Annotated in this window: 70 protein-coding genes, 1 other RNA gene and 1 pseudogene (1 of these 72 running past the window's edge); 65 read left to right on the top strand and 7 right to left on the bottom strand. The window is 45.3% G+C overall.

Annotated features, from left to right (window positions below; all coding sequences use genetic code 11):
- Together EJP77_RS18740 and EJP77_RS18735 are read right to left on the bottom strand one after the other, a co-directional pair.
- On the bottom strand, positions 1-745 hold the 5' portion of the coding sequence (locus EJP77_RS18740) for a DNA-3-methyladenine glycosylase (RefSeq protein WP_425464263.1). Its footprint begins 164 nt before the window's first position; 745 of the gene's 909 nt are visible here — the first part of the coding sequence; its start codon is at positions 743-745; its stop codon lies beyond the left edge, outside the window.
- 94 nt (positions 746-839) lie between these two features.
- The gene (locus tag EJP77_RS18735) at positions 840-2,903 is read right to left on the bottom strand and encodes a transglycosylase domain-containing protein (RefSeq protein WP_127200792.1); all 2,064 of its coding nucleotides are present in this window, start codon (positions 2,901-2,903) and stop codon (positions 840-842) included.
- A gap of 225 nt (positions 2,904-3,128) precedes the next feature.
- Here EJP77_RS18735 and EJP77_RS18730 point away from each other — a divergent pair, with 225 nt between their 5' ends.
- The 19 genes and pseudogenes from EJP77_RS18730 to EJP77_RS18650 all read left to right on the top strand — a co-directional run.
- Positions 3,129-3,476: a hypothetical protein gene (locus EJP77_RS18730; RefSeq protein ID WP_127200791.1), complete on the top strand. Its 348-nt coding sequence runs from the start codon at positions 3,129-3,131 to the stop codon at positions 3,474-3,476.
- A 36-nt stretch (positions 3,477-3,512) separates the two neighbouring features.
- Positions 3,513-3,716 (top strand): hypothetical protein, encoded by a 204-nt coding sequence (locus tag EJP77_RS18725; protein WP_127200790.1) that lies wholly within the window; start codon positions 3,513-3,515, stop codon positions 3,714-3,716.
- Between the two features lie 382 nt (positions 3,717-4,098).
- Positions 4,099-4,233, top strand: coding sequence for a hypothetical protein (locus tag EJP77_RS21040; protein ID WP_281278506.1), 135 nt, complete (start codon positions 4,099-4,101; stop codon positions 4,231-4,233).
- A gap of 398 nt (positions 4,234-4,631) precedes the next feature.
- On the top strand, positions 4,632-4,946 hold the full coding sequence (locus EJP77_RS18720) for a hypothetical protein (protein ID WP_127200789.1): 315 nt from the start codon (positions 4,632-4,634) through the stop codon (positions 4,944-4,946).
- 567 nt (positions 4,947-5,513) lie between these two features.
- Positions 5,514-6,476, top strand: coding sequence for a hypothetical protein (locus EJP77_RS18715; protein ID WP_127200788.1), 963 nt, complete (start codon positions 5,514-5,516; stop codon positions 6,474-6,476).
- 201 nt (positions 6,477-6,677) lie between these two features.
- Entirely contained in the window at positions 6,678-7,181 is a 504-nt protein-coding gene (locus EJP77_RS18710; RefSeq protein WP_127200787.1) for a hypothetical protein, read from the top strand.
- 165 nt (positions 7,182-7,346) lie between these two features.
- The gene (locus EJP77_RS18705) at positions 7,347-7,904 is read left to right on the top strand and encodes a hypothetical protein (RefSeq protein WP_127200786.1); all 558 of its coding nucleotides are present in this window, start codon (positions 7,347-7,349) and stop codon (positions 7,902-7,904) included.
- A gap of 199 nt (positions 7,905-8,103) precedes the next feature.
- Positions 8,104-8,472, top strand: a complete 369-nt coding sequence (locus EJP77_RS18700; protein WP_127200785.1) for a hypothetical protein — start codon at positions 8,104-8,106, stop codon at positions 8,470-8,472.
- Between the two features lie 318 nt (positions 8,473-8,790).
- On the top strand, positions 8,791-9,885 hold the full coding sequence (locus EJP77_RS18695) for a hypothetical protein (protein ID WP_127200784.1): 1,095 nt from the start codon (positions 8,791-8,793) through the stop codon (positions 9,883-9,885).
- Between the two features lie 354 nt (positions 9,886-10,239).
- Complete coding sequence (locus tag EJP77_RS21110) at positions 10,240-10,542, top strand: DUF6188 family protein (protein ID WP_221886024.1); 303 nt, start codon at positions 10,240-10,242, stop codon at positions 10,540-10,542.
- A gap of 508 nt (positions 10,543-11,050) precedes the next feature.
- Entirely contained in the window at positions 11,051-11,569 is a 519-nt protein-coding gene (locus EJP77_RS18690) for a hypothetical protein (RefSeq protein ID WP_127200783.1), read from the top strand.
- A gap of 256 nt (positions 11,570-11,825) precedes the next feature.
- Complete coding sequence (locus EJP77_RS18685) at positions 11,826-12,005, top strand: hypothetical protein (protein WP_127200782.1); 180 nt, start codon at positions 11,826-11,828, stop codon at positions 12,003-12,005.
- Between the two features lie 136 nt (positions 12,006-12,141).
- On the top strand, positions 12,142-12,534 hold the full coding sequence (locus EJP77_RS18680; RefSeq protein ID WP_127200781.1) for a VOC family protein: 393 nt from the start codon (positions 12,142-12,144) through the stop codon (positions 12,532-12,534).
- A gap of 21 nt (positions 12,535-12,555) precedes the next feature.
- Entirely contained in the window at positions 12,556-12,957 is a 402-nt protein-coding gene (locus EJP77_RS18675; protein ID WP_127200780.1) for a GNAT family N-acetyltransferase, read from the top strand.
- A 104-nt stretch (positions 12,958-13,061) separates the two neighbouring features.
- Positions 13,062-13,427, top strand: a complete 366-nt coding sequence (locus tag EJP77_RS18670) for a hypothetical protein (protein ID WP_127200779.1) — start codon at positions 13,062-13,064, stop codon at positions 13,425-13,427.
- A gap of 107 nt (positions 13,428-13,534) precedes the next feature.
- Entirely contained in the window at positions 13,535-13,849 is a 315-nt protein-coding gene (locus EJP77_RS18665) for a hypothetical protein (RefSeq protein ID WP_127200778.1), read from the top strand.
- Between the two features lie 213 nt (positions 13,850-14,062).
- Complete coding sequence (locus tag EJP77_RS18660) at positions 14,063-14,410, top strand: hypothetical protein (protein WP_127200777.1); 348 nt, start codon at positions 14,063-14,065, stop codon at positions 14,408-14,410.
- A 119-nt stretch (positions 14,411-14,529) separates the two neighbouring features.
- Entirely contained in the window at positions 14,530-14,898 is a 369-nt protein-coding gene (locus EJP77_RS18655; protein ID WP_127200776.1) for a hypothetical protein, read from the top strand.
- Positions 14,898-15,107, top strand: a pseudogene (locus EJP77_RS18650) (HAD hydrolase-like protein); the annotation flags it as partial. The gene EJP77_RS18655 and the pseudogene EJP77_RS18650, both read left to right, overlap by 1 nt.
- Positions 15,108-15,411: 304 nt before the next feature.
- Here the strand turns inward: EJP77_RS18650 and EJP77_RS18645 are convergent.
- Positions 15,412-15,897 carry a hypothetical protein gene (locus EJP77_RS18645; protein ID WP_185897399.1) on the bottom strand — a complete coding sequence of 162 codons (486 nt, stop codon included), beginning with the start codon at positions 15,895-15,897 and terminating at the stop codon, positions 15,412-15,414.
- A 304-nt stretch (positions 15,898-16,201) separates the two neighbouring features.
- On the opposite strand from EJP77_RS18645, the gene EJP77_RS18640 reads away from it, so the two are divergent.
- The 23 genes from EJP77_RS18640 to EJP77_RS18535 all read left to right on the top strand — a co-directional run bounded on the left by EJP77_RS18640 (position 16,202) and on the right by EJP77_RS18535 (position 30,335).
- Entirely contained in the window at positions 16,202-16,681 is a 480-nt protein-coding gene (locus EJP77_RS18640) for a VOC family protein (RefSeq protein WP_127200774.1), read from the top strand.
- Between the two features lie 311 nt (positions 16,682-16,992).
- Positions 16,993-17,445: a VanZ family protein gene (locus EJP77_RS18635; RefSeq protein ID WP_127200773.1), complete on the top strand. Its 453-nt coding sequence runs from the start codon at positions 16,993-16,995 to the stop codon at positions 17,443-17,445.
- Between the two features lie 469 nt (positions 17,446-17,914).
- Positions 17,915-18,259 carry a hypothetical protein gene (locus EJP77_RS18630; protein WP_127200772.1) on the top strand — a complete coding sequence of 115 codons (345 nt, stop codon included), beginning with the start codon at positions 17,915-17,917 and terminating at the stop codon, positions 18,257-18,259.
- 107 nt (positions 18,260-18,366) lie between these two features.
- Positions 18,367-18,936 (top strand): hypothetical protein, encoded by a 570-nt coding sequence (locus EJP77_RS18625; RefSeq protein ID WP_127200771.1) that lies wholly within the window; start codon positions 18,367-18,369, stop codon positions 18,934-18,936.
- Between the two features lie 60 nt (positions 18,937-18,996).
- Positions 18,997-19,347: a VOC family protein gene (locus EJP77_RS18620; protein ID WP_127200770.1), complete on the top strand. Its 351-nt coding sequence runs from the start codon at positions 18,997-18,999 to the stop codon at positions 19,345-19,347.
- Between the two features lie 173 nt (positions 19,348-19,520).
- Positions 19,521-19,970, top strand: a complete 450-nt coding sequence (locus tag EJP77_RS18615) for an NUDIX domain-containing protein (protein ID WP_246021941.1) — start codon at positions 19,521-19,523, stop codon at positions 19,968-19,970.
- A 167-nt stretch (positions 19,971-20,137) separates the two neighbouring features.
- Entirely contained in the window at positions 20,138-20,680 is a 543-nt protein-coding gene (locus tag EJP77_RS18610) for a P-loop nucleotide/nucleoside kinase family protein (RefSeq protein WP_127200768.1), read from the top strand.
- Between the two features lie 43 nt (positions 20,681-20,723).
- Entirely contained in the window at positions 20,724-21,146 is a 423-nt protein-coding gene (locus EJP77_RS18605) for an NUDIX hydrolase (RefSeq protein ID WP_127200767.1), read from the top strand.
- Between the two features lie 221 nt (positions 21,147-21,367).
- The gene (locus EJP77_RS18600) at positions 21,368-21,778 is read left to right on the top strand and encodes an NUDIX domain-containing protein (RefSeq protein WP_127200766.1); all 411 of its coding nucleotides are present in this window, start codon (positions 21,368-21,370) and stop codon (positions 21,776-21,778) included.
- Positions 21,779-21,823: 45 nt separating this feature from the next.
- Positions 21,824-22,288 carry a hypothetical protein gene (locus tag EJP77_RS18595; RefSeq protein WP_127200765.1) on the top strand — a complete coding sequence of 155 codons (465 nt, stop codon included), beginning with the start codon at positions 21,824-21,826 and terminating at the stop codon, positions 22,286-22,288.
- Positions 22,289-22,340: 52 nt separating this feature from the next.
- The gene (locus EJP77_RS20735) at positions 22,341-22,502 is read left to right on the top strand and encodes a hypothetical protein (protein ID WP_185897398.1); all 162 of its coding nucleotides are present in this window, start codon (positions 22,341-22,343) and stop codon (positions 22,500-22,502) included.
- A gap of 15 nt (positions 22,503-22,517) precedes the next feature.
- Positions 22,518-22,961, top strand: a complete 444-nt coding sequence (locus EJP77_RS18590; RefSeq protein WP_127200764.1) for a hypothetical protein — start codon at positions 22,518-22,520, stop codon at positions 22,959-22,961.
- A 28-nt stretch (positions 22,962-22,989) separates the two neighbouring features.
- Positions 22,990-23,553 (top strand): AAA family ATPase, encoded by a 564-nt coding sequence (locus EJP77_RS18585; RefSeq protein WP_127200763.1) that lies wholly within the window; start codon positions 22,990-22,992, stop codon positions 23,551-23,553.
- 34 nt (positions 23,554-23,587) lie between these two features.
- On the top strand, positions 23,588-24,055 hold the full coding sequence (locus EJP77_RS18580; RefSeq protein WP_127200762.1) for an SRPBCC family protein: 468 nt from the start codon (positions 23,588-23,590) through the stop codon (positions 24,053-24,055).
- A gap of 165 nt (positions 24,056-24,220) precedes the next feature.
- A complete protein-coding gene (locus EJP77_RS18575) occupies positions 24,221-24,676 on the top strand; it encodes a hypothetical protein (RefSeq protein ID WP_127200761.1) in 456 nt (151 codons plus the stop codon).
- Positions 24,677-25,428: 752 nt separating this feature from the next.
- Positions 25,429-26,160, top strand: a complete 732-nt coding sequence (locus EJP77_RS18570; RefSeq protein ID WP_127200760.1) for a metallophosphoesterase family protein — start codon at positions 25,429-25,431, stop codon at positions 26,158-26,160.
- Positions 26,161-26,350: 190 nt separating this feature from the next.
- Entirely contained in the window at positions 26,351-26,773 is a 423-nt protein-coding gene (locus EJP77_RS18565; protein ID WP_246021940.1) for an SRPBCC family protein, read from the top strand.
- A gap of 3 nt (positions 26,774-26,776) precedes the next feature.
- Positions 26,777-27,583 carry a PP2C family serine/threonine-protein phosphatase gene (locus EJP77_RS18560; protein ID WP_127200758.1) on the top strand — a complete coding sequence of 269 codons (807 nt, stop codon included), beginning with the start codon at positions 26,777-26,779 and terminating at the stop codon, positions 27,581-27,583.
- A 17-nt stretch (positions 27,584-27,600) separates the two neighbouring features.
- The gene (locus EJP77_RS18555) at positions 27,601-28,239 is read left to right on the top strand and encodes an NUDIX hydrolase (RefSeq protein ID WP_127200757.1); all 639 of its coding nucleotides are present in this window, start codon (positions 27,601-27,603) and stop codon (positions 28,237-28,239) included.
- A 35-nt stretch (positions 28,240-28,274) separates the two neighbouring features.
- On the top strand, positions 28,275-28,859 hold the full coding sequence (locus EJP77_RS18550; protein ID WP_127200756.1) for a hypothetical protein: 585 nt from the start codon (positions 28,275-28,277) through the stop codon (positions 28,857-28,859).
- Positions 28,860-28,875: 16 nt separating this feature from the next.
- Positions 28,876-29,418: a GrpB family protein gene (locus tag EJP77_RS18545; protein ID WP_127200755.1), complete on the top strand. Its 543-nt coding sequence runs from the start codon at positions 28,876-28,878 to the stop codon at positions 29,416-29,418.
- Positions 29,419-29,519: 101 nt separating this feature from the next.
- Positions 29,520-29,981: a hypothetical protein gene (locus EJP77_RS18540; RefSeq protein ID WP_127200754.1), complete on the top strand. Its 462-nt coding sequence runs from the start codon at positions 29,520-29,522 to the stop codon at positions 29,979-29,981.
- A gap of 24 nt (positions 29,982-30,005) precedes the next feature.
- Complete coding sequence (locus EJP77_RS18535) at positions 30,006-30,335, top strand: low molecular weight protein tyrosine phosphatase family protein (RefSeq protein WP_127200753.1); 330 nt, start codon at positions 30,006-30,008, stop codon at positions 30,333-30,335.
- Between the two features lie 21 nt (positions 30,336-30,356).
- Here the strand turns inward: EJP77_RS18535 and EJP77_RS18530 are convergent, their stop codons facing one another.
- Positions 30,357-30,626 (bottom strand): hypothetical protein, encoded by a 270-nt coding sequence (locus EJP77_RS18530; RefSeq protein WP_127200752.1) that lies wholly within the window; start codon positions 30,624-30,626, stop codon positions 30,357-30,359.
- Positions 30,627-30,878: 252 nt separating this feature from the next.
- Between EJP77_RS18530 and EJP77_RS18525 the strand changes: the two genes are divergently transcribed.
- The 7 genes from EJP77_RS18525 to EJP77_RS18490 all read left to right on the top strand — a co-directional run bounded on the left by EJP77_RS18525 (position 30,879) and on the right by EJP77_RS18490 (position 36,614).
- Positions 30,879-31,619 carry a YdcF family protein gene (locus EJP77_RS18525; RefSeq protein WP_127200751.1) on the top strand — a complete coding sequence of 247 codons (741 nt, stop codon included), beginning with the start codon at positions 30,879-30,881 and terminating at the stop codon, positions 31,617-31,619.
- Positions 31,620-31,690: 71 nt separating this feature from the next.
- Positions 31,691-32,197: a DUF4188 domain-containing protein gene (locus EJP77_RS18520; protein ID WP_127200750.1), complete on the top strand. Its 507-nt coding sequence runs from the start codon at positions 31,691-31,693 to the stop codon at positions 32,195-32,197.
- A gap of 752 nt (positions 32,198-32,949) precedes the next feature.
- Positions 32,950-33,459, top strand: coding sequence for a GNAT family N-acetyltransferase (locus EJP77_RS18510; protein WP_127200748.1), 510 nt, complete (start codon positions 32,950-32,952; stop codon positions 33,457-33,459).
- 184 nt (positions 33,460-33,643) lie between these two features.
- On the top strand, positions 33,644-34,075 hold the full coding sequence (locus EJP77_RS18505) for a hypothetical protein (RefSeq protein ID WP_127200747.1): 432 nt from the start codon (positions 33,644-33,646) through the stop codon (positions 34,073-34,075).
- A gap of 287 nt (positions 34,076-34,362) precedes the next feature.
- Positions 34,363-35,190: a polyamine aminopropyltransferase gene (speE, locus tag EJP77_RS18500; RefSeq protein ID WP_127200746.1), complete on the top strand. Its 828-nt coding sequence runs from the start codon at positions 34,363-34,365 to the stop codon at positions 35,188-35,190.
- Between the two features lie 12 nt (positions 35,191-35,202).
- Positions 35,203-36,072, top strand: coding sequence for an agmatinase (gene speB / locus EJP77_RS18495; protein ID WP_127200745.1), 870 nt, complete (start codon positions 35,203-35,205; stop codon positions 36,070-36,072).
- A gap of 257 nt (positions 36,073-36,329) precedes the next feature.
- Entirely contained in the window at positions 36,330-36,614 is a 285-nt protein-coding gene (locus EJP77_RS18490; protein ID WP_127200744.1) for a hypothetical protein, read from the top strand.
- Positions 36,615-36,723: 109 nt separating this feature from the next.
- On the opposite strand, the gene EJP77_RS18485 is transcribed toward EJP77_RS18490, so the two are convergent.
- Positions 36,724-37,779 (bottom strand): SPL family radical SAM protein, encoded by a 1,056-nt coding sequence (locus EJP77_RS18485; RefSeq protein WP_127200743.1) that lies wholly within the window; start codon positions 37,777-37,779, stop codon positions 36,724-36,726.
- A 349-nt stretch (positions 37,780-38,128) separates the two neighbouring features.
- Between EJP77_RS18485 and EJP77_RS18480 the strand changes: the two genes are divergently transcribed.
- Together EJP77_RS18480 and argS are read left to right on the top strand one after the other, a co-directional pair.
- Positions 38,129-38,554: a YwiB family protein gene (locus EJP77_RS18480; RefSeq protein WP_127200742.1), complete on the top strand. Its 426-nt coding sequence runs from the start codon at positions 38,129-38,131 to the stop codon at positions 38,552-38,554.
- Between the two features lies 1 nt (position 38,555).
- Positions 38,556-40,235, top strand: a complete 1,680-nt coding sequence (gene argS / locus EJP77_RS18475; RefSeq protein ID WP_127200741.1) for an arginine--tRNA ligase — start codon at positions 38,556-38,558, stop codon at positions 40,233-40,235.
- Between the two features lie 341 nt (positions 40,236-40,576).
- On the opposite strand, the gene EJP77_RS18470 is transcribed toward argS, so the two are convergent.
- The gene (locus EJP77_RS18470) at positions 40,577-41,725 is read right to left on the bottom strand and encodes a S8 family peptidase (protein ID WP_127200740.1); all 1,149 of its coding nucleotides are present in this window, start codon (positions 41,723-41,725) and stop codon (positions 40,577-40,579) included.
- A 465-nt stretch (positions 41,726-42,190) separates the two neighbouring features.
- Between EJP77_RS18470 and rpoE the strand changes: the two genes are divergently transcribed.
- The 8 genes from rpoE to rpmE all read left to right on the top strand — a co-directional run bounded on the left by rpoE (position 42,191) and on the right by rpmE (position 50,852).
- A complete protein-coding gene (gene rpoE, locus EJP77_RS18465; protein ID WP_127200739.1) occupies positions 42,191-42,745 on the top strand; it encodes a DNA-directed RNA polymerase subunit delta in 555 nt (184 codons plus the stop codon).
- Between the two features lie 302 nt (positions 42,746-43,047).
- The gene (locus tag EJP77_RS18460; RefSeq protein WP_127200738.1) at positions 43,048-44,649 is read left to right on the top strand and encodes a CTP synthase; all 1,602 of its coding nucleotides are present in this window, start codon (positions 43,048-43,050) and stop codon (positions 44,647-44,649) included.
- A gap of 145 nt (positions 44,650-44,794) precedes the next feature.
- Complete coding sequence (locus tag EJP77_RS18455; protein ID WP_281278507.1) at positions 44,795-45,172, top strand: response regulator; 378 nt, start codon at positions 44,795-44,797, stop codon at positions 45,170-45,172.
- A 136-nt stretch (positions 45,173-45,308) separates the two neighbouring features.
- The gene (gene fba / locus EJP77_RS18450; RefSeq protein ID WP_127200736.1) at positions 45,309-46,163 is read left to right on the top strand and encodes a class II fructose-1,6-bisphosphate aldolase; all 855 of its coding nucleotides are present in this window, start codon (positions 45,309-45,311) and stop codon (positions 46,161-46,163) included.
- A gap of 153 nt (positions 46,164-46,316) precedes the next feature.
- Complete coding sequence (locus EJP77_RS18445) at positions 46,317-47,570, top strand: UDP-N-acetylglucosamine 1-carboxyvinyltransferase (RefSeq protein ID WP_127200815.1); 1,254 nt, start codon at positions 46,317-46,319, stop codon at positions 47,568-47,570.
- Between the two features lie 329 nt (positions 47,571-47,899).
- Entirely contained in the window at positions 47,900-49,225 is a 1,326-nt protein-coding gene (gene rho / locus EJP77_RS18440) for a transcription termination factor Rho (RefSeq protein WP_127200735.1), read from the top strand.
- Between the two features lie 53 nt (positions 49,226-49,278).
- On the top strand, positions 49,279-50,556 hold the full coding sequence (locus EJP77_RS18435; protein ID WP_127200734.1) for a radical SAM family protein: 1,278 nt from the start codon (positions 49,279-49,281) through the stop codon (positions 50,554-50,556).
- 98 nt (positions 50,557-50,654) lie between these two features.
- Positions 50,655-50,852 (top strand): 50S ribosomal protein L31, encoded by a 198-nt coding sequence (rpmE, locus tag EJP77_RS18430; RefSeq protein ID WP_127200733.1) that lies wholly within the window; start codon positions 50,655-50,657, stop codon positions 50,850-50,852.
- Between the two features lie 126 nt (positions 50,853-50,978).
- Here rpmE and EJP77_RS18425 read toward each other — a convergent pair whose 3' ends face one another.
- Positions 50,979-52,244 carry a stalk domain-containing protein gene (locus EJP77_RS18425; RefSeq protein WP_127200732.1) on the bottom strand — a complete coding sequence of 422 codons (1,266 nt, stop codon included), beginning with the start codon at positions 52,242-52,244 and terminating at the stop codon, positions 50,979-50,981.
- A gap of 267 nt (positions 52,245-52,511) precedes the next feature.
- Between EJP77_RS18425 and ffs the strand changes: the two genes are divergently transcribed.
- The 6 genes from ffs to EJP77_RS18395 all read left to right on the top strand — a co-directional run bounded on the left by ffs (position 52,512) and on the right by EJP77_RS18395 (position 56,435).
- Positions 52,512-52,779: signal recognition particle sRNA large type (gene ffs / locus EJP77_RS18420), an RNA gene on the top strand.
- A gap of 168 nt (positions 52,780-52,947) precedes the next feature.
- The gene (gene dnaX, locus EJP77_RS18415) at positions 52,948-54,699 is read left to right on the top strand and encodes a DNA polymerase III subunit gamma/tau (RefSeq protein WP_127200731.1); all 1,752 of its coding nucleotides are present in this window, start codon (positions 52,948-52,950) and stop codon (positions 54,697-54,699) included.
- A gap of 31 nt (positions 54,700-54,730) precedes the next feature.
- Positions 54,731-55,042, top strand: coding sequence for a YbaB/EbfC family nucleoid-associated protein (locus EJP77_RS18410; protein WP_127200730.1), 312 nt, complete (start codon positions 54,731-54,733; stop codon positions 55,040-55,042).
- 27 nt (positions 55,043-55,069) lie between these two features.
- Entirely contained in the window at positions 55,070-55,669 is a 600-nt protein-coding gene (gene recR / locus EJP77_RS18405; RefSeq protein WP_127200729.1) for a recombination mediator RecR, read from the top strand.
- Between the two features lie 197 nt (positions 55,670-55,866).
- The gene (locus tag EJP77_RS18400) at positions 55,867-56,142 is read left to right on the top strand and encodes a DUF2508 family protein (protein WP_127200728.1); all 276 of its coding nucleotides are present in this window, start codon (positions 55,867-55,869) and stop codon (positions 56,140-56,142) included.
- Positions 56,143-56,171: 29 nt separating this feature from the next.
- Entirely contained in the window at positions 56,172-56,435 is a 264-nt protein-coding gene (locus EJP77_RS18395; protein WP_127200727.1) for a pro-sigmaK processing inhibitor BofA family protein, read from the top strand.
- Positions 56,436-56,615: the final 180 nt, after the last annotated feature.

Genomic DNA, 56,615 nt, shown 5'->3' with positions numbered 1-56,615 from the left:
TCTCATCGCCAGCTTCCAGCCAGATCGGGCCACCGGGGATGCGCAGATCCAGCCCGTTCAGGGAGCGGTCGATGCGCAGGGCACGGCACAGCTTGCCGGGGCCATTGCTTAGATCGGCAGGCTTGCGGGACTTGATGTCCCGGTATTTGGACATGATCAATCTGTCCAAATCCGTCAGCGGCTCGGTTGCCCGGATGAGCACGGCTTGCGGATCGCCTTCCTGGCCCGTAACCACGTTCAGGCAGCTGTACATGCCGTAGATCAAATACACATACGCGCTGCCTCCCTCCCCGAACATGATGGAGGTTCTATCGGTACGGCGGCCTCCAAAGGCATGGCTTCCCTTGTCTTCAACTCCTCCGTAGGCTTCGGTCTCAATGATCCGCGAGCGGATCTCCCCGTCCTCCGTGCGGCGGACTAGCGTATGCCCCAGCAGGCGGGGGGCCGCTTCGAGCGCGGTCATCTGGTAGATTGAGGCGGGGAGCAGGCGGGGGGCTGCGGAAGCGGCGTCCGCAACTGCCCGAGCCCCCGAAGCATCCGCGGCTGCCGGAGCGCCCGAAGCTGTCGCTGAAGCATCCGCAGCTGCCGGAGTGCCCGAGGCTGTCGCAGCATTCGCACCCGCCGAAGCGCCCGCAGCACCAGGCAGGCTGCGCCTTTCATTAAGCTGCCTCGCCGGTGATTCCAACGCAGGCGTCTCCGTCATCCCACCTTCTATTTTAGATTTGGGTATCTGCTCTTTGCTCATGATACTGCCTCCTTACTGGAACCGGTCCAAGTGGGTTATCTTCATGTTATATAACCAAGCTCAAGGAGGCAAATCCGAGCACAAAATAACCCCGTTATTTATTCATCCACCAGCGCTTCAGATCTCCCCACCAGGAGCTGTCCTTAGACTGGCCGTCCTTAGCCTCTGTAGGAGCAGGAGTGCCTTTGCCGCCATGAGCACTGCAGTACTCCGACGGCTCGGTGCCTTTGATGAACACCTCAAGCCTCTGATTCTGCGAGCACCCGGTTGTGGCCAGCTTGCCGGTCTGTGGATCAACATAGACACTTACCACCCCATCTGGAATAGGAAAAATCTTCGGCGGCACCTTCTCCAGCGCCTTCTCCGTGAACTGGGCGAAGATTGGCGCGGCTTTGCGCGACTCTGCGGTCTCCAGGATCTTGCCCTTGTCGTAGCCGACCCAGACGGCGGTGGACAGCTCCGGCGTGAACCCGACCAGCCAGGCATCGGTATGGGTCGTGCCGGTCTTGCCGGCAACGGGGCGCTTCATTACCGCGGATACGCGGTTGCCTGTACCGCCGGTGTCGAACACGCTCTCCATCAAATGGGTCATCACATAAGCGGCGGCGGGCTCGACAATCTGCTCTTGCGGCACAGGTGTGTTCTCGTAGAGGACATCGCCGCTGCTGTCGGTGATTTTTACGATGGCTGTGGGCTTGACGCTCCTGCCCTGGTTGCTGATCACGGCGAAGGCCGAAGCCATCTCAAAAGGACTTACCGGCGAAGTCCCGAGCGCAAGCGAAGGCACGGGCTCCATCGGGCTGTCGATGCCCATGCGGCGCGCCATGTCGATGACGTGGTTCGCCCCAACGGTCAGGATCGTATTGACCGCATAAATATTGTCGGAGGCGGCGATCGCCTGGCGCATGTCGATCTCGCCGAGGTATTTTTCCCCGAAATTACGCGGGCTGTACGTTTTGCGGTTCCCGTCGTAGTGGAACATGGTCGGCTCGCTGTTGAACATGCTGGCTTCGGTCATTTTGCGGGAAGATAGAGCAGTCAGGTACATAATCGGCTTGAACGACGAGCCGGGCTGCCGCGTCTTGGCCAGGACATGATTGTACTGGTTCTGCGTATAATTGGTTCCACCAACAAAAGCCTTGATATACCCGTTACGCGGGTCAATCGACACCAGCGCGGCCTGCAGGTCGGGGGTTCCGTGCGTGCCCTCGGTGACTGCGGTCTCGGCGGCTTTTTGCGCCTCCATATCCAGGGTAGAGTAGATCGTCAGGCCTCCGTGCTCCAGCAGACTCTCATCAATGCCAAGCTGGTTCACCACAATATTCCGGACATAATCGCGGAAAAAGGGAGCATCGTCCCCCGTAGTGCGCTGTGAAGGTGATTTGAAATTAAGCAGCTGTGCATAGGCATCATCGGCCTGCTGCTGGGTTATCGCGCCAGTCTCAACCATCGTCTTCAGCACAATGCGCTGGCGGTCTTTGGCGTTCTTCATGGAATTATACGGCGAATAGTAGGTCGGCCCCTTCGGAATTCCGGCGAGCATGGCGCTCTCCCCAAGCGTTAAGGCCTTGGCCGGCTTGCCAAAATACATCTCCGACGCGGCCTCCACCCCATACGCCCCATGCCCGTAATACACTTCATTTAAATACATCTGCAGGATTTCATCCTTGCTGTATTTCATCTCAAGCTGGGCCGTGTACATGGCTTCCTTCGCCTTGCGGGTCCAGGTGCGCTCGTGGGACAGATACAGGTTGCGGGCAAGCTGCTGGGTCAAAGTGCTGGCTCCCTGAACGGTGCCCAGGTGCTCAATATTGACAAGCACGGCGCGGCCCATGCCTTTAATATCAAATCCGATATGGTTATAAAAATTGCGGTCTTCCACAGCCAAAGTGGCGTGAATGAGATCCGGCGCAATCTGATCCAGCTTCACACTGATCCGGTTCTTGGCCCCGGAGGAAAAAGTCGCAATGGTCTCACCGTTCACATCCACCAGCCGGGAATTCCGGTCCGAGTCTGCTGTCGGCAGCGGCGTATTGGCCAGGTAGATCAAGGTTCCCCCGATCGCACAAATGCCGAGGACGGCGGTGATCAGAGCAATTCTAAAGAACAGCCGTAAGCCCCGGCGGGGGCTGCGGCCGCTTCGTGATAGTCGCTGCATCGTAGGTAGCTGCCTCCTTCTCCTTCTGACTTGCCTGGGCTAGGCCTATTTTCCAGTATGGGAAAGTTTGGGGTAGTTATTCACTTGGAGAAGTAAAGGGACGGAGGAGGAAGAGAAACTTTTTTGGCGTAAAGGGCGGTAAAGGCTTGATTGCGGGAGGTTTTCCCTGGGAGGATATAGAAGATTAACAGGAGGAGTGCAGCTAAGACTTGAGGGGTTGAACGAATGAGTGATCGATTAAGCAAAGCTAAGCGCAGACTGATCCTGACGGCCAAGTGGGTGCTGAATTATTGGTATATTCTGCTCATACCTTATTTAGTGGTGGGTTATGGGCTGTATTATTGGGCCAACAACTACCTGGATGTCATCGTGTGGGTAACCGGGCCGGATGCGAGCGGGGGATGGAAGCATTTTATGCTATCTTTTGTGGGGATTCCTGTCCTGCTGCTGGCAGTCGCGTACTGGTTCGTGCCTCTGGTGGCTGTGGTTATCTTGTATGCTGCATGGCTAATCTCTGGCAAAAGGTCGGGAAGCCCGAGTATGAAAGGGTATTTGGAGGAGCTGTCTCAATAAGCCGGGTACATATGGATATGAATAGGGGGAAGTTCGATGGAAAAGAACGAATTTGTTGAATTCACAGCCCTGACTAACTATCTTAAAGAACTTGGCATCAATCCAGCAGAGTACTTGAGTAGAGAAGAATTGAAGAGATATACAGAAGTGGGAGAAGCATATTTAGGAATGTCCAATGAGACGTTTAGGGATGAGCTGAAAGCCGTGATTATGGGGATGGTGGAGCGGCACTTGAGGTAGGGAGTGTAGTTTATTTTATGGGGAAGCGGAGAGGAGCGGTTGATATGAGTAATCAGCATCCTGCGGAGCCCAACAACACACCTAAAATTAAATTGGGGCGGGCCATCCAAGTCAGGCTTGTCTCTGTTCTGAAGAAATCACAGGAGTATTACAGCCATGTACTTGGTTGTACAATCGACGGCTGGGGCCATGCTGAGAGAGATGATAGGGTGTTCCTTTTGCAGCAGGCTTCTTCTATAAATGGGTGTAAAACCGAACGCAGTCGCGTAAAAGCGCTCCGATTACCCAACCGAATGGGAAGGTCCGGATTATGCGTGGGACTCTTTTATAAGCATATCATGGGAAGGGTTGGACGCTTTCGTAGAGGAAGTACGGGAGAAAGGTGGAATTATATCCAGAGCCATTCACTGGCTCTCATGGAGGCTGGGAGTTCAAGAACGCATGTATTCAGGATCCGGACGGATATAACCTGGTGTTGGGCGCTATGCGTGTGATCAATGCGGATAGTAGCAAGTAAGTAATACTGCTGATTTAGACGTGAAATCAAGGATAAAAAGAATTGGGACAGATCCTCCGAGGGAGGGCTGTCTCTTTTTTGTATGTCTGTGTTTGTTAGGTTACCAGTGTGATGCCGGCACTCTTCTGTAGAAATATGGAAGGTATGGGGTTATGGCACATAGAATTATATAAAAGGAGTATGGTTCGAATGCTTACTTACGATTGCGGAATTCAAGTTAGTTTATTGGTGTGAAAATCCGAGACCTTAAGGGATGCGGGAAAAGTGGAGATTAAAAAAGCAATTAGAAGAGATTTAAAATTTTATTTATATGCACATAACAACAGGCATAATCAACAATTTGAATACAAGAGAGTTAGATGAAATATTCACAAACTAATTGAAAGGAAAGTTCTTAGATGAATTGGTTACAAGGCGGACCATTTTTTGAGCTCAGTTTTATTATTGAAGATATTGAACCGCTTTATCAGACAATTATTAGATTAGTAAATTCATCAAAAATCAAAATAGTACTACATAATACCCCAGAATTTATTGAAGAGTTCTACCATGGGTATCCCTTTGATGAAGATAAGCCTGAAGATAGGATTGTAAATCAAATAAGTTTAAATCTAACTTTTTATTTAAATAGAACACGACATTCATTATTATTGTTGAACGAATTAATACCAATCTACTTTGTTTTTCGATTTGTTTTTATGGATCAGAGTTAGATGCACCAGAATGGCAACAGATCGGTATCGGGCAAGCGGAACATTACGAGTATTATAGTTTACTTCGAGACTTCTACAATGAGTTTCATTTTATAATCGGGGGAAGTGCAATCGAAGAGGATGTTAAGGCCTTCTTTGATACTAATGAATGTTGGCCCGATAATAGTTACTCATTAGAGAATGTAACTGCTGAACGAGTGAATGATAGTGTGAGCAACTTTAACCAAGTAATAGTAAATAACAAACTAAATTTAATAGCGCAACTAGATATTAAGAATAAGTATTTGAAAGAACTTTACGAAGGATTTGAAATATATCTTTAAGTAGCTCACGGAAGGCGAATACTTCATCTAACACAATATTCACGCATCGGGCATACGCCCTCGGTCCGGCTCGAGCTTAGAAGAGGAATCGTAGAGGCATTTCAGTATCGGGGGAGCGTAAGCAGCCGGACAACCCTCACTGGCTAAGTCCGTTGGACCCGCGCTTGAGTATTTAAGCCAGTGAGGGTTCGCGAATACAAGAGAGTTATCGGAAATCCTCAGAATTAATTGATAGGAGAGAGCTATGAAAGACCTGCTGGAGCTATTAAAGAACATAAACAAAAGGATATATTTGCTGTCACTTGTTTTTGTCGTGATCATCAACTTAGGGTTGTTAAAGGGATTTTCCAACCAAAAGGAGAGGTTACTCACAAGTGGAATGAAAGTGCTTTATAGTTCGTGGAGTTTGATACTTATTATAATTGTGTTAGTGAGTATCTTGAAGCTGCTGCAAGTTAGTGACCGAAAATCACGCGATAGAATAAAAGAGCATTTATACTCCCCCTTCAATTATGAAACGGAAGGGGATTTTGTAAATCTTAGTGTACATAGATACTATCAGGATGAGATTAAAAATGGGATCTTGGAAATAATTGAAGTTAAATTAAATAATACTTCAAAAGAAGATATCGAACTGATACGTGGTTTCGTTTATTTCTATAAAGATAAGACAAGGATCAAGACTTTAAACGTTGAACTCTACAATCTTCGTGGTGGGTTTAGTGAGAGAATATTTCTAAGCGACAACAATGATACAAATCATTTGTTGGATTGGGATTCTTTTGAACTATTTGTTTCTGAGTTAACAACAAAACAAAGTCGCATCCAGAATTCATATTTTAGAAGTAAGCTTTATATAAAAACACACTACTTCATTTTAAACTATGAGAAGTTTGTTGATCATAAATTCCTTGGTATTCGGTTGAATTATAACTTAGCTTGGATAAAGAGGGTTCTTAACACAGAAGTAGTACCAAGAATTACTTTCTTTTATAAAAGAAAAAAATATTACATCGGTGAGTCTCCTTCTCTAATAAAGGAACTGGTTTCTTTGTTACAAAGATTTATTGCTTTCACAATAATTTATTTTCTATTGTTTCTAGTATCTATATTGGTTCTTTATGCGGTTATTGATGTCATAAGGTTACTAATGGAATTGGCCAGGCTATGGTTTCCGTTAATTTCGAGGGTTGTTCAGGGAGCCTGAGGGCATCCGATAACACCGCATTCATGCATCGGAGCCTTGCTGCTCCTCGGTCCGTAAGGGCATTTCTGAGATGTGTTTCAGCGGGACAACCCTGCACCGACTAAGCGCGCTGCGCCCGGCCTTTCGGTCTTAAGTCGGTGAGAGTTCGTGAATGCAAGAACGTTATATGACAGTACGATGAAATATAGGAGGCAACAAAAAGTGCTTACTAATAAAGAGTATAAAGAGCTAATTGAGAAGAGATATGGAAAACCTTTAAAAGAAGTGATGTATGAACTAGTAGTAGATCGAAACTTAGACCAGTGGGATGGTTCAAAAGAATTGGGGATATCGAAAGAATTATTTGTCAAATGGAGAACAGAATTCCGTCTGGGACCTTACCAACGAAGTGCTGATTTAGCTGAAAAAAGACAGATTGAAAAAATTGCACAGTATAAGGAAGAATTAATGAGTATAGACCTCAACAGGGAGTTTATTTATCAAGATGAAGAATCCTTAAGGGGATTTAAAGAGATTATAGAACGAATGTTGGAATTAGAAAAGCAAAGAGGAATAATGTTGACTAAAGACGCCTCTTCAAATCTTTCAATGATTATTCATACAGGAGTTCTAGAAGCAATAATTGATTATATTGCACAATACGAAGAGAAGAAACTAATTAAAAAGTATGATTTTGATTTAGAATGGCTCTTACAAGACATGTAGGATGGTTCAGTGCACCGTCATATAACATCATATTCACGCATCGGGCATACGCCCTCGGTCCGGCAGAGGATTTCGGGGGAGCAGAGGCTGCCGGACACACCTGGCATTCGCCAGGCGTCGTGAATACAGGAACGTTATGCGAAACCTGTGCGAGGAGCAATATGTATGAACAAAGTAGCTGAATTTCTCCGACCTTATAAAGCAATTTATAAGAGATGTTTATCTTACTTCACTAAGAATTGGGATCTTGAAAATTTCCCTATAGAATACCGAAAACAAGAAATGAGTGATCTTACTGGAACGCATTTAACGATGTATCCGTGGGAGGCAAGGATTATTAACTGGTTTTGGATGAATGGTGACGGTCATTCAAAAGAGGAAGCATATAAAAACTTAGAGGAGAGATTTAAGAAACATGTTTCTAAAGGACGTGAGATACCACGTCCAGGGACTAGAATGACTCTTACTTTTGCAAGTAGTGATAAGATTGAACACCTTGATGAGGAAACAGTGGAATTCTTCAGAATTGTTTTTAATATGGACTATCATGGGATGTTCATTTCGGATGAGTCCTCTATATATGATTTTTGTTGGTCAGACGAATTAATTGAAGAGAAAGCCAAAATTATTAATCAACACTATGGTATAGAGATAAATAAAATTGAAGGGCTAAGAATCGCTGATATCCTTGGGCGAATCAAAGAGGGTACAGGCATCGCATAACACCGCATTCACGCGTCGGTCGCTGTCGCTCCCTCGATCTGCTGGGGGTTTCGGGAAGAGGATTCAGGGGCAACACCTGCGAGGCTAAGTCTTCGACCCGGCAAGGCGATCACTTTGTTTGATCGCCATGGCTGCTTAAGCCTCTCGGGTTCGTGAATGCGTAAGACGTTATCGGAAATCCTCGGAAAGAGTGAAGAAAATGAAAAATGTTAAAAAATCAACCGATCTCATTTACTATAAGATTTATAAGAATAATGTATCAGGTTCAGATTATTGGAACTGGGCTTATAAACTATTAGAAACCGGAATTGAATCAAACCAATTATATATGCTCGCCTCAATGAATGAATCAGAGAATGAATTTAAGTATCAAGATTACTTTCAAAGAACCCTAAATGATTTGAATATTAATAAGCCAGAATTTGAAGAATGTGCGAGAATATTTGTTGGAGAACTTTGCCTAGAAATTCTCAATAATTCACGTAATTTATTTGATGTAGTTAAAGATATATTTAAAGTATCGGTTGAATTAGAGCATCCACTATATCTCTCCAATGGATCGAGTTAGATGATGGAATTGACAGGATTATATATAACGATGAATATTACAAACCGAATGAACAAGACTTAAAAGTAGAAATATATAAAGAAGCAAAGAAATTCCTGGAAACTCAAGAAGTCGTGGACATCCGATAACACCGGATTCACGCGGCGGGCCTGACGGCCCTTGGTCTGCCGAGGCATTTCGAGGAAGTGGAATCAGCAGACAACCCTGCGAGGCTAAGTGGCAAAGCCACCCGGCCCTAACGTGCCTTAAACCTCTCGGGTTCGTGAATACAAGAACGTTATGTGAAATCCCCCTAGAAACTAAAAAAAGGAGACCTCTATGATTAGAATATATAGCGATCTTAAAGATTCAACAAAAAAAATGATAAACAATAAAATTAATGATTACTTAGATATTTATATGGATTTTTATAGGAATTTAGGTCCAGAAGAGGGTTTTTCATCATTTTTCCCACGATTAATATGGATAGAGAAACAAGACAAATGTATCCAAACAATGATTGAGTTGGATGCTTGGACCTCGGATGATCATTTACATAGACTAAAACCAATTCACGAAATGGCTCTATTTAGATTATTATGTTTTACTCAAGATTACTGGAAAGATCATGGCATGCATGTGGGCGAAAATTATGAAGACGAAGAGCAAACAGATGATGAATATATCATGGATAATTTGGATGATATAGATTTGTACCTACACATACTTTTTCAAGATCACGATTTCAGGTGGGTAGCTCAGTATACTCAGGAATTCATGAAGGATCCTTATGATTTCGAGAATAGAATGAATATTAATCTTGACGAATATACTGATCTTATGCCTAATGATATCAGAGAAGAATATCTTAACATTAAAAAATCGTTATATCCCTCTGATATCTCAATTAACAAGAGCGGAGGAGAAATCTTAAGTTTTGAAGATTTCATATTTCATATAGATAGAATTATGGAATACTTTTCACATTCGATTACTTTAAAAGGTGCCTATAAATTGTTGTGGAATGAAGATGGGTCAGCTAAGAACGAGAAAAGTGCTCAACAACTTTTAGATTTCATTAGTCGGTTCTATTGTGAGAATAACAATATAGATATAACACCAGAAGCTGCAACTGGAACAGGGCCTGTAGATTTTAAATTCTCTTACGGGAATGATTTTAAAGTGATTGCCGAAATAAAGAGAGGATATAACAACCTAAAACATGGTCTGGAGAAACAAACTATTCAATATATGTTATCAGAGAAAGTGACAATGGCATATTTCGTTGTAATAATACAGTATGATAATGAACTAAATAAAAGTCAAAAGATGATTGATTCAGCAATATCTATTAAATCAGAGAGAGGCTTGACCATCAAGCCTATAATAATTGATGCAAGGCAAAATAAGCAATCAGCTTCAAAGACATTTTAAGAAAATTCTAAGAAGTAAGGGGACATCACATAACACCGTATTCACGCTGCGTCGCTATCGCTCCTTGGTCCGGCCGAAGTAGGAAGCGGTTTCTGAGAAGTAACAGGGAAAACAATTCAGCCGGACAACCTTCACTGCCTAACCGCGTCGCGGCAGTTCCCTCCGGTCACTTAAGGCAGTGAAGGTTCGTGAACACAAAAACGTTAGATGAAATTGCCGGACATATAGAAAGATAGAAGGTGATCTAGTGCAAAGAGATAAGAGCCTTATTAACTTCTCTTCAGTCATAGGCCAATCCGTTACTGAAGTTAATCGAATGTATCCAATAATAATACTTGATGATGACATCTAACTATGGAATGCCCTTGGAGGCTACGGACTAACAATAGAATAGTTGTAGGACAACCGGAAACAGAAATAGTAGATAAGAGGCAACAAGCATTTTTAGAATTAGAGAGGGCCCTGATAGGAAACATAATTAAAGACATTATTCACTTTGAAGACATTTCAGATCTTATTGTGGTATTTGACAGAGATGTCTTTCTTGATTTGTTTCATGATAGTTCTTGGTATGAGGGATGGCAACTTCAAGGACCAGGTCAATTTTTTGTAGTCTCCACACCAGGTGGTGGCTACTCGCATTGGAAGAATGATTAAAGTTGATTTGCGAGCAAATTCAAAGAAGTCGCCCACTTCATCTAACACCATATTCTCNCAAATTCAAAGAAGTCGCCCACTTCATCTAACACCATATTCTCGCATCGGGCCATCCGGCCCTCGGTCCCCCTAAGATAAGAACTATCTAAGGGGGATCGACGTCGTGAATACAAAGACGTTATCTGCAATAAATGCTTAAGAGAACAATCAACAAGGATGTATAGAATATGGAGGTCATAGACGAAACGGATTCGGAACCGAAGCTTACCCCGTGGGAAAGCGAAGAGGCAATTCGAGGAGGGCATTTACTACAGATAACACCATATTCATGCATCGGGCCATCCGGCCCTCGGTCCGGCAGAAGGATTTCGGGGAAGTGAAAGCAGCCGGGCAACCCTGCACGGCTAAGTCCGTCGGACCCGCGCTTGCGCGCTTAAGCCAGTGAGGGTTCGTGAACACAAGAATGTTATCGGAAATCACTTAAGAACGGAAGAGAAGAGGAAAACATATGAAACCGTTAGAATTGAATAATGAAGATGCAAATGAAACCCTTCAAATACTAGAGAAATTTGAATTGCAATTCAGTAAATTTGAAGAAGATACTAGAAGTGAAAACATAATTCAAATAATTCTTAGAGGTCATTTGTACATTGAACATGAACTTAAGCAAATTTTAGAAAAAAGCCTAGCTCATCCAGAAATGCTCGGAGATAGACTTAAATTCTCCGATTTTACTAGACTTGTGTTTGCAATAGGTGCTTTAGATTTAGAGTATTATAGTGTAATAAATGAACTAAATAAATTTAGAAATAAGTTTGCACATGATTTAAATTTCGTCTTTACAGAGGAACATCTAAATAAACTCGAGGAATGTTTGTCAAATGATTTAAGAGACTACTATCTTAGATCTAAAGAGCAATACAATACTACAATCGATAAAACAAGGAATTTGATTTTTTGGGTATGGCAAACGATAATAGCCGAAAATATAATTCCAAAACATATAAAAGAGAAATTGAATGTTTAAGCAAGAAGAAGTGACTTCCGATAACACCATATTAACGCATCGCAGCCTTATGGCTGCATGGTCCGGCAGAAGTATGAAGCGTGTTCAAAATGGAGAATTTCAATAGCGAGGAAGTATAATCAACCGGACACACCCGCACCACCCAACCGCGTCGCGGCCAGTCGCTTCGCTCCTTTCGGGTGGTGGGGCGTCGTGAATACACGAACGTTATCTGCAATAAATGCTTAAGAGAGCAATTAACAAGGATGTATAGAATATGGAGGTCATAGACGAAGCGGATTCGGAACCGAAGCTTACCCCGTGGGAAAGCGAAGGCATTTCGAAGAAGGCATTTACTACAGATAACACCATATTCGTGCATCGGGCCATCCGGCCCTCGGTCCGGCAGAAGGATTTCGGGGAAGTGAAAGCAGCCGGACAACCCTGCACTGGCTAAGTCCGTCGGACCCGCGCTTGCGCAAGATCTATTAGAATGCCAGCAGCTACGCCTGCCATAAGCCTCTTGGGTTTGAAGATACAAGAACGTTATGTGAGATTTAGCAAAAACGAATTTGCAAGCGAGGTCTGCAGAAATGAAAGTTCTCGGTTTTAGCCATATAACATTGAACGTGAGTAATTTAGAAAGATCACTGGATTTTTATTGTAACTCATTGAAAATGAAGCTCAGGCATAAAGGGAAGACGGATGCCTACCTGGAATGGGGAACAGCTTGGATATGCCTGATACAAGGAAATAATTTAGGAAGCCTAGAACAGGGAAATGCCGGATTAGATCATGTAGCATTTTATATAAGTGAGGAGGACTTTCAAGAAGCGGTAGAGCAAATTAAGAAGTTGAACATAACCATAGTAAGAGGGCCAGTGCAAAGAGGAAGAGGATGGAGTATAAATTTTCTCGACCCGGATGGTATCGAATTGGAACTGCATACTTCGAATTTAGATGAACGGATGAAAGTCTGGATATAGGCGACGCTTAGGAGTGAGATCATGAACATTATAATTAAAGATACAAAAGAAATTGATAAACAAGCCATTCAAGAACTGTTTCACTCTGTGGAGTGGAACTCAGGAGATTTTCCAGATGAACTCAAACAGGCTATAACGAACTCACATTCGGTTATCACTGCATGGGATAACACCAAATTAGTTGGTCTAATCAATGCTTTGTCTGACGGAGTGATGACGGTATACTTCCATTACATGTTAGTTCATGGAGAATATCAATCATTAGGGATCGGAAAGAGAATGATGGAAGAAATGCTTCGCCGATATTCCAATATCAAGACCAAAGTGCTTATTTCTTATGAAAGTGCAGAAGAATTCTATAGAATATTTGGATTTAAGCCAGAGGAAGGGACTCGGGCAATGTTTATTTCAGATGTGGTGTAGGATTTTGGGGTGTGTTGAACAAGATTCCTTTACAAAAGAAGATAATAAGTAATCAGCTTTGGCAGAAAACCCTGCTTGGCTAAAGAGGAAAGAAGGTGTGTTTAGTGAGTTCTTCTCCGAAATTATATGAATTTGAATATTTATTTGAGTGTGATGCTAAGATTGGTGAACCCGATATACCATGGTTCTACTCTGGTGCTACATTTTCAATAAGGAGAGATGAATTTGAAATTGAATTTAGTTTAGTTCCCGAGATCAGCAATGGAGAAATTAAGTTATTACATAAGAGCGGGTTTCAGATCGTTACACTAACATTAGAGAATATTAAAGACATCAGGATATATAGAGATAAGGTGAAAGAAGGCTTACTAATAACTTTTAATGAAGAGAATTTTGTGGAACCTTTAGAAATTCAAACAAGACCAAATATTCGTTTGAAGTGGGGAACGTCGTTAGAGCTTCAGCGATAAATAATACATGTTCAGCAGGGCCTCTCTCAACTAAAGTTAAATCTTCTCATTGCATGTTGTAATCTCAAATGTAAATTTACAAAGTGAAGGTTAGGAGGTTTAGTTTGTTGGAAATTATATTAGGAATCGGTCTTTTTTCATTGATCATACTTATGTGTTTATTTTTTGCTTGTATGTATTTATTAAAAGCATACTATGGTTTTACGGAAAGCAAAGAAGAGAAACAGAACCCCATGATGTCTTGCTATGTATGCGAAAAAAGTATATCAAAGACTGCTAAAATGTGCCCACACTGTGGTGAACACTATGGAGATGCAAATAATACGAGTTATCCAGTATTTGACGTTATTGCGACTTTATTTTTTTTGTTTTTTGCTTTCGCAGCACTAATGTATCTTATAGAGATAATCCAAAAGAATTAAAGCCTCAATATTTAAAGCCCTGAGTGCAATTAAGCTCTCCGGGCTTTATTTAAACAGTACAATAATAGATCTTTATTGAAATCCTCTTACCGCGATATAACAACGCAGCAGTATCGTCCTTTGGCCAGTGTATGTATAATAATGGAAATAGCTTCAAGTGTCTTAAATACAAGACGTAAACGACATAATTACCATATGATTGGAGGTGTTATTTTGGCCACACCTAATAATCGAGTGAAAATCGGCTGGGTCTGGATGACGGTATACTTTGTTCTGCTGGTATTGGGGTGTAACCACGTATATGGATATTCATTAATGGATAGCTTCCTGAATTTTACAGGAATTGGAAGTTGGGCAAAAGAAGGGGACACGGGATTGCATATCACGTCACTTATTATTGTTCCTCTACTGCTGCTAAGCATGATTCAAACTTCCCGCTATTTGGAGGTAAGATATCCAGGGATTTTCTTAACTTTATTTATTTCATCCATGCTTTGGAATGCGATATACCCCAAACTGACAGAGGGTGTTATCAGGGCAAGTGAATTGGTAATAAAGTGATCATTGGCGTTCGGATGACGCTTGTGAATCATGATTGGTTGGATAGTATACGGAAGTAAGAAGAGACTCTCGGGTTCGTAGATCGCTGACATTTTAGGAAATGAGAGGAGGGCTTTAACGTGGAAATCGTATCAGACGTAACTAAATTAGTATCTATAAAGTCCCTCCAATCGACAATACGTAAGTGTGAAAATAGCCTGGTGCAGATGACTCATAAAGGTGCAAGTACTACTTTGATAAATAAACGACTCAAAGCTCTTTATATCGGCTTAGCCATGCTAGAAAACGTTTGGAATCAAAAAGCTCATCATTATGGCCAGGAAGATATTGCAGAGGCTTGTGACACACTAACGGGTCTACTCCCATCAATTGTAAGTGCCTATTCTAAGTCAAAGGGAGGCAGTCCGCAAAGGACACTTTTAGAACGAAGGATTAAAGCTTTGGAATTAGCTGTTCAGGCTATTGATGATTTTTCAAAGGATAACTAATCAGAGGAAGGAGCTGCTATGAAGCATACTATTTTTTGTTCGACTTAGATGGAACTTTGACAGATCCCAAGATAGGAATTTCTAAAGCAGTACAATACGCGTTGTTACAACAAGGCATTACAGAGAATGATTTAACTAAATTACAATGCTTTATTGGGCCTCCATTACACGAGTCTTTTTCACTGTACTATCACATGAATGAGACAGAAGGGGTCTGATTTCCTGAAAGAAAGGAACGATAGAGAAGAGTTTAATCTCCAAAGCAACGTAGAAAAGTGAAGAGAATAAGCATTGTTTTTTTGAGTACCGTTACGATGGTTTTATTTGTAAGTATATTAGTGGGAATGGACTTCATGGGAAGTGCTGCAAGAGAATTATGTGGGATAACTAATTGTTAGAGAAAAAACATTTGGAGAAATGGAAGAAATCATAAACAAAATTTCGGTTGAGAACAGGAGCAGCATAAAAATAACCCTGAGATGAACCATGATTCCCTCAGGGTCATTTTCTAAACTAAAAATCTTGTAGTGTACGTTTGCCTTCTTTATAAGTAAGGATTTGCTGTAGATCTTCGTTGATCCACATCAAATTCTCACTATTGTTCGCCTTCAATTTAAAAACGGTAACTGTAGATACTTCATCGTTATGATGGACTTCGGCAGAATACTTTTTTGAAAAATCACTTTTTTGCAGGTGCATCGGTGATTTGCCGATAATTCTTTTTATCGTTTCTTCATCTAAAGATGTTATTGATTGTCCGGGATAAAGTAAGACAAAGTCCTTGCTTGAATCGGAAACTTCTGATTTCCAATATTGATCTAGAATAACTACGAAGGACTTCCCTTTTTTATTAACCAAGTATCCATACATATGTGGAGAGGTACGGACTAAGTCGGTCGTAAAACTATCTACCCTTTTCACTTCTTCTGCCTTAAAGTAATCCTTTACTTGATTTATTTTTGGTTCATCGTTCCTTGAATAGAATACATCTAATAACATTTTGTACGGTGGCCTTATGGAAAAAAGTGGAACCAGAATCACCAGTAGTATAACAGTAACTGACAATTACCCTCTTGTTATTCATGGATATTAATCCCACCCTCCAACCAAATAGCGAGTAAGTATTAGTTACAATTCAGGCGTATTATTACATGTCCCAATTCATTTGTCGATATAAATGAATACTTTTACTGAATCATTTGAGAGATGAACAAGGAGTTTAAAGGATAAACATAACAGCTTGGCGAAACTTACGAAGAATTAATGGATTTGTCTAATTCTGAAATGAACGGAGTTGAGATATATGATTTTAGGCCTTTATGAAGCTCATTTACCAGTGAGCAATAAGGATAGATCGATAGAATTTTATTCAAAGTTGGGGCTGGAACTTGCTTGGCAGGATGAGGACACGGCATTCTTTTGGATCGAGAAGGAAAAGAGTCAGTTAGGTCTTTGGGAAGGAGAGCAATATAAAATACCCTATCATCCCTCTGTAAGACATATAGCGTTCAGAGTGGGCTATGAAGAACTCAAAGATAGTGTAAATTGGCTGAATTCAATCCATATAGAACCTGTACCTTTTGGAAAAAGAAGTTCCGTAGAACCTTTCGTCCGCCCTCATCAAGGGAATGCTTCTGTATATTTCAATGACCCGGACGGGAACAGTCTGGAATTAATGTGTTATGTTCAAGTGCCTGAAAGACTGAGAACAATAACAGAGAAGGTATCGCTTAAGGATTGGGAGAAGATGATAGAGGATGAGAATAGCATACAAAATAATTAGTATAGTATGTACAATCTTAATATTTGCAGGAATAGTGTGGGCTTCAAAGACTGAGTACTCAAGTGAGTCAGTTAGAATCATGGATATTGGTAAGGATAACTTAGTAGTCAGGAGTCAAAGCGGACAAACAATGACATTTGAGCTGAAAGAGAGCCTTGATAAGACAATAGTAAAGGGTCAGAACTATCAAATTCAGATTTATAAGAAAAGATGGGGAAATCCAACCTTGCAGAGTATCAAATCTATACAATAATATAAGTCGCTAGAGAAGATATACAAAAACAAAACATAATAAAGTAGGTTGAGTCAGGATGTTTAGGAACACCTTTTTTCAGAATAAATATTTGAATACCTTGATTCTTGCAGGGAGCCTTGTCTACGCCTTGATCATGATCAAGCTGCTCTTCCTGCGGGGGACGACCTATTATAACAGCTCGTATCAGAACTATAATCTGATCCCTTTTAAGACCATAAAGCAGTATGCGCTACACCGAGAACATTACAATCTGGATACGTGGGTTAAAAATCTTTTTGGCAACATTATTCTGTTCATCCCCTTGGGCGTGATATTTCCGCTCCTGAATACAAGGTATCTTAGAACAATTCCCTTTTTGCTAGTAGTAATACTTGTATTATTAGCAGTTGAACTGATACAGCTATTCACAAAGGTCGGTAGTTTCGATGTAGATGATATTATATTGAACACATTTGGTGCACTAATTGGATTTGTAGCAACAGTTGCAGCGTTAAGATCGAGAAAATAGGGAGGGCTATTTCAGCCATGCAGCGGATAAAATTCATGTATAAGCTTTTCTTAAGTGAGCCTCTATGGTTTAAAACATTGATCCTAGCCATGCTGCTTATTTCAATTATCTTTAGCAATTCATATTTTAATGATTATTATAGAAGCTGTTCTAAATTAGCTGCGGCAGTCTTCTTTGGTGCCTATGGTATCAAATTTAGGAGGAATACGCAGATCTTTGTACTCTTCTTGGCTTTAGCAGTTATATGTATATATTTATCATGGAGCAATATCTCTTGAACAGTAACAAGCCTGGGAAGCGATGAGCGTGGATAAATTAATATCTCTTTTAGAAAATGAGCATGTGGACGTTAATATGTGAACCACAGGTTCAAACTGCATTCACAGAATTAATTGGATTCTTGAGGGTTCACTTGTATAAGTGAGTGGAGGCTTTGTAGGTTGTACACTAAATCGTAAAGGACAAACCCATGAACAAGTCAATTAACAAATATTTATACTACCTGGGAACAGGTGTCATCTTATTCTTTGCCCTCTATATCATCGCAACAAATCTATTAGAGAAAACTTACTATACGTTATATGTCAATGAGAAAATGACAGGTGAATTTAGAAAGGTCGAGGGACTGGAAGATTCCAAAGGCCAAATTAATATGTATAACTACAACGTCCCAGGGTTCGGGTTACAGAATAAAAAAATAAATGTGTTAGTTACAAAAACAGCTCCCCTGTATATTCTATTCAATCAAAAGACTCAAGAAATTGAGTATGTAACAGACAATGTCAAGAAGCTGAATGAGTATCTGAGAAACTAATTCAGGTCATCTATTCGGACGACGATATGTTTATGAAGATTAGATGACATCAATCAGAAGTTAATAGATATGAAATCAAAAATACATAGCTGAAAATGAGGTAGACCATGGGGAAGAAATTTTTTAGCGTACTGATTATTATGATCCTAATTGCCTTTGTAAGTGGATGTACAAGTCACAAAACCTTTGACGAATTCAGTATCGGGATGACCCTGAAGGAGGGTAAAGACAAACTTGCCCAGTATCCATTTGTCATCCGAGATAATCTGGACATTACAACGATGGAAATTGATAACTATATGAAATTATACGAAAAAGATGTCGTGCTGAGAGTGAACTTTACCAACAGCATTGCTTTTGATCAACAAACGGATGAGAAGCAGCTAGATGATTTTAGATTACTTTTATATAACTATTCAGTAGAAAATGTCGATGAGGCTTATGCTAAGAAAGTACTAGATGGGTTAGTTCAGGAATATGGGGAGCCCAAGAGAAATGATTTCCTGAGCATGGAAAATGATGATAAAGTCTACAAAGATGTGTATTGGGATTTAGAGGATTATGAGCTGATGATGAATTACGAGTATCCGAAGGATGGGAAGAACTACGTGTATATCAGATTTGTTATTAATGATAATGGGAGGCAGAAGTATAAGAAATATATAAGAGAGGGATAACTCTATATTCGTGCTGTAGGTATTTTCTTTTTAAAATCATATTGGTTGGGAGCGAATGAAATGAATCCTATCCAAAACCGAATTGGAACCGTATTCATCCCTGTAAGTAACATTGAAAGAGCTCGAGATTGGTATTGCGACATTTTAAATTTACCTAGGAATGGAGAAATCTTATATGGACATTTATATGTAATTCCAATGGAAGGAACAAGCATTGTGTTGGATAGTAAAATTTATGCAGAAGACCACGTATTCAAGGCTCCGGCGTTTCATTTTAATACAGAGGACATTGAGGAAGCGTTTAATTATATGAGATCCAAGAACGTCAATCTCACCACGCCAATAGAGCATAATCACTGGTTTAATTTCAAAGATCCTGATGGAAATCAGTTGATGGTATGTAAATGTTGAGCCCTATATAGGGCTTTTTTTTGATTAAACTCTGGATATTAGAAATCCCGTTAACATTCAGGTATAAGGCTATCGGGCTGCGCATGCCGTAATGTATAATAATGGAAGATGCTGGGGTCTATAAGTGAAAGTGAGGTGCTGTTTTGTCACACGTTAGGATACGGTGTACAGCTTTGATTATTGATAATGACTCCATTTTATTAGTTGAATATGATGAACGGGGCGTTCATTACAATTTGCCAGGAGGCGGTTTAGAACCTGGAGAGACCGTGGTGGAGGGAGTAAAACGAGAGGTTCTAGAAGAAACCGGTGCTGAAATTGAAGTAGGCCCACTGGCATTAGTATATGAAATGGCACCTCATAAACAGTCAGGGGATTATAACGATAATCCAGAGCATGGGTTACATCTTATTTTTGAATGCAAACTAACTAGCAGCTCTCTTCCCCAGCTTCCCCCACACCCAGATCCCCATCAAACTACAATAAAGTGGATTCCTATTAACGAACTCGATAGAGTGATTCTAATTCCAAACATCAATGAGCAGATTATAGACTATGTTCAAAACAGAAGGAATATTGAAGTCATTGAAGATCATCAACTGGAGAGATTAAAACTCAGTTAAGTAAGACTCTCGACCCTTAATGGAAAATAACGAGAGAATTTGGTGGCAACTCTAGGCTTTAAGTGTGAAACTAGACGAGTAGTGTCTCTAAGTGGTTGGGTCTTTTTGTGAATTCACCAAGAAGCTCCGGGCAATGCGGAAGCCCTTGATGTAAGGAGGATTTGGAAATGGCCGATTTTGACTTGAATGAGTTAATCTCTCAATCAGATGTTACACATCCATTGGTGGTAATGATGTGTGGTGTGGCGGGGGCAGGTAAAACAACATTTGCTCAGAAGTTAGAAGAGAAAGGCTTTGTACGTCTCTCCATTGACGAGGAAATATGGGCTACCCATGGTCGATATGGCATTGACTATCCAATTGAAAAGTATGAACAGCTTAAAATAGAAGCTGAAATAAAGCTGCGTGATGAGCTAACTATTTTGTTGGAGAAAAAGACCAATGTGGTTATCGATTTTAGCTTTTGGCAGCAGAAGAGAAGGAATGAATATAAGAAGCATATTGAAGCTGCTGGTGGAGAGTGGCGGCTTGTATATTTGAAAGTCCATCCGAATGTTCTGCGTGAACGGCTTCGGATACGCAGTCAAAGATTTGATGCAAACGCTGCATTTACCATAACAGAGGAGATTTTAAACTCATTCTTAAATGGGTTTGAAGAGCCTTCTGGTGAAGGGGAATTTGTTATTGAGACTAAATCCGACACTTATTAAGAGCTCAAAATATGCAGTTTAATACAGAAGGGATGATAGGGCAATGAAACGAGTCGATGTAGTTTACTCATTAATAACGGATTCATCCAATTCTAAAGTTCTAGCGGTTAAGAACATCGGACGTTCGAGCTGGTCCTTACCTGGCGGTGCTGTAGAACCAAATGAATCGCTAGATCAAGCGGTTATTCGAGAGGCGAAAGAAGAAACAGGACTTGATATTAGTGTCTATGGTATTGTGGCAGTCAATGAGTGTAGATTTGAGAAGATCAATGAACATGTAACTTTTATTACATTTAGGGCTGAGATTATTGGCGGGGAAGAAGAAATATTAAGGCCAGACGAAATATCTGAAATTGCCTGGATCGATATAGAACAGGCGGATGATTTAATGTCCTATTATAAGGACGGCTTTAGAAGCTTAATTAATGGTAAGGAAATTACATACTTTAATGAAGGTAACAAATAGTCTTACAAGCCATAAACTTAATGTCACTATGGACTTGAGTCCCAGGAAACAAAGGGGTGTTAAAATTGCTTATTTTCTTAACGGTTGTAGTTGGTATTGGATTAGCAGGGATCATCGGAAATCAATATTCCGGGCTGCAGAGAATGGATGACATTCAAAGATCATTAGATGACATCAATCAGAAGCTAAGAGATATGAAATCAAAGAATTACAGGTGATTTATGAAAATAAAATATAGTATAGAGTGCTGGATAGTAACTAATAATTATGTTCTGCTACTTGAAGTTAAAAAAGGAAAACGGAACCCTAATTTTTTGCAACCCGTTACTGGAGGAATAGTGGCGGGCGAGAGCAGTATTTTGGCTGCTTGCAGAGAAATTAATGAAGAAACTGGGTTAAAGTTACAACCAAATCAGTTAGAACTCATAATAAAGGATTACGAAGTATACATACCAGAAGAAGAATTGAAAATTATGAAGGATGCCTTTCTTCTAAGATTAAAAAGACAATTTGAGGTATGTATTTCAGATGAGCATGTAGGATATTGGTGGGTACATCGTACTGAGGTAAAGAAACAATTATATTACGAGAGTAACAAAGAGACTTTTACATTAATTGAAAAGCACTTATAGGTAAATCAGGCTGGGGGATAGTATCTTGAAAGGAGGTAACTTTAGGTGCACAAAAAGTATCGTGTCTTCTTCCCTATAACATTTACACTCTTTATATTAATTAGTGGATACGTCGTCTTAGATAAATTCTTGGTTCTTGATCGAACGGATAGAACGTTAGGAATATATGACTTTGCTTCATCAATACCAGACATCGAGTTACTGGTTGAGGGATCAGGGGGACAGGAAATTGAAGGAGGGCTAGTCTCAACTCAACTAAAAATACTAAAGATAGATAAGAAGCTTACCAGCCTTAATTTCTCTATTGGGGCCGAAATTAAGGGATACGAGTATTTTGATGTTCATACGAATAGAGAGGTAAGTTGGATTCCATTGTTCCCCGGAAGAAGTATTTATAGTATGGGGACAAGTTACAAGAAAATTAGAGAAGGCGAAGAAAGGCAAGTTTATCTAAATTATGATGAGCATACAGGTAGACTGTGGTTAATGCCGAAGGAGCTCATCAAATAGTGTGTAGGCCTCATTTATGCAATCACACTCTATCTATGAGAGGTGTAAAAGCGTGAAGTCAGTTAAAGTTATGATTCTCGGTATCGCCATCATTTTGGTCAGTCTAATTATTCAAGGGGAACCTGGCATTAGATTTTATGGTAATGAAGTTTTTATAGGATTATTCGGATTTATTCTAGTTTGTACTGGATTATTTATGGAAGATAAGCACTAGGATGGTGAACGATGAATGGACATTTCTGACTGGCCTTCAGACGAAGAAATAAAGCTGCACACCCAACGAACAAGGAACCGAATTATAGTCATCATTCTTCTTTCGTTTGCTTTAATAGCTGGAGGAGTAGGATATTTGGTGTATGAGCTTGAAAAAGGGTTGGCTTCAGGAATGTGCGGAAATCAGGTGATTTCAAGAGAGGCTCAGCCAGACGGGAACAAGGAATTCGTTGTCTTCAAGAGAGATTGCGGGGCTACAACGGGATATAGTTATCAACTATCTCTGATCCAAAAGGGAGAGCCGATAGACAATTCAGCAGGAAATGTCTATGTATCCGATCAGGAGATTAAGGCCGTATGGATGGATAGTGAAACGATCCATGTCATTGGGGTTCTATCAACGAATTTCAAAATGGTAACCGAATACAAGGGGATTAAGGTTGAATATAGTTCACCTTGAGGATTTTGCTATTCACTAGGGAGGGCTTATGAAGTTCATTATTATATTCGGGCCGCAGGCCGTCGGTAAGATGACCGTAGGGCATGAATTGGAGAGAATAACGGGGCTGAAGCTCTTTCACAATCATATGACGATTGAACTGGTCACTCCATTCTTTGATTATGGTACAAAAGCGGGGGCACGACTGGTCAGCTTGTTCCGCCGGGAAATATTTGAGGAAATGGCCAAGAGTGATCAAGCCGGGATGATCTTCACGTATGTATGGGCATTTGATCAGCAGGCGGACTGGGATTATGTCGAGGAGATTAGTCAGTTATTTGAATCCAGAGGCGGTACCGTGTACTTGGTTGAGCTGGAAGCCGACCTGGAGGAGAGACTTGTTCGTAACAAAAGCCCACACCGATTGATGCATAAGCCTACTAAGCGGAATTTTGAACGATCTGAAGAGGATCTCAAAGGAACGGCTGAGAGATATAGACTTAATTCCCGTGAAGGAGAGCTCCGCCACAAGGAGAATTACATCAGAATCAACAACACGAGGATTAGCCCTGCGGAAGCGGCTCAGATGATCAAAGACAAATTCGAGTTGTAGTTAAGAAGATTGCAGCAGCAAGAGAGGTGTACATATGATCGTAGTAAAGACGTCCTTAGAAATTAATGCTCCTATTGAGTTATGCTTTGACTTCGCCAGAGACATCCAGCTTCATACAGCTACAGTCTGGAGACATACCAAGGAACGTGCTGTGGATGGAGCTTGCACCGGCCGAATTAACAGGGGTGAGACGGTTACTTTTGAAGCGACCCATTTTCTTATCAGACAAAGGCTTACATCCCAAATTACTGAATTCGAGCGGCCTTATATCTTCGTCGATCAGATGGTGAGCGGAGCCTTTAAGAGCATGAAGCACACCCATGAATTTGAGGATCGTAATGGTGTGACGCTAATGACGGACACGCTTCAGTTCGAGGCCCCATTTGGATTTATAGGCTGGCTCGTGGAGCGGCTGGTTCTGCGTTATTATATGAAGCGATTTATTGAGCATAGAAATAATGAGCTTAAGAAGATAGCGGAAGGGAGACAGGCGTATGGATAGGGATCAATTACTTGATTGCTCTCAGAGAGGATTATGGACTAGACAAGATTAACTAGAATTCATAAAAACGACCTAAATTCACATCAGACTGTGATAATAGAGGGACGAATGCTTAGGAGTGCACCTCTATAATTATGGAAACTGATTAGGAAAGAAGGTTATTGTATGAATAACAGAAATAAACAGCGATCATGGTCGTTAGTCTTTCTTCAATTGTTTCTGGCGGTGGGAGCGTTGTATGGCGGAGCGTCGCTCGTTATTGATCCAAGTGGTACGCTTATGGGAATGCCCCTCTCCATGATAGAGGGGTCTCCCTTTCCGAATTATCTGATCCCAGGTGTAATATTGTTTTGTGTATTGGGGATTATTCCCGCTGTCATCTCTTCAGGCTTAATTAGACAATGGGACTGGAAACTAGCCGAGAAACTCAACCTTTTCCATGATAAGCACTGGTCGTGGTCTTTTTCGTTGTACTCAGGTTTCGCACTAATCATATGGATTATCATTCAGGTCTATATCATAAATGCATTTGCAGCCGTACATTTCATCTACATGATGCTTGGACTAGTCATGCAGGCAGTTACCTTGTTACCGAAGGTACAAGAGAAGTACAGAGTGTAGGATCATAAGCTAAATAATCAAGAGATTCTTAATCAATTTGCGAGGATCGCAGGCACGAAGGATAAGAAGGTTGGAGATTGAAGATTCAGGCATTCATTATTTCGCGGAGGAACCTAAGGGAAACATGATAAAGAGTTATATGTATTTACAAATAGTCAGGGAGAATTGCTGCTTGCACAGGAGGAAACGGCCCTTCTATGAAGAAAATAGTGAATGAAACAAATAAGATTTACGATGAATTAATTGCACATCTTAAGGTAACCACTGAGGAGCTGAATTAGAAAGATGAAGCCGTGCTTTAACCATGAAACGAGCGAATATGAGAAGACTTGCCCACTATGCAGCAAGGACTATTGTGAGTACTGCCTGCTGTTGGTAGGTAGAAGACAAACCCTGATCTGCACAAATTGCTACAGCTATATTATCCGGAAAATCAAGAACTCCACAAAGCGAAGATACATATTGATCTTAGGTGGAATAATCATCCTGGCCCCCACTCTTATGCAGGCTCCAGACTTCCTGTCCAGCGGTAATTCTGATGCAGCTCTATTTTTTATATTTAACCTGGTGATTATCTTAACTATAGCTTTGAATATCGTACGGCTGGTTCAATATAGGAGCTGGAATATTATTGAGAAGTATTCTAGAACCCTGAAAGGCTTAAAATAACCCAGGGAAGGCACATGAGTTCACCAAGGGAATCGGGTATAATCTTACCAACTAGATTACGCATTACTATCGGAGGTGGGTCCATGAATCGAATCGCAATCATATCCGACATTCACGGCAATGTTCCAGCCCTTCAGGCTGTTCTTAAAGATATAGGGCGGCGCGGCGTCAGCTCGATCTACTGCCTGGGGGATCTAATTGGGAAAGGCCCGAGCGGGGATGTAGCCGTTGACTTGGTTAAGGCGAATTGTGAACGGGTGGTTCGGGGGAACTGGGATGACTTTATTGGAAAAGAGACCACGAATGGCGCACTCAAGTGGCACCAGGAGCGGCTGGGACCGGAAGGACTGGAGTATTTGGGCGCGCTCCCCTTTTCCATCGAATTCCTGATGAGCGGCAGATACGTTCGCCTGTTTCACGCCTCCCCAAGAAGTCTGTACGAACGCATTCAGCCATGGGATAGCCACGAAAGCCGTCTCTCCCTGTGTGAAGGTTCTGAGCTGTGCAGGGACCCGCGGCCCGCTGATGTGATCGGATACGGAGATATTCATAATGCCTATCTTCAGCACCTGGATGGGAAGACGCTGTTCAATACCGGAAGCGTCGGGAATCCGCTCGATCTGACCAGCGCCTCCTATGTGATTCTGGAAGGAGAGTACGGCAGCCGGGAGACAGCCGATATGAATATTCAATTTGTGAGAGTAACCTATGATATCGAGGCAGCCATTCAAGAGGCTGTGGATGCGGAAATGCCAATGCTGAATGAATATATTCAGGAGCTCAGAACAGCGAAATACAGGGGGATTACAACTTGATAGAGCACGTGAGAAATACGATCAAATTTTTGATCGTATTTTTCGTATTCTTTTTGGACCCTAAGCGATTACAAATATTTACTCCGATGCTAAAATAAATTAACTAGAGAGATCAAAGAGGGTTACCGCAAATATATGATTCGGCTAAGTTAAGCGTGCAATCTACCCTATGTGTATTGGAGGGATAACCGTGAATAATCCGAGACCAGTAGGCCAAACGGCTGCAGCAGGTTTTCAAGTTGGAGTTAGAAGAACCTTTCCCATCCCTGTCCTTGAGGCATGGAAGCTGATTACGTCCCCTAAGGGTTTGAGTATTTGGCTGGGCGAGGGAGGACCCATAGATGTAGAGGTAGGCCAGCTGTTTCAGACGGAGGAAGGGATCTCGGGGGAGTTCCGTGTTGTGAACGAACTGGAGAACCTAAGGCTGTCATGGACCGCAGAGCATTGGGCAAAGTCTTCGACCCTTCAGATCCGTACTATACCTGCGGGTGACCATAAGACTACAATCAGCTTCCACCAGGAGAAGTTATCCGGCCCGGATGTCCGTGAAGCGATGAAGAGGCGGTGGGAGGATGTGCTCGGCAGGCTGCAAGGGATCTGTGAGGAGGCATAGCTTATGGAGTATGCATGGCTGGGAAGTAACCAACCTGGGTTAGATGAGGTCAGGGTTACGTGCCACAGCAATATCATTGTGGGCAGATATGGCGGGAATGTAAGCAGCGGGGCTAATAAGAACGAGGATGGGCTACTGCTCATTCAGAGTCCGAATCATCTTTGGAGCTTTGCAGTTCTTCTTGATGCCCATCACACGGCTGAAAGTGCTGAGTTAGTTATTGAGACACTAAATAATCATAAGGAAAGTCTCGTTAATTTACTGGATAGCGAAGATGTGTTTACGGGGTTAGAACCCTATTTCGTGGACCTTTTTACAAGTAAAGACTTTAGAGGAGCTTGCCGAGAGACAACGGGTGAAGCGTCCTGCCTAATTGTTTTTCAGAAAAATCAATATATTTGGTGGTTCTCTGTTGGGGACTGCATGGCCTTGTTACTTCATCCTGAACTGGCGAGATTAGGTCAGTATGGCCTGAACCAGAGACAATTCTATGAATGGATTGGACAGGTGAACACCTTTGAATTGCCTGTTCCAGGTTATACTGTCGGTAGGAGGCAGTTAAGACCGGGTAGTAATTATATTGTATTAATGACAGATGGAGTTCTGGATTCTGCGGACAAGTTCTACCAAGACCCAGTTAATTTATATGCTTCTCTAGTAAATAGCAGGGAGTTGGAGGAGAATGTGAATTCAGTTTTTGAACATCTACATGAGCATAAGACTAAGGATAGCGCTACTATGATCTGCTGGATTTATCATAATAAAGCCGAAGGATTGATTCCGTCGGATCAACCCAAATCGCTGGATTAACAATAGGAGAGCCGCCAATGACTACCGAACTGCTCGATATTTTTGATAAAGATATGAACCACCTGGGAACTGCCAGCCGGCAGGAAGCCCATGCACAAGGGCTGTGGCATCAGACCTTTCACTGCTGGATTCTGAACCCATCGGCCGAGCGAGGGCCGAGCCTTCTCCTGCAGCTGCGCCACAGGAATAAGGATACGTTCCCCGGCATGTTCGACACCTCGTGCGCCGGGCATATTATGGCCGGGGAGACCATACAGGATGGGGTGCGCGAGCTGGAGGAGGAACTCGGGCTGTCTGCCGATATCAGCGAGCTTATTTATTGCGGCAGGGTGGCTGAGGAATATGTCCTTTCCGAACAGCTCATTGACCGGGAGTTTAATCATATTTTCGTATATGAATGTGATAAGCCGGTAGAGGAGTATGATTTTCAGCTGAGTGAAATTTCGGGCTTGTTCATGGTGGGTCTTCAGGACTTTGAGCAGCTTCTGAATGGTGTCCGTAAGTCCATATCGGCCGTAGGGGTCCTCCACGATGAACTCGAGGAAATGACGAACCCAGCTGCACGCGAGATTAGCAGGGAAGATATTGCTCTGAATTCGCTGGAGTATTTCGAATTGCTTTTTAATACGATTCATGAACGAATTCTTAGTGAATAGAGGACCGCAGACTTTAAGGGGAAAAAGGTGAAACCATGGGAATCTCCAAGCTGACAGAGGAACAAACCTATGAATATGATGTGAACGTCAAATTCTATAACCAGACACGGGTTATCGTGGACACCGAGATAACTCCCGTATACTGCATGGCGTGCAGCAATCAGACGGGCGGACTGTACCACTACGATGGTTCACGGTATGGGCAGGTCGGGACGGTGATCTGTGATGTCTGCCATTCCGAAATATTTTGTACGGATGACGATAATTATAAATACCAAATTCACCTGAGTACCAAGGAATATTACAATAGACTTCTATATACGGATGAAGAGTTTGATAACAAGTATCGTAAAATAACACTCGAATTCTCCAAGCTGTATCTGTTAAATGAGTCTGTGTTTGAGGCTCTAGCCCAAAAAGGATTCGATCTCTCTGAACTCGGGGCTTACACACAGTTAAGCTCGATCAACCAATTGATCCGGGGACAGTACGGCCGTCCGATTCCAGAACTTAATCTGTACCTCGATCCTAAGATCAGACGGGTACCTCCCGTTGTTCTGGAGTGGTATCAGATCCTGAACGAGCTGGAGATCGCTGAGTTTAGCGTTCTGAGTACATAACCGAAGGAGTAGCGGCATGGATCAGTGGAGACTAGCACCTTATGAGCCTCAGTGGCTGGGATTGTTTGTTAATTTGGGAACCGGGCTTAGAGCCTCCTTGGGAAGTACCGCCCTACGAATAGATCATGTCGGATCTACATCCGTGGTAGGCTTGGACGCGAAGCCGATCATAGATATTCAAATCTCGGTGGGGAATTTTGACGACGAAGCAGGTTATAAGTCTGCTATAGAAAGCTTAGGCTTTGAGCTTCGTAAGGAGAATCCGGATAAAACTAAGAGGTACTTCCGAGAATTGCCTGGTCATAGAAGGACACATATCCATGTAAGACAAGCAGGTAGTTTCTCGGAGCAGATAACCTTGCTTTTCCGGGATTATTTAAGAGTGCACCTAGAGGATGGCGCCAGGTACGTCCAGGAGAAGCATCGTCTGATGGGATTGTACAAGAATGATAGATCCAAGTATGTGGAAGGAAAGGGCCCTATCGTCTGGGATATTCTAGGGAAAGCTCATCTATGGTCGCAGGAGGTCGGCTGGAGACCCGGCAGATCGGATGCATGAACAAAGGTGGAAGATGAATTGCAGTGGGGACAAAGACTTGTGAATAGAAAATGCCTAATAGATTTATTAATCCGCAGGCCGGTCTAAGAAAGGAGCCGCTTATGAAGCTAATGCCTGAATATGCGCAGGTCCTTATCGTTGGTGTTGTCTTTCGAGGGACTTGGAGCTGGTATATTACGGAGAGAGAATACTGGTTCCTCAATACGGAGATGGAGGACCGTTTCGGCATCGGAATACTGGATGAGACTACGGCGGAAGTCTTTTTAGACCGAATCGATGAGCTTAAGGTATCTACAAGTGAGCTGGCGCAAAAGCTGGACGATCTGAAGGATGTGCTCAAAAGCTATGACGAAGTGCTGGAGTTTATCCCTGCGCTTTATGTCAACTTTGATGAGAAAGTGCTCTACTCCCTGTTCCCGGAGCCGATTTCATTTGAGCATTATGTTCCTGACGGTTGGACGGGGCTGTACAAGGACTTCCTTGATGATGTACCTAAGCCGGAGCAGTACTGGATGGCCGGGGGACAGCATTTCTTCAACCAAGTGTGGGACAAGCTTAAGTAAAGACAGTAACTAGGAGGGATTGTAATCAAACTGCTGTTCATCTGCAGCCGGAACAAATGGAGAAGTTTGACGGCGGAGAAGGTTTTTGAGCAATACAGCATGTACCAGGTGAGATCGGCAGGTACTGAAGAGAACGCGAGGATTAAGGTGACCGCAGGACATATCGGGTGGGCCGATCTTATTTTTGTAATGGAGACCAAGCACACGCGTAGACTCAAAGAGAAGTTCGGCCCAAGCCTCACCGGCAAAAAGGTCATTCGGCTGGACATCCCGGACGATTATCCCTTTATGGATGAGGAATTGATCGAAATTCTGAAAGCAAGGGTCTCGGAGTATATTGAAGTCCCGGATTGAGGCTCCCTTGCTTAGAAAGAGCTATTTGGTATACCAGCAGATTAGTACTACCAACAGATAGGAAGCAGCGCCGACAATTCTAATTGGGTGCGTCCATTTGTACTCATGGAGCGGCGACACCCGGTTAGCAATCTCGCCAAATAGAAAAGTTCCAATTATAAATATCAGGGCTTTAACTAAAAAATGATCCCACATTCGGGTTAACTCTGAAATGTTCTGGAAGAAAAGAAACCAGAGATAACCCAGAAACCCATTAAGCACAATGGACCACATAAAATCTTTTGGCTTCACTTCATCACCGCCTGTAGTTTGCTGTAATTCTTAGTATATGAACACCCGAAATTGGAGTTTCGTTATGATTTTTTAGATAGAGAATCTGGCTGTCTACAAAAATTACCTCATTCAATCCCCGTATTGTATAATACTGGAAGGTAACTGCGTTCCACGAGCGAGTATGCACCCCGCCTACATAGATGTTCTAATCAAAGCCGAGCTTCCTTATAAATGAACAGAATAATACCATCTAACCGGAAGGAGAAGTGCATGAAGATTGTCCCGAGAAATAAACGCGCCACGTCTTACCTGGAATTAGTAATGGGCATGGTTTTCTTGATTCTAGCATTTCTTTTTAGAGACAATTTTGCGCTCGCGCTGGTATGTAGTGTGGCCTTTTCCGTGATGCTTCTGAGGGTGATTGATCTAAAAAAGCACGTTATTATCCGAAGAGCGCTGATAGCTTGCTCCGTGCTGTTGTTGGTTTCCTTTGTGATTGTAGAGTCCTTTGTGCTGTCAGGCTTCCGAACCGATGATAGCGCAGTACCCGATGTCAATTATGTTGTGATTCTCGGATCCGGCCTCAAGGGAACACAGCTGTCGTTAACCTTGAAGCAGCGGCTGGATGCAAGCCTGCCCTATGTGAATCAGCATCCCAAGATCCCGATTGTCGTATCTGGAGGCCAAGGGCCGGGTGAGGCGATTACTGAGGCGGTAGCGATGAAGAAGTATCTTATTAGCCGGGGGATCGCGGAGGACCGAATCAAGCTTGAGAATAAGTCAACGAGTACGAAGGAGAATTTGATTTTCTCCAAAACCCTGATGCAAACCAGTAGGAACAGCCAACCGGCAATCATGATCGTCACAAGTGACTACCATATGTTCAGGGCGAAATATATAGCGGGAACCTTGGGCTATGAAGCCTATGGCGTATCTGCAGAATCTCCCTTGTATCTTAAGCCTATCAATATGATTAGAGAGTATCTGGCGGTTATTAAGGCCTTGTTGTAGGGTAGGGGCTAGAATAACTTTGTATTTATAACCCCGCCAAGCGGGAAGAGGAAGAAAGGGGAGGAGCTATAGTGGCCAAAGTAATTCCGGGAAGGTATGCTGCTGATATCGAGGGACCGTTCGTTGTTTTTGTAATTGGAATGCGAATCAATCGGCTCTGGGCTGTTCATAAATGGTGGCCTGTAGCCGCTGCCATGGGGCCCATGCTGAAGGAGCTTTACCAGAATCCTGAGATCGGGTTCATTAGCTCTGAGTCCTTCCTGAGTTCAAAGGGCGTCACTGTTCTTCAATATTGGAAAAGCTACGAGCAGCTGGAGAAATACGCCCGCGGGGGAATTCACCTTAAGGCATGGAGAAAGTTCAATCAATCCGTGGGTACGGACGGAACCGTAGGAATCTACCATGAGACCTACAAGATCGAGCCTGGGCAGTATGAATGCATCTACGGGAACATGCCCGTATTTGGCCTGGCCAAAGCGGGAAGGCATGTGCCCGCTACGGGCAGAATGGAGACATCCAGACGAAGGATGGGAGGGGAGAGCGATCCGGCTGTGCCAACGCCGGGCAATCCCTCATAGCATATAGGACAGGAGTCTGGTTAAAGATGAATAGGCCCCCGCTAGTCCTTGATGTCGCAGGAGTCCTGACAACGAATCTTTCACCTTACTATTGGGATGAACTTGGGAATATATGCGGACTGCCTCCTAGCTACATCAAGCAGCAATTCAGGAGTGAGATTCGAGAGCGGCTCTGGACTGGACAGATTACGGAACAGGAATATTATCTCTGGTTGAAACAAAAATTTCTTAATAGTACGGCTAATCTTCTCTGTGACCGTAGTCTTCTCCTAAAGCATCTTAGGATGCTCCCGGCAGCCTCGTACTTTGAGATTTGGAGCCGGCAAGCAGATATTCATCTCTTAAGTAATCACCGGACGGAGTGGTTAGACGAGCTGTTACGCCCATATAATTGCTATTTAACAAGCATGACGATATCCAATTCAGTTGGTATTTGCAAGCCGGATCTGGCTATTTATGAGCATGTACAACGTCATCTAGATAACGAATCGATAGTTTTTTATGTGGATGATCAGGATAGAAATTTGCTGCCAGCGAGAGAATTAGGCTGGCATACATTCAGAGCAGATCCAGAAGGACAATGGATAGACAAGCTTAGGGATACCTTGAGCAATTGGTAATACCGTTAACTGTTGGCCAAAGCAGAGAGTGATATTTGGGCGGGGCAAGCCTAGTTAAGGACTGGCCTACAGCTCAGGAATGGATGTCGAGTACGAGCAGGCGCAATTACTGAACACAAGGAGCGTGAATCCATGAAACCGAGTATCGAAATTGTGGAACTCTATACTTTGGAGCCGGCAGTCTTAGCTCAGTTGTCGGAGTTGTTGGTGCGCGTCGTGGAGGGAGGCGCCTCCATTGGCTTCCTGCCGCCGCTTGAAATAGAGGAAGCGAATATATACTGGGAGCAGGTGATCGATCCGGGCGTAAAACTGTGGGTTGCGCTTCAGGATAACCAGATTATCGGTACCGTACAGCTCCATTTAGCCGGGAAAAAGAACGCCTCTCACCGAGCCGAAGTCGCCAAACTCATGGTTCACCCAGACAGCCGGAGAAGCGGCGTGGCACGCCTGCTCATGAATACCTTGGAGGAAGCCGCCCGGCATGAGGGAAGGTCTCTGCTGGTGCTGGACACCAGAGAGGGAGATCCTTCTAATGACTTGTACAAGTCATTAGGCTATATCGAAGCGGGCCGTATTCCAGAATTTGCACAGTCGGCTGGAGGCACCTTGGACGCTACGGTCTTTTATTACAAAAAGATATAGATGAAGGAAATGAAGCATATTTGATAGCATGGGAACAGCCATTGATCAAATGGGATAACCAAATGAGCTGCATCTAGCAGCTCATTTTTTATTTTGGCTCTATCTTACATAGAAGGAGAAGTGGCATAGTCATAGAAGTATATACAGCATATCTATAATAATCTATTGAGGGAGGCACTCTCAGATGACTAAAGTAAAAGCACTGTACAGAACAATATGTCTAGTAGTCCTTGTGTTTGTATTAACAGTCCAGCCGTTATCTGCCGCAGCCAGCAAGACCATCAAGGTTAAGATTACGCTTCTAAGTGTGGAACTGGTAGAAAACAACCATGTCGGCAATGAATGGTATACGGAGAGTTTTATCAACGGGAAGCGAATTGAAGAAGGAGAATCTGTTACGCTTAATTTGAAATCGACGGGCAGCGTAACGCTAAAAGCAGCAGTAGAGGAACAAGATAGTATTCCTGACGAGGGAAGCAGCAGTTCCGCCGTTAAGGTATCCTCAATCAGCAAAAGTATAACCAAGTCATTGAATGTCGTGGTTGAAGAGAACCGGGGTAGATATTCTGGGAATACAGCAGAGTGGAAGTTCGTATATCAAATTCAGAAGCTATAAATAAGCCATCTAAGTATCCTAATTGACCCGTGCTGCAGCATGCTGCTGAGCGGGTCATTTGTGTATTGAATATTAGAATAGGGTTGAAGTAAGCAGAAGCGGTTCCTGTTCCATTTTACACCGTCATGACATAGGTCGCATCCAGGGTCATCTTGTGTTATTATACAATTTGTTTGGTACAATATAGGAAGTGAAGCTTTCGCGAGAAGTGTAACTGGAGAACCCGTTTTGGTTAGGGGCTTTATATGGCGGCTAAACACTATTCTGACGGAAAGAAGGTATATACGATGGAATTGTGGTTTACTGAGAAACAGACTCCGGCGTTCGGCATTACAGCGAAGATCCGGGAAACGTTTGTAACGGAGAAGACGGACTTTCAAGATTTGGCGATGATTGACACTGAGGAATTTGGACGCATGCTCGTCCTGGACGGCATGGTCATGACTACGATCAAAGATGAATTCGTCTATCATGAAATGGTCGCGCATCCGGCGCTGTTCACCCATCCTAATCCAAAGCACGTGCTCGTTGTGGGCGGTGGAGATGGCGGGGTTATCCGTGAAGTTCTCAAGCACCCTGGTGTAGAGAAAGCGGTACTCGTTGAGATCGACGGCAAGGTTATCGAATATTCGAAGCAATACCTGCCTGAAATCGCTGGTGAGCTGGACAACCCTCGTGTAGAGGTTCTAGTGAATGATGGATATATGCATATTATCGAAAATAAAAATAAATACGATGTCATCATGGTGGATTCCACGGAACCTGTGGGCCCTGCGGCTCCGCTGTTCGAGCGCGGCTTCTACCAAGGCATCCATGAAGCCCTGAAGGACGACGGGATCTTCGTCGCTCAGACGGACAACCCTTGGTTCAAGGCTGACCTGATTCAGAAGGTCAACAAAGACGTTAAGGAAATCTTCCCGATCGTTCGTGTGTACGGGGCGAACATTCCTACTTACCCAAGCGGTCTGTGGACCTTCACCATGGGAAGCAAAACTCATGATCCGCTGCAAGTGGATGAGACTCAAATTCCTGAGATCGATACGAAATACTACACACCGCGCCTGCACAAAGCGGCGTTCGTGCTTCCTAAATTCGTTGAAGATCTGGTGAAATAGGAGGCTGCTCATATGAAATTGGATCAAGCCTATTCAGGCAACGTATTCATCTGCAGCTCCGACAATTATGAAGAGTCCAAAGCGGTCATCTACGGGATGCCGATGGATTTCACGGTCAGCTACCGTCCGGGTTCCCGGTTCGGTCCTGCCCGTATCCGCCAAGCTTCAGTAGGGCTTGAAGAATACAGCCCATACCTGGATAAAAGCATCGTGGATATGACCTACTTCGACGCAGGCGATCTGCTGCTGCCATTCGGCAACGCAGCCCGCAGCCTTGAGGTTATTGGGGAATATGTACGCGGCCTGTTGGATGACGGCAAATTCCCAATCGGTCTTGGCGGCGAGCATCTCGTCTCCTGGCCGATCTTCCAGGAAATGTACGCCAAGTATCCGGATCTGGCACTCATTCATATCGATGCGCATGCAGACCTGCGCGAGAACTATGAAGGTGAGCCTCTGTCTCACTCTACTCCTGTCCGTAAAGCAGCTGAACTTATGGGCGGGAAGAATATCTACCAATTCGGGATCCGTTCTGGCTCCAAGGAAGAATTCCTGTATGCGCGCGAGAACATCAACTTCTATCCGTTTGAAGTTGCCACTCCGCTCAAACAGGCCCTGCCGAAGATTGGCCGTCGTCCTGTCTATGTTACCATTGATATTGACGTGCTCGATCCTTCTGCCGCACCGGGTACCGGTACTGCGGAAGCTGGCGGGATTACATCCAAAGAGCTGCTTGAAGCTGTGCATTTGATTGCAGGCTCTGATGTGAACGTGGTGGGCTGCGACCTCGTGGAGGTTGCACCGATCTACGATCCAACCGAACAGACTCAAATTGTCGCTGCCAAGCTGATTCGTGAAATGCTGCTTGGTTTTGTGAAATAGCTTTATAAGAAAATAACACCCTGCTCATAGGCCGGTAAGGCTTATGAACAGGGTGTTTTTCTATGCTTGCTGTCGAAGATATTTGAATATTGGGTACTTAACCCTAAATTCATAAATAGCATAGATAAATAGAATTAGTCGAAAATAGTCCTTTTGTCTTAAATTATTAGTAAAATCTTGTTGACATGGGTCTAAATTCCTTGTACTTTGGTGATATATGTAATTTTAGGTTGTTATCAGGAAGGAAGAGGATAATAATGGAGGCGCAATTCGTAGGTAATCAGGAGAGGGCTGCATACACGTCCCAGTCCCTAGACGTAATGAGTGTAAAGCAATGGGTGGGAACCATGCTTTTACTCGCCATTCCCGTTGTTAACGTAATTTTGCTGTTTGTTTGGGCTTTTGGTGGAGGTAATATCAGCCCTAATAAGAAGAATTACTCGAGGGCAGCATTGTTGATAGCTCTCATCGGAATTGGTATTTATGTTGTCTTGTTCTTAATCGTTGGCGCTATTGTTGCTTCAATTTTACCCAGATACTAAGTATCAGTGCATATTTAGGCTACGAGTCCACAGCCAAATGGCGACGTTAATCTAACGTCGCCATTTTTTGTTTCGTATTCCGTTACAGAACCGGTCCAGTAGAGTCCGTTTAGAAATCAAAGCTCAGCTGCTCGGCCCTCAGCTGAATTTCCTCCTGCTTCACTCGTACCGAGGGACTTGGGGTTCTTCTAATCGAGCCCAAAGTGGAGTCTGAACCGGGGGGAGTGATCGAATCGGACCCGGGAATCCTGCCTTTCAGTGATACCGGACCCGAGGCTTCTCCTTCCCCAGGAATTGCCGACAGTCCGTGTTTGCGTAGCAGTGCCGCCGACATGCCCTTAAACATGTCGATATACTGACGCTCCGCATAAGGCCCCTGCCCGTATAACTCAGCGTAATCTTCGACAAGCGCCGGATAGTGGGTGCGAAGCGTCCCCATATACCAAGCCTTAACATCCTTTGACAGACGCAGCAGGGAGACCATGGCGAATGCAGCACCGTGTCCCTTGGCCGCGGAGAGCAAGGCATCCATGCTTTCCTCGGAATCGGTCAGAAGTGGCAGAATCGGAGCTGCGAAGATTCCAACGTGGACACCGCTCTCGGCGAGTTTCTGCACAGTCTCCAGCCTCATCTGGGGATGCGGCGAGGCGGGCTCAATACGGCGGATTAGCCCGGCATCCAGTGAATTAATGCTGATATTGACGGAAATATCCTTCATCTGAGTCAGAATATCCAGATCCCTAGTGATAAGCGGAGAGCGGGTAGTGATGCTGGTGCTTATCCGGTACTTGGCCAGCAGCTTCAGACATTCGCGGGTTAGCTGGGCCTTCGCCTCAATCGGCTGATAGGGATCAGTGGCTGTTCCGATTGTAACCTGACCGATATGCCGGCGCATCGCTTCGATATCATACCCGAACTTCCCCGCCAGCCGGGACAGCTGCCCTTCCAGGGCATCGGGTGCATTTTGCTTCAGTAGAATATGGTGCTGGAACTCATCCTCAGCGCCTCGGCCAATGAAGGACTGAAAAGCCCGGGCGTAGCAGAAGCTGCACCCATGAGCGCAGCCCCGGTAGGGATTGATCGACCAGTCGAAGGGCATTCGCTCTTCTTTTACCCGGTTAAGTGTCTGCTTGGTATCAATATGCTCATATATGGTTTCAGGCATGGTACGATACCCTCCCTCTTGGTTAGAAAGTTAAGTTGTAATGAGTCGGTCAAAGAGAGATCACGATATAATCAATTAGTAAATCCCATATAAATTACATTATACCAAACATATGTTCCTGTTCAAAGTTTTTTTATTTTCCGCCGTCCCCGCTTTTTTGACTTGAGAGGTTATCCTAACCGTTTTATTACGGTAAAAGCATATAAAATCCAAGTGTCCCATTGAACTGTGCTGACGAACTGGCTATAGTATATGGAATGAACAATGGTTGAGCTGGAGGAGATGAAGTCTTCGTTTCCTTAGCTGAGGCCATATAGTACAATAGATAGAACAGATTGGAGCCATGATCATGCCGGACCACACACCCGCGTTCATTACATTGACAAGCCTGCAGGATGGGACTGAGACGGTTCAGAGCTACCGGGGCCAGGTATTCAGCGCAGGCGGCGCGATCTATCTTAAATACGAAGAACGAGGCCAGGGACCGACAGGCGGCGAAGAAGTCACTCGGGCTACCGTCAAAATAACCCCCGGCGAGCTCAAGCTCATTCGGCACGGGACGGTTGAGTCATCACAGACCTTTCAGGCGGGACGCCGGCTTCCGGGATATTACCGGGCGGCATACACATCTTTTAACTTGTCTACGGAGACTCACAGTCTCACCCTGGATCTGGATGGATTATCAGGGACCGCCAAGTGGAAATATGATTTATATGTCTTTGATGAATTAGCTGGACAGTTCGACATCAGTTTACATATACAGGAGGAAGCTTGAAATGACACACAATCCATTAGAGGAAATTAACCAGAAGGTAGCGGAAGCGATCACGGCAGCCATCTTGGCTGCAGGACTCGCTGCCCAGGAAGAGATTCCGGCGATTAAGCTCGAAGTGCCTAAGGAGAAGACCCATGGGGATCTGGCCACGAATGCGGCAATGCAGCTGACCAAGATTGCGAAGAAAAATCCCCGCCAGATTGCCGAAGCCATTCTTGAGAACCTGGACTACAGCAGCGCCTCGATCGAAAAAGCGGAAATCGCTGGCCCGGGGTTCATTAACTTCACCCTGACCAAGAGTTACCTGTATCCTGTGCTCGAGCAGGTCTATGCGCAGGGAGATGATTATGGCCGGATTAATCTTGGCCAAGGTCAGAAGATCCAGGTTGAATTCGTCAGTGCGAATCCGACAGGCAGCCTGCATTTGGGTCATGCACGCGGCGCAGCCGTAGGCGATGCGCTGTGCAACCTGCTGAGCCATGCCGGATACGACGTAACCCGCGAATATTATATTAACGATGCCGGGAATCAGGTTAATAACCTGGCGAAGTCCATTGAAGCCCGCTACTTGCAGGAGCTTGGACAGCCTGCCGAGATGCCGGAAGACGGCTACCATGGCGAAGATATTAAAGGCTTTGCCAAAGAGCTCGTAGCTGAGCAGGGGGATGCTCTCCTGTCCCGCACGCCGGGTGAGCGTGCGGCATTCCTGCGCAAATATGGCTTGGACAAAGAGCTGGACAAGATCAAGCGTGACTTGGGGCGCTTCCGGGTTCATTTTGACAGCTGGTTCAGTGAAACTTCCCTTTATGAGAATGGTCAGGTGGAAGCTTCTCTTCAAGAGCTTAAGGACAAAGGCCAGACTTATGAGCTTGACGGAGCTACCTGGCTGAGAACGACCGATTACGGCGATGATAAAGACCGTGTGCTCGTTAAGAATGACGGCACGTATACGTACCTTACACCGGATATCTCCTATCACCGCAACAAGTTCAATCGCGGCTTTGACCGCATGATCAATATTTTTGGAGCCGACCACCACGGATATATTCCGCGTCTTAAGGCCGCTATGGCAGGCCTTGGTAACGATCCGGACAAGCTAACGGTCCTGATTGCCCAAATGGTCAGCCTGTTCCAGGATGGCGAGAAAGTGAAGATGTCCAAGCGGACAGGTAAAGCGGTTACCATGGTTGACCTTATGGACGAGGTCGGTGTTGACGCCATTCGCTATTTCTTCACGATGCGCAGTATGGATTCGCATCTGGACTTCGATATGGACCTAGCCGTATCTACATCCAACGAGAATCCGGTGTTCTACGTGCAGTATGCACATGCGCGGATCTGCAGCGTCTTCCGTCAGGCTGAAGAGCAGGGAATTACGATTCCGGCTGCGGCGGATGCTGACCTGACCAAGCTGACCGCTGAGCATGAATATGCTCTGCTCCGCAAGATCGGCGAGCTGCCTGAGGAGATTGAGACTGCAGCGAGTAACTTTGCGCCGCACCGTCTTGTGCGCTATGTATATGAACTTGCATCCTTGTTCCACAGCTACTACAGAGCCGAGCGCGTCATCACTGAAGACGCGCAGCAGACCGCCGCACGCCTCGTGCTGCTCGGCGCTACCCGCCGCGTGATCGCGCGCGTACTCGCGCTTATCGGCGTAGAAGCCCCAGACCGCATGTAGCCGGCATCCACCGGCTCAAGCGTCAAATGCCCGCCTAGCCGGCACGCGACCGGCCTGCGGTAAATGCCCGCCAACGCCGGCACAGCCCGGCTCCCGCGGCACACCGCCGCCCAGCCGGCACGCGACCGGCCTGCGGTAAATGCCCGCCAGCGCCGGCACACCACCGGCTCAAGCGGCAAGCCCCGCCGCCGCGGCTTCGCCCGCCAGGCGGCCCCTGCGGCGGCATCACTCTTCGCCGCCGCAACAAGCAGCAAGGCCCCGCCCGGAATTCCTAGGCGGGGCCTTGCTGCTTCTACAACGGAGCCGAGCTCGGCCCCGATCCGCGCACTGATCCTCAGGGGTCAAGGAGCCCCCCGCTTGATCAGCCGCAGCGCATTCACTTCCGAGGGAGAGATCCCGCCGCGGGCGGAGCGCTTCCTGGCCGACAGCACCGGCCGGGCACTTTTGCGCAGCAGCTGCTTGATCTCTGTCGGTGTAAGGTCCGGCCGGAGAGCAAGCAGCAGCGCAATGGAGCCGCTGACGTGCGACGTGGCCATTGAGGTGCCGTTCATCTCTTTGTGTCTGCCTCCGATCCAGGAGGAGTAGATCTTCTCGCCGGGCGCGTAGATATCGACATGGGGACCGCTGTTGCTAAAGCGGGCGATCTTCCGGGATCGGTCGGTAGCGCCTACGGAAATGGTCTGCGGATAGCGGGCAGGATAATCCACACTGCGGCTCTTATTATCATTTCCGGCAGATGCGACAACGACCACTCCGGCTTGAAGCGCTTTATTGACTACATTGAATAAAGACTTGTTTTTGGATTTCATGCCAAAGCTCATATTAATAATATCCACTTGATTTCGAACACACCAATCAATGCCCAAAATAATGTCCGATACATAGGCGGCTCCATTGTGATCAAAGGCTTTGACCGGATAGATCGTGGCCCGCGGGGCAACTCCAAGAATCCCCTGCATGCTTCCAGCGCCTGCAATAGTCCCTGTGATATGGGTGCCATGGCCATTATCATCATGGGGAAGCATGTTCGGATTTAAGAGATTAACACCTCTGGCTAGAGAGTGACGCAGATCGGGATGACTGAAGTCAGCTCCTGTGTCAATGACGGCGATACGAACCTGGTAGCCTGTTGAAGAAGACCAGACGTCCGGGGCTTGGATATGACGAACACCCCAGGGAATCTCAGGAGTAGTCACCATGCCGCTGGCTGGTACCGCATGCACGCTGACTTGGGCATCTTGCTCTAGGATAAGGCCTTTCCTGCAGCTCTGGGGCAGGTCGGCGAGGGAGAAGGGACAAATGAAGGCTTGCAGCAGGGAAGAACTACGGATGAGGCGCATTTGAGGGAATGAACGCTTCATCCGGTTAAGCTGCCTAAGGCATTCCTGATAAGCTGCCGGGCGGGCAAATCGGATAATGGTCCGTTGTTTCTTTGATGCGACGGCCCCTGTCTTTTCCTGAATAAAATTAAGGAATCGGGCATAGTCCATTGCGAGCAGCCCCTCCTGACAAAGCGTGTTGTAGAAGTATTGTATGAATGCTCTGGCGGACAGGAGTGGGAGCATGCCCTATATACCGGGAAATAGGCGGAGTTCACATTTTATTTGAATATAGGTGGAATCATCCGTGTCAAAAGCAGGGAAAGCACATAGGATGTGAAGAGAGCCTGAATCGGCTTTCAGCTTGCGATTTCTGAAGAATGCAGATAATTCTTCAGAGAGCGGATACAGTCAAAAAGGCGGGGAGCGCTGCTCTCCGTCTTTTCCTTGATCCTGAAGTCACAGGTTATTGCCAAGCCGCTACATACCTTTGTGATAAGCTAAGGGAATTCGCCTAAATAAACTTGCATTTTGCTGCCAAATAGGTTTTACTTATGTGTGATAAAGAACAGAATGGATGAATGGGGGTTCCCCTCCATCTTCTGCTTGAAACATTGTGTGAGAGGACGTGTGTAAGTGAGTACACCGCTCAATTTGAAGTTTGATCCGGAGAAAGTGCACGAAATTCCGATGGTCGACTTGGCCTTTATGATTTTGAAAGCGGCGAATACGCCATACTACTACCGTGATTTGATGAATGAGGTAGCTAAGCTTCGCGGCATGTCGGAAGCCGAGATTAATGATGCGATTGCCCAGCTATATACTGAGATTAATATCGACGGCCGTTTTGCCTGTGTAGGTACGAATCTTTGGGGACTCAAGCGCTGGTATCCGATCGAGCGTTCCGAAGATCCGGTAGCGAATGCCAAGCGTCCGCGTATTATTAACGATGAAGATGATGATGAGGATGACTTCGTTGAAGAGGAAGAGACATACGCATCCGACGATGACGACGATTACGATGCCGTTGACGAAGACGGTGAGGATGAGCTGTTCCCAGATGAAGACGACGATGACGCCGATGTGGAAGACGAAGAGATTCTGGATGATGAGGAATTGGATGAAGATGAGGATGACGATTCCGAGGATGCAGATGATGAAGATATAGAGGATGACCTTGAGGATAAGTAGTCTCCTTAGGCTGTAAGCCCTGTTCCAGATAGTTCCTATAATCGCTCTTTGCCTTACTTGACAGGGGGGGCGGTTACAGGTAAACTATTGCTTGGGCTTATGATTCAGACCTATAAATATGATCAATTTTAAAAAGTGCCCCGTCTTGTTCGGGTGTCACTTTTTTTGTTTTTTTACGTGCCTTTTTGAGGGTGATTTCTATCTCATTGGGTTACGCTATATTGGATACTGATCGTTTTTCTGTACAAGCTTCAAGGATTTCTGGACTACTTACTGGACTACTTATAGGAGGTTTTAAGACTGTGACAAAATATATTTTCGTAACCGGGGGTGTAGTCTCTTCCCTGGGTAAAGGGATTACTGCTGCGTCCCTTGGCAGACTGCTCAAGAACAGAGGTTTGAAGGTTACAATCCAGAAATTCGATCCTTACATTAACGTAGACCCGGGGACAATGAGTCCTTACCAGCACGGTGAGGTATTCGTTACCGATGACGGAGCCGAGACAGACCTTGACCTTGGCCACTATGAGCGCTTCATTGATATTAATTTGTCGAAGAACAGCAACGTAACGACCGGTAAGGTGTACTCTTCAGTCATTAGCAAGGAGCGCCGTGGTGAGTATCTTGGAGGTACGGTTCAGGTTATCCCTCATATTACGAATGAGATCAAGGAACGTGTCTACCGTGCCGGCCGGGAAGCTGGATCGGATGTCGTGATTACAGAAATCGGCGGTACGGTTGGGGACATCGAAAGTCTGCCGTTCTTGGAAGCCATCCGCCAGATTAAGAGTGATATTGGACGCGAGAATGTGATGTATATCCACGTTACGCTGATTCCTTATATTAAGGCTGCCGGTGAAGTGAAGACCAAGCCGACCCAGCACAGTGTTAAGGAACTTCGCAGTATCGGAATTCAGCCGAATGTCATCGTTTGCCGTACAGAGCATGAACTTTCTGATGATATGAAAGCCAAAATCGCCCTCTTCTGTGATATCGATGCGAGTGCGGTTGTGGAATGTCGTGATGCGGATACACTCTACCAAGTGCCTTTGAACCTTCGTGAAGAAGGACTGGATGAGATCGTAGTCAACCACCTTAAGCTGACTACCCCGGCTCCGGATATGACGGAGTGGGAAGGTCTGGTGAACCGGATTAACAAGCTTGAGAAGACAGTGGAGATCGCCATTGTCGGTAAATACGTGGCCCTGCACGACGCCTACCTCAGTGTGGTTGAGTCTCTTTCCCATGCCGGATTTGATTCCAATGCGGACGTGAAGATCCGCTGGGTGCACGCGGAAGAGGTTACAGATGAGAACGTGGAAGAGATGCTGGGCGGAGTTGGCGGTATCCTGGTTCCAGGCGGCTTCGGTGACCGTGGAATTGAAGGTAAAGTCTGCACAATTCGTTATGCTCGTGAGAAAAAAATTCCGTTCTTCGGCATCTGTCTCGGGATGCAGGTCGCTGTTATCGAGCATGCCCGTTCTTTGGCAGGCCTGACCGGCGCGAACAGCTCCGAGATTAATCCGGCTACAGAGTATCCTGTGATCGATCTGCTTCCAGAGCAGAAGGACATTGAGGACTTGGGCGGAACGATGCGTCTTGGGCTATACCCTTGCAAGCTTGCACCGGGTTCGCTTGCAGAACAGTGTTACAACGATGAGTTGGTATATGAAAGACACCGTCACCGGTATGAATTTAATAACGCTTATCGCGAAGTGATCGAGAAGGCGGGCTTACGGATTTCGGGAACCTCCCCGGATGGCCGTCTGGTTGAAATCGTGGAGTGTCCGGATCATCCTTGGTTCTTGGCCGTCCAGTTCCATCCGGAGTTTACGTCTCGTCCGAATCGTCCACAGCCTTTGTTCCGTGAGTTTGTCAAAGCTTCTATTACCCATAATTCTTAATTTTGTATCAATAGTTTCTGAAAGTCATAAATTGATTCCCGGAATTAGCAGGAATTTCAAATTCTTGGGCGAATATCTAACACATCAGACTGCCTGCGGCGGCGGTATTTTCAAGATGATTAGAGGATTTCGGGAGGGTTGAGTGATAATGGATAAGAAGCTTCTGATCGTTGATGACCAGAATGGGATCCGGATTTTGCTGATGGAAGTATTCAGCAGCGAAGGCTACACAACGTATCAAGCAGCAAATGGGAAGCTCGCTTTAGAGATCGTACGCAGTGAATCACCCGATCTGGTACTGCTGGATATGAAGATTCCGGGAATGGACGGATTGGAGATTTTGAAGCATATCAAAGCTGTGAATCAAGACATTAAGGTCATTATGATGACGGCCTACGGTGAGCTTGACATGATCAAGGAAGCGACGGAACTTGGAGCTTTAATGCATTTCACGAAGCCGTTTGATATTGATGAGATGCGATTGGCGGTCAATATGCAGCTGAAAGGCGGCGCAATGATTTAGGGACTCCGTAATGGAGTCCTTTTTTTGTCACGATTAGGCTCCAAAGGTTGTTAGTATTTTGTCGGTTATGTGGTATAATATGTAGGTGTGAGAATCGGGTAATAAGATATATAGCCAACTTTTAGGAGGACGAACCATGCCATTAGTATCCATGAAAGAAATGTTGAACAAAGCGCTTGAGGGGAAATATGCTGTAGGACAATACAACATTAACAACCTTGAGTGGACCCAAGCGATCCTGGCTGCTGCAGAAGAAGAGAAGTCACCAGTTATCCTTGGCGTGTCCGAAGGCGCTGCACGTCACATGAGCGGTTTCTACACTGTTGTTAAGATGGTAGAAGGCCTTATTCAAGACATGAAGATTACAGTACCTGTAGCTATCCATCTTGACCACGGATCCAGCTTTGACAAGTGTAAAGAAGCGATCGACGCTGGCTTCACTTCTGTAATGATCGATGCTTCCCATGGTACGATTGAACATAACATCGAGACAACTAAGAAAGTTGTTGAATATGCACACTCCAAAGGCGTTTCTGTTGAAGCTGAAGTTGGCCTTGTAGGTGGACAAGAAGATGATGTGGTAGCTGATGTAATGTATGCGAAGCTTGACGACTGCGTACGTATCGTTAAAGAGACTGGCATCGACACACTGGCTCCAGCACTCGGTTCTGTACACGGACCATACAAAGGTGAACCAAACCTTGGTTTTGCTGAAATGGAAGAAATCCGTAACGCGGTTAACCTTCCACTGGTTCTTCATGGCGGTACAGGAATCCCTACTCATGACATCAAGAAAGCTGTATCCCTGGGTACTTCCAAGATCAACGTGAATACCGAGAACCAAATCGAATTCACTAAAGCAGTTCGCGAAGTGCTTGCTGCGAAGTCGGAAGCTTATGACCCGCGTACATACATCGTACCAGGTCGCGAAGCGATCAAACAAACCGTAATCGGCAAGATCCGCGAGTTCGGTTCCAACAACAAAGCTTAATATAAGCTCTAAATAAAGAAGAGGAATTTCGCCTGGAGCGAAGTTCCTCTTTTTTTGCTTGCCATGTAGACAAAGATGCTTTTATGAGGCAGAAGTGTTATTATGGAAAGGAATTGTCAGAATTATATAGCCTGCAGGAGGAACCTCACTTTGATGGAAAAATTAATGATCAGCGGCGGACGCCCGCTTAAGGGAACCGTTCAGATCAGCGGGGCCAAGAACAGTGCGATTGCGCTTCTGCCGGCAGCCATCTTGGCTGAGTCGGAAGTCGTTCTGGACAATTTGCCAGAACTTAGCGATGTAGCTGTATTTACTGAAATTCTTGAAGATTTGGGTGCAAGCGTAGCTTGGTCCGGAAATCAAATCAAGATTGACCCAAGTACAATTAAATCAATTCCTATGCCGAATGGGCCTGTGAAGAAACTCCGGGCTTCGTACTATATGATGGGAGCACTACTTGGCCGATTTGGTGAAGCGACGATCGGACTTCCAGGAGGGTGTAATTTTGAACCCCGTCCGATTGACCAGCATGTCAAGGGCTTTGAAGCGCTCGGCGCTACAGTAACCAATGAACATGGGGCAATTCACCTTTATGCCAAGGAACTGACCGGCGCGAAGATTTACCTGGATGTGTCCAGTGTGGGCGCGACCATTAATATTATGCTGGCTGCGGCCAGAGCCAAAGGATCTACGATTATTGAGAATGCTGCCAAAGAACCTGAAATTATAGATGTTGCTACACTTCTGAATTCCATGGGTGCAATTATTAAAGGAGCCGGAACCGAGACGATCCGCATTGAGGGAGTCCGGGAGATGCATGGATGCCGGCATTCGATTATACCTGACCGAATTCAGGCGGGGACTTATATGATTGCTGCGGCGGCAACCCGTGGTAATGTTCTTATTGATAATGTTATTCCTAAGCATTTGGAAGCCCTAACTGCTAAATTGATTGAAATGGGCGTAACGGTTGAGGAACTTGATGAATCGATCCGTGTTATTGGGGCTGCTTCATACGGGCATGCTGATGTGAAAGCGCTGGTATACCCTGGATTCCCTACCGACTTACAGTCTCCTATGACAAGTCTTTTGACTCAGACGGAAGGGGTTAGCGTGCTCAGCGACTTTGTATACAGCAACCGTTTCAAGCATGTTCCTGAACTTGTGCGTATGGGCGCCAAGATCCGGGTTGAGGGCAGATCAGCGATTATCGAAGGGGGTAAGCTTAACGCAGCCAAGGTGAAAGCCTCTGACTTGAGAGCGGGAGCAGCGCTGGTTATTGCCGGACTTACAGTGGAGGAAGGTATCACCGAAGTCACTGGTGTTGAATTTATTGATCGGGGATATGATCATCTTGTCATGAATCTGCGCGATCTCGGTGCGGATGTTTGGCGGCAGACAGAATAGCCCGAATTGCTTTAAGTAATATTTCGAAGGAATAGTTGAAGGAATCACCAGGGGTAGCTGCCGAATGGACAAGCTGCTTCTGGGAGATTGCCTCAGTGTAACCCCTCTATGGAAGATTTTTGTTCTTGTCCGCATAACTCCCCCCACTACGGGTATAACTATTCTATAACTCTTAAAGTGTCATCATAGATTTTTGGCTTTCATAGAGTCATGCTCCATCTCTTCGGATTGGAACTTCTTATCACCCTCGTGTGTTTACTCTGAATGTATTTCTTGTCTTTTACTCCCGACCCTACATTGAATTATAAATTGAATAGGTGGTTAATTACATGGATCTTCAAATTGCTGATTTGGAAGAAAAAAAGCTGACGGATTTGTACAAGCTTGCCAAGCAGTACCAAATCCCTTATTACGGACAGCTGAAGAAGAAAGAACTGATTTTTGCTATACTACGCGCTCAAGCTGAACAAAGCGGTCTAATGTTTATGGAAGGCGTACTTGAGATATTGCCTGAAGGATACGGATTCCTGCGTCCCATCAACTATCTGCCGAGCACGGAAGATATTTATATTTCGGCTTCCCAAATTCGGAAATTTGATCTGCGGACTGGTGATTTGGTATCTGGTAAGTGCCGTACACCTAAGGAGAATGAGCGCTATTTCGGCCTGCTTCAAGTCAATGCCGTGAATGGTGAGGACCCAGCTCAGGCCTCGGAACGTCTTCATTTCCCGGCGTTAACGCCGTTATATCCGCAGACCAAGCTATCGCTTGAGACCTCGCCCACATCCTTGTCTACCCGGATTATGGATCTACTGGCTCCGGTTGGACTTGGACAGCGCGGACTAATCGTAGCCCCGCCTAAGGCAGGCAAGACCTTGCTGCTTAAGGAGATTGCGAATAGCATCTCTACGAATAACCCGGATATCTCCCTCTTTGTGCTGCTCATTGATGAGCGTCCGGAAGAAGTAACAGATATGCAGCGTTCGGTAAAAGGAGAGGTGATCGCCTCCACCTTCGACGAACTCCCGGAGAATCACATCAAGGTCGCTGAGCTGGTGCTGCAGCGCGCACTGCGTCTGGTCGAGCATAAGAAAGACGTGGTCATTCTTATGGACAGTATCACCCGGCTCGCCCGAGCATACAACCTCGTCGTTCCGCCATCCGGCCGGACACTCAGCGGAGGTATTGATCCGGCTGCGTTCCACCGTCCGAAGCGGTTCTTCGGATCGGCACGGAATGTGGAGGAAGGCGGCAGCCTGACGATTCTGGCTACAGCGCTTGTAGATACTGGTTCGCGGATGGACGATATCATCTACGAAGAATTCAAAGGGACAGGGAACATGGAGCTGCATCTGGACCGGAAGCTGGCTGAACGGCGCATCTTCCCGGCGATCGATATCCGTCGCTCGGGTACCCGCCGCGAGGAAGTGCTTTTGACGAAGGAAGAACTGGATACAATCTGGTCTATTCGCAAGAATATGAATGAGAGCTACGACTTTGTTGAGGGATTCCTCAAGAAGCTGCGTGACTCCAAGACCAATGCCGAGTTCCTGGCTTCATTTGATACTGCTGGCAATGCCCCGGCGCCAACCGCCTCTGGCAGCACTAACCCGCGCCGTTCCAGCCGTCAAGCCCCGTCCCCTTTAAGCACCTAACAAACAACTTAGCAGCCTGTCTCTAAAGACTACTAAGCAAAGAGGAGAACAACATGTATTTGGTATACGCAGATGAACAAGGAAATGTATTCGATCATCCCTCCCTATATGGGCTTGCCCGCAGCGGGGATATGATCGTTGAGATAATGGAAGATGAGCTCATTCCTCTCCCGGATGGGGCTACTCTGGTTGGTCTGCCAAGCACCCGACCGGTAGGCCTTGATCCTGAGAGTGGTGAAATGCAGTCACTTCCTGGCAATGTTCAGGCTGTAGGCGCGCTGCTCCCACAAGGCTTCACGCGTCTTTGCCTGCCTGGTTATGTGAAGACGGACAAGGAATATAAGCTGCCTTTGTTCGGGTATTCTGCCGTAGTATGGAATGAAGGAAAGTTCTATGTAACGGCACGTCTAACAGACGATCCAGAGAAATGGAACCCGCTTAACTGTGATCCGCTGGAGCTTAAGAGTCAGGTGAAGCGGATGAGGGAAGAATATCCGGAGAATCGGCTTTATGAGCACCTTTCCAACTGCGCTTTGGGCTACGAGTGTCTAACGGCCTCCAACACATTCTTGAACCGCTGGGAAGGTGCGGTACCCGTGTCATATTCCTGCAATGCGGGTTGCTTCGGCTGTATTTCTGAGCAGCCGGATGATAGCGGATTTGTCTCGCCGCAGACGCGGATGAACTTCCGGCCTCGGACCGAGGAGATTGTAGAAGTGATGCTTGAGCATCTGAAGACCCCTGAATCCATTATCAGCTTTGGGCAGGGATGTGAGGGTGAGCCTTCCACCCAGGCGAAATTGATAATCGATGCGATCCGCCAGGTACGTCAAACCACAGATATGGGCTATATTAATATCAATACAAACGCAGGTCTGAGCGATCATATCCGGGGCATCGTAGATGCAGGGCTTGATCTGATGCGTGTGAGCACCATCAGTGCGTTGGATGACCACTATAACGCGTACTATAAGCCAAGAGGGTATACGCTTGCGAACGTGGAGAAATCCCTCCTTTATGCTTCGGAACAAGGAGTCTACACCTCTATTAACTATTTAATATTCCCAGGTGTTACTGACCGAGAAGAAGAGATTGAGGCCATGATCGAATTCGCTAGACGGACCAAGCTTCGCTTGATCCAGTGGCGTAACCTCAATATTGATCCGGAGAGCTATTTGGGACTCATCCCCAAGGCGAAGGGTGATATTCTGGGTATGAAGCAGGCGATCGAGATATTCCAGGAGGAGCTGCCGGATGTTGTAATGGGCTCTTACTCCCATGTGCCGCCAGCCGAGCTGAAGCGATTCAAGAATGGTATCCGTAACGCGTAATAATCGATTGCAATTAGTGGCACGACTATGCTACAATCATATTTGGTTATTATAACTCTGGGTACGCATGAGACTCAGGGCGGAAAGAGGTGAAAGTCATGAATCAAGCTATTCAACCGAAATATCACGTGACTACTGTTACTTGCGCATGCGGTAATAAGTTCGAAACAGGATCTGTTCAAGAAGATCTTCGCGTGGAGATTTGCTCCGCTTGCCACCCGTTCTTCACAGGTAAACAGAAATTCCTGGATGCCGGCGGCCGCGTTGATAAATTTAAGAAGAAATACGGAATCTAATACGATCTGCTGCGCTGCAGCCTGATCGATATATGCAAATCCCCTCTGATTTATCAGAGGGGATTTTTCTTTGTTCTTTTATGGAATAAATAATTCATTTTATCGGCAAAGTGGACTTTCTAAGGATCAGTTTCCTTTGAGCTCAATCGTTTCGTTGATTTTGTTCCATACGTTCTGTTTGCCAAATCCCAGTCTCCACAGGGCGATCCCTTTCAGGCCGTATCGCTTGGCAAGACCGATCTTGGCATTCACCGTATTCTCGTTCTCGCTGTACAAGTTCACGCCGAGCACGAGCTTGTCCTTGGTTACGGACTTGAGTGCGAGCTTAATGGCGTTATCAATCTTATCCACGGGCTGTGGCAGCTTTTCGTCGGTGTAAGCATAGGCCATAATAATCAATTCGTCCGCCAGCTCGCCAAGCTTCTTATAGTCATAACCATGATAAGATCCATTGAGCGGGGGGAGTGCCACGGATAGCTTTAGACCGGCGGCGTGAGCGGCGTCAGCAGCCTCTTGGACAAAGTTGTTGTACGAGGCCTGCACTGCCTTAGCATCGCCTGTGAGGCCCAGACCTTCCAGGTCAAGAAGCACACCCTTGAATTGGTTCTGAATGGCGGTGCTTATCATCTGCTTAATCGCATCTTCGCGGGCGGCTTTATCCTCTACGGCCTTAGTCAGTTCCCCCTTGGTGTCACCGGAGTAGACGAGCAGATAAGGGGATGTGCCAGCTGCGGAAGTGTCTGTAACCAGGCTTTCAGGGGTAACCTCTCCAGCTGGCTTAGGCCATTTGAAGTCGTTCCCTGATGTGGTGAATGCTCCCGTGGCATCAATTCGGCTCCATCCGAAGCCTACGGCATCAAAGTCTGGAATCAACGCGGATTCGCTAAATGAGTTAATTGCGTAGAAAGCCAGCGTATAAAGCTTCTCCCGGGGCGATACAATAGTTACCGTGGACGAAGGTCCATCCCATTTAACTGCGGCCCCGAACTGCTGGCTGAAGAAGCTGAGTGGGATCATTGTGGTACCCTTAATCGTCTGCGGAGCCAGTGCGATGGCGGTCTTTTGTCCATTAACGGAGGCACTCTTGCTTCCAAGGGTTAACGTTACCTTTTTGGTATCGTCACCAGCTGTTTTTACAGCTGTAATAGACTTCGACTTCTCGTCCCAATTCACCGTTACTCCAAGTGCTTCTGAGATCGCACGAAATGGAACAAGGGTTGTTCCTTTAACGATAGTCGGCTGAACTGGGAAGGGAAGAGAGTAGCCGTCCAGCATAATCTTTACATTACCAGCTGCGCTGGCTATGCCGGTTCCTGCTGTTCCAAGTCCTCCGAACGCTGAAATAGCCAAGGTCAGGCATAGAATAACTTTGGATCTTTTTATCGGATTCATAGTATCGAATAAAGCCACCTTTCCGTGTGAAAATAAAGTTTGATATAAGTCAGACTTCCGACATGTACTGCCGACTCTGCGGTTTCTTAATGTTGCTATACAGGAAAAGAGGAGAAATCTCGCAATCGTCGGATCTACTAATTATATCAATAGATTTACACAAAATGGAATAAATAGTTATAATAGTGCACCAGGTTAATCTGGATATCCTGTTAACTTCTTCTAACCGTTTGCATTTTGTACAAGCTTGAGATATACTTATTTTCACCGTGCTAGATGGGGAGGTAGCGGTGCCCTGTAACTCGCAATCCGCTGTAGCGAGGTTGAATTCCTATTAGAGGTCTTGTCGATGTGAGGTTTGGTCCTTGCAGTCAATGTTGACGGCTGGGTCCTCCGCAATGAGTAACTGTGAACCTGGTCAGGTCCGGAAGGAAGCAGCCATAAGCAGTCTCACTCTTGTGCCGGAGGGTGGCCTAGCCCGAGTTGATCTGCAAGGGTGCCGCTTGGATCGCAATGATCGATAATAGGTGCACGGTACACCTTAACTAACACGAACATCTTTGCCTTAGCTGGCGAAGATGTTTTTTTGTATGCTTATACCTATTTTCCGTGGATTAAAAAGTTTTTCTCGTTCATGGAGTATAGTATAATAAAGGTATGCGATAAACGTAATTAACGGGAAGTCTGAAAGAGGGTGCCGCAAGTGGAACATATCGCACTGTACCGCGCTTGGCGGCCGCAGTCGTTTCAAGATATGGTAGGTCAGCAGCATATTATCCGAACGCTTCAGAATGCGATTCGGGAGAACCGGCTTTCTCATGCTTACTTGTTCAGTGGGCCCAGAGGAACCGGGAAGACAAGTGCTGCGAAGATATTAGCCAAGGCTGTGAACTGCGAGAATGGACCAGCAGCAGAGCCTTGTAATGAATGTGAATCTTGCAGGCGCATTACGGCGGGAGCTGTAATGGATGTGCTCGAGATAGATGCCGCCTCCAACCGGGGGGTTGAAGAGATCCGGGATCTCCGCGAGAAGGTGAAATATGCGCCTACAGAGGTCCGGCATAAGGTGTATATCATAGATGAGGTTCACATGCTGACGACGGAAGCGTTCAATGCGCTGCTTAAGACGCTGGAAGAGCCGCCTCCGCATGTGATGTTTATTCTGGCTACAACCGAGCCTCACCGGCTTCCGGCTACGGTAATTTCGCGCTGTCAGCGCTTCGATTTTCGCCGGGTATCCCTGGAGGAGCAAAGCGACAGGCTAAAGCTGATTTGTGGTCAGGAGAATATCACCGCCGATGATGAAGCCATACAGTATATTGCCCGTTTATCGGATGGCGGGATGCGGGATGCATTAAGTATACTGGACCAGATTTCATCTTTTACCGATGGACATGTCTCTTATGAACAAGTACTTGCCATGACCGGGGGGATTCCGTCGAGTCAGTTCGCCCATCTTGCAGAGGCTCTGTCACAGGGCGATATTGGTGGGATGCTGCAGATGATTGAAGGTTTTATGCAGGAAGGAAAGAGTGCAGATAAATGCATGGAGAATCTGCTCTACTACTTCCGCGATCTGCTGATGATCAAGATGGTGCCCAAGGCTGGGCATATGACTGAGCGGGTTCTGGATGCGCGGGACTTTGAAGAAATGGCGAAAGCCTTTACAAAGCCCCAGCTGTTCGGTATTATCGACACGTTGAATCATTATCAGACCGAGATGAAGTATGCGGCGCAGCCGCAGATGCTTTTTGAGGTAGCACTGCTCAAGCTGTGCAGTATTACCCAGGAAGAGACGTTAAGCATGTCGGCACATGCCTCCGCTCCTGTCAAGAGTGCGGATGCATCCGAGGTTCAGCAGCTTAAGCGCCAATTGTCTGAGCTTGAGAAGAAGCTGGATCAGGCTTTGAAGAATGGGATTTCATCTGGGGCAGGAGGAGCTGATTCTTCGGGGCCGCCAAGGTCGCAGGCCAGCAGATCTCCGGCGCCCAGAATCTCGTCACTTTCTAAGATTCCGTCGAATATGGATCGGTACATTGCACAGCGTACTTCACCAGAATTTATTGTGATTCAGAATAAATGGAATCAGATCCTGCAGCGTGTGAAGGAAGAGAAGGTTACAATTCATGCATGGTTTATGAATGGGGAGCCTGTTTCTGTGCTGGATAACAATGTACTCGTTGCTTTCAAGAATGACATACATCGGGAGACAACGGAGAAGCCGGCTAACAAGGAAGTCATTGAGCGTATATTAGAACAGCAGCTTGGGGGACCTTTCCGTCTTGTCAGCATGATGCAGAAGGATTGGAATGAGGCTGTTGAGGGTGCGGGAACTCCGTCGCCAGAGCCCTTTGAACTAGAACCGGGTCCCGATGAGGGCGGGGCTAGTAAGGAACCGTGGGTAGATGAGGCGCTCCAAATGTTTGGAGATGACCTTGTAGTTATAAAAGAATAACGCAGTATACCAATCTAAGGGAGTGTTTAGAGTGAACAATATGAACCAAATGATGAAGCAAGTGAAGAAAATGCAAGAGCAAATGTTGAAAGCTCAGGAGGAGCTTGGAGATAAAGTGATGGAGGGTACTTCCGGTGGTGGCGTTGTGAATGTAAAAGTAAACGGCCATAAGAAAGTGTTATCTATCGACATTAAGCCAGAAGCAGTAGATCCAGACGATGTAGAAATGCTTCAGGATTTAATCCTTACAGCGGTAAATGACGCTCTGACTAAAGCTGAAGAATTGGCTAACCAGGATATGGGTAAATTCACAGGTGGCATGAAAATCCCAGGGTTGTTCTAATCATAATACTGAAGGAGCACGCTTAATTTGTATTATCCCGAACCGATCGCTAAGCTGATCGATGCATTTACGCACCTGCCGGGAATTGGGCCCAAGACAGCGGCCAGGCTTGCTTTCCATGTGCTGCGTATGAAAGATGATGATGTTGTCGATTTCGCCAAAGCACTGGTCAGTGTGAAGCGGAATCTTCACTATTGCTCCGTCTGCTGCAACATAACCGATACCGATCCATGTCGTATTTGTCAGGACAAGAGCCGGGATGCTTCGGTGATCTGTGTAGTTCAAGAATCAAGAGATTTGGTGGCTATGGAGAGAACGAAGGAGTTTGACGGGTATTATCATGTCCTGCAAGGTGCAATCTCTCCCATGGAGGGGATTGGTCCGGATGAGATCCGGCTTAAGGAGCTGCTCGGGCGTCTGAGTGATGAACGAGTGCAGGAATTGATTTTGGCAACAAATCCGAATATTGAAGGCGAAGCTACCGCGATGTATATTTCAAGGCTGGTTAAGCCTTTCGGCATTCGTGTCACAAGAATTGCTCACGGGTTGCCTGTGGGTGGGGATTTGGAATATGCGGACGAGGTAACGTTGTCCAAAGCTCTTGAAGGACGCCGTGAACTCAGTTGAAGCAAGTAGATCCAGCGCAATATTTAGAATAGACGTAGATTATATTTTAAGAAGCCTCCTTGGAGGCTTCTTTTTTTTGTTCTAAGTTTGTCCTTATCCCGATATGTATGAAGTAAATGAACGTGAATAGGTGGAGTGCAGCTTGAGCTCATGACGGGTTCTGGGGCTGCCTGTTCGCGCCTAGGGGGTAAAAGATAATGGCTTTCTTGAGCAAATGGACGGACAAGATGAGGCGGCAGCGCGAGGTAAATCAGGATTTTCAGCGTAAGGTTCATATTTATGAAGAAGTACGCAAAGCAAAGATGGAGTGGGAACGGGCATACATGGCTTTTCAGCAGGCGGTAGGTGAAGATGAGATTGATTTTGCCGTATATACCCTGGAGGCGGCAGAGAGAAGATATCAGATTCATTTAAAAGAAGCCAAAAAGGAAGAAGTCAGCTGGGGACCGCTCCCTTATGGAACTCATTATTGATTTCATCACTATAGCAGGAGGGTGAAGGTATGAGGTTATTATTTACAGCAATACTTGTTGTGGCTCTGATTCTCATCATATATATATGGATAACTCGAAAGCTTGGCTTCGCTTGGCTGACTAGACTGGGTATGCATATTGTAGTGGCAGCACTCGCGATTTATATTGTGAACTTCTCAGGAGTTATGCCTGAGCTATACGTGCCTCTGAATCCGATCACAGTAAGTACCGTGCTGTTATTAGGACTGCCAGGAGTTGCACTTCTGGTAGGGATAAAATTAACATTAGTATAATGATTGACGGTTGCTTGCTTTGTATGTTACATTATAAATCGCTCCTTTGAGGGGACAAGCGCTTTGATCAACAGCTAAATAAAGAGTTGAAAAAAGTGTTGACTAACAAAGAAGCAATGTGATATATTATAAAGGTCGCTGCTGAAACAACGCGGTGACGAAATGAAGAGTTTGATCTTT

Source organism: Paenibacillus zeisoli, assembly GCF_003994465.1.
Classification (GTDB): domain Bacteria; phylum Bacillota; class Bacilli; order Paenibacillales; family Paenibacillaceae; genus Fontibacillus; species Fontibacillus zeisoli.
This window is presented reverse-complemented; position numbering and strand designations above follow the sequence as displayed.

Bases quoted from the DNA above. Each gene is read 5' to 3' on its own strand.
- EJP77_RS18590 (WP_127200764.1), top strand. From the start codon at position 22,518: ATGGACATTTCTGACTGGCCTTCAGACGAAGAAATAAAGCTGCACACC.
- EJP77_RS18445 (WP_127200815.1), top strand. From the start codon at position 46,317: ATGGAAAAATTAATGATCAGCGGCGGACGCCCGCTTAAGGGAACCGTT.
- EJP77_RS18630 (WP_127200772.1), top strand. From the start codon at position 17,915: ATGAACAAGTCAATTAACAAATATTTATACTACCTGGGAACAGGTGTC.
- EJP77_RS18560 (WP_127200758.1), top strand. From the start codon at position 26,777: ATGGAGTATGCATGGCTGGGAAGTAACCAACCTGGGTTAGATGAGGTC.
- EJP77_RS18540 (WP_127200754.1), top strand. From the start codon at position 29,520: ATGAAGCTAATGCCTGAATATGCGCAGGTCCTTATCGTTGGTGTTGTC.
- speE (WP_127200746.1), top strand. From the start codon at position 34,363: ATGGAATTGTGGTTTACTGAGAAACAGACTCCGGCGTTCGGCATTACA.
- EJP77_RS18640 (WP_127200774.1), top strand. From the start codon at position 16,202: ATGATTTTAGGCCTTTATGAAGCTCATTTACCAGTGAGCAATAAGGAT.
- EJP77_RS18555 (WP_127200757.1), top strand. From the start codon at position 27,601: ATGACTACCGAACTGCTCGATATTTTTGATAAAGATATGAACCACCTG.
- speB (WP_127200745.1), top strand. From the start codon at position 35,203: ATGAAATTGGATCAAGCCTATTCAGGCAACGTATTCATCTGCAGCTCC.
- EJP77_RS18730 (WP_127200791.1), top strand. From the start codon at position 3,129: ATGAGTGATCGATTAAGCAAAGCTAAGCGCAGACTGATCCTGACGGCC.
- EJP77_RS18690 (WP_127200783.1), top strand. From the start codon at position 11,051: ATGAAACCGTTAGAATTGAATAATGAAGATGCAAATGAAACCCTTCAA.
- EJP77_RS18425 (WP_127200732.1), bottom strand. From the start codon at position 52,244: ATGAATCCGATAAAAAGATCCAAAGTTATTCTATGCCTGACCTTGGCT.
- EJP77_RS18725 (WP_127200790.1), top strand. From the start codon at position 3,513: ATGGAAAAGAACGAATTTGTTGAATTCACAGCCCTGACTAACTATCTT.
- EJP77_RS18490 (WP_127200744.1), top strand. From the start codon at position 36,330: ATGGAGGCGCAATTCGTAGGTAATCAGGAGAGGGCTGCATACACGTCC.
- EJP77_RS18620 (WP_127200770.1), top strand. From the start codon at position 18,997: ATGAATCCTATCCAAAACCGAATTGGAACCGTATTCATCCCTGTAAGT.
- EJP77_RS18675 (WP_127200780.1), top strand. From the start codon at position 12,556: ATGAACATTATAATTAAAGATACAAAAGAAATTGATAAACAAGCCATT.
- EJP77_RS18505 (WP_127200747.1), top strand. From the start codon at position 33,644: ATGACTAAAGTAAAAGCACTGTACAGAACAATATGTCTAGTAGTCCTT.
- EJP77_RS18525 (WP_127200751.1), top strand. From the start codon at position 30,879: ATGAAGATTGTCCCGAGAAATAAACGCGCCACGTCTTACCTGGAATTA.
- rpmE (WP_127200733.1), top strand. From the start codon at position 50,655: ATGAATCAAGCTATTCAACCGAAATATCACGTGACTACTGTTACTTGC.
- EJP77_RS18510 (WP_127200748.1), top strand. From the start codon at position 32,950: ATGAAACCGAGTATCGAAATTGTGGAACTCTATACTTTGGAGCCGGCA.
- EJP77_RS18580 (WP_127200762.1), top strand. From the start codon at position 23,588: ATGATCGTAGTAAAGACGTCCTTAGAAATTAATGCTCCTATTGAGTTA.
- EJP77_RS18575 (WP_127200761.1), top strand. From the start codon at position 24,221: ATGAATAACAGAAATAAACAGCGATCATGGTCGTTAGTCTTTCTTCAA.
- EJP77_RS18610 (WP_127200768.1), top strand. From the start codon at position 20,138: ATGGCCGATTTTGACTTGAATGAGTTAATCTCTCAATCAGATGTTACA.
- EJP77_RS18680 (WP_127200781.1), top strand. From the start codon at position 12,142: ATGAAAGTTCTCGGTTTTAGCCATATAACATTGAACGTGAGTAATTTA.
- EJP77_RS18735 (WP_127200792.1), bottom strand. From the start codon at position 2,903: ATGCAGCGACTATCACGAAGCGGCCGCAGCCCCCGCCGGGGCTTACGG.
- EJP77_RS18470 (WP_127200740.1), bottom strand. From the start codon at position 41,725: ATGGACTATGCCCGATTCCTTAATTTTATTCAGGAAAAGACAGGGGCC.
- EJP77_RS18585 (WP_127200763.1), top strand. From the start codon at position 22,990: ATGAAGTTCATTATTATATTCGGGCCGCAGGCCGTCGGTAAGATGACC.
- EJP77_RS18605 (WP_127200767.1), top strand. From the start codon at position 20,724: ATGAAACGAGTCGATGTAGTTTACTCATTAATAACGGATTCATCCAAT.
- EJP77_RS18700 (WP_127200785.1), top strand. From the start codon at position 8,104: ATGAAAAATGTTAAAAAATCAACCGATCTCATTTACTATAAGATTTAT.
- EJP77_RS18545 (WP_127200755.1), top strand. From the start codon at position 28,876: ATGGATCAGTGGAGACTAGCACCTTATGAGCCTCAGTGGCTGGGATTG.
- EJP77_RS18705 (WP_127200786.1), top strand. From the start codon at position 7,347: ATGAACAAAGTAGCTGAATTTCTCCGACCTTATAAAGCAATTTATAAG.
- EJP77_RS18395 (WP_127200727.1), top strand. From the start codon at position 56,172: ATGAGGTTATTATTTACAGCAATACTTGTTGTGGCTCTGATTCTCATC.
- EJP77_RS18635 (WP_127200773.1), top strand. From the start codon at position 16,993: ATGTTTAGGAACACCTTTTTTCAGAATAAATATTTGAATACCTTGATT.
- EJP77_RS18695 (WP_127200784.1), top strand. From the start codon at position 8,791: ATGATTAGAATATATAGCGATCTTAAAGATTCAACAAAAAAAATGATA.
- EJP77_RS18485 (WP_127200743.1), bottom strand. From the start codon at position 37,779: ATGCCTGAAACCATATATGAGCATATTGATACCAAGCAGACACTTAAC.
- EJP77_RS18435 (WP_127200734.1), top strand. From the start codon at position 49,279: ATGTATTTGGTATACGCAGATGAACAAGGAAATGTATTCGATCATCCC.
- EJP77_RS18720 (WP_127200789.1), top strand. From the start codon at position 4,632: ATGAATTGGTTACAAGGCGGACCATTTTTTGAGCTCAGTTTTATTATT.
- EJP77_RS18715 (WP_127200788.1), top strand. From the start codon at position 5,514: ATGAAAGACCTGCTGGAGCTATTAAAGAACATAAACAAAAGGATATAT.
- EJP77_RS18480 (WP_127200742.1), top strand. From the start codon at position 38,129: ATGCCGGACCACACACCCGCGTTCATTACATTGACAAGCCTGCAGGAT.
- EJP77_RS18645 (WP_185897399.1), bottom strand. From the start codon at position 15,897: ATGTTATTAGATGTATTCTATTCAAGGAACGATGAACCAAAAATAAAT.
- EJP77_RS18625 (WP_127200771.1), top strand. From the start codon at position 18,367: ATGGGGAAGAAATTTTTTAGCGTACTGATTATTATGATCCTAATTGCC.
- rho (WP_127200735.1), top strand. From the start codon at position 47,900: ATGGATCTTCAAATTGCTGATTTGGAAGAAAAAAAGCTGACGGATTTG.
- EJP77_RS21110 (WP_221886024.1), top strand. From the start codon at position 10,240: ATGGAATGCCCTTGGAGGCTACGGACTAACAATAGAATAGTTGTAGGA.
- EJP77_RS18600 (WP_127200766.1), top strand. From the start codon at position 21,368: ATGAAAATAAAATATAGTATAGAGTGCTGGATAGTAACTAATAATTAT.
- EJP77_RS18550 (WP_127200756.1), top strand. From the start codon at position 28,275: ATGGGAATCTCCAAGCTGACAGAGGAACAAACCTATGAATATGATGTG.
- argS (WP_127200741.1), top strand. From the start codon at position 38,556: ATGACACACAATCCATTAGAGGAAATTAACCAGAAGGTAGCGGAAGCG.
- EJP77_RS18400 (WP_127200728.1), top strand. From the start codon at position 55,867: ATGGCTTTCTTGAGCAAATGGACGGACAAGATGAGGCGGCAGCGCGAG.
- fba (WP_127200736.1), top strand. From the start codon at position 45,309: ATGCCATTAGTATCCATGAAAGAAATGTTGAACAAAGCGCTTGAGGGG.
- EJP77_RS18570 (WP_127200760.1), top strand. From the start codon at position 25,429: ATGAATCGAATCGCAATCATATCCGACATTCACGGCAATGTTCCAGCC.
- EJP77_RS18685 (WP_127200782.1), top strand. From the start codon at position 11,826: ATGGAGGTCATAGACGAAGCGGATTCGGAACCGAAGCTTACCCCGTGG.